The sequence below is a fragment of the Kitasatospora sp. NPDC127067 genome (assembly GCF_042724755.1).
Classification (GTDB): Bacteria; Actinomycetota; Actinomycetes; order Streptomycetales; family Streptomycetaceae; genus Kitasatospora; species Kitasatospora lactacystinica.
Window position 1 is genome coordinate 1 of the sequence record NZ_JBHXEM010000062.1, and the last position, 49971, is coordinate 49971.

Sequence of the window (49971 nt, forward strand, 5' to 3'; positions counted from 1 at the left end):
CCGGAATCCCGGGGAACGGCAGGGCCTCACGGCGTTCCGGCCCGGTGTCCGGGCCGGCGGCGTCGTCAGCCCAGCGCGAGGTTGCGCAGCACCAGCCCGGTGGCCGGCTTCGGCCCGAAGGAGGTGGACTTGCGCGGCATGGTGACGCCCTGTTCGGCCAGCCGTCTCACCACCGACTCCCGGACCGGGTGCAGCAGGACGGCGGTGCCGCCGGTGCGCGCGGCCTCCTGCTCGGCGGCCACGGCGGTGTGCAGGTAGCCGATGTCGTCCGGGCCGTCGGGGACGTGCCAGGTGTGGTCCAGCAGGGTAGCGTGCAGGACGGTGGCGTCCAGGTGGCGCCATTCCTCGGGCCGGCCCTGGGGCACGGTGGCGTCGAGCAGGGACTCCTCGGGCTCGCCGAGCAGCCAGTAGACGCCGTCGCCGCCGGTGAGGACGAAGCCGTTGCCGCCGTGCCGCTTCTGCTCGGCGAGGGCCTGGAGCGCGGCGGACAGCGGCCCGGGGACCTCCTTGACCTTCCACTGGTCGCCGAGCCGCTCCAGTGCCTCGGCCACCGGCAGCCGGTACAGCACGCGGTGGATGGCGCGGACCCGCAGTGGGTAGCGGGCGGTGTCCACCAGGAGCACCAGGCCGCGGTCCCAGGGGCTGCGCGGCAGGTGGCGGTGCTCGCGCTGGAGGCGCAGGTACATCTCCCAGCGGTGGTGGCCGTCGGCGATCAGCGCCCGGCAGGTGGCGAGGTCGCGGCTGATCCCGGCGATCTCGGCGGGGTCGGTGACCGCCCACAGCCGGTGATGGGTGCCGTCGCTGGTGGCGGTGGAGAGCAGCGGCTCGCGCTCGACCGTCCGTTCGATCACGCCGGAGGCGCCGCCGTTGCCCCGGTAGGTGAGCAGCAGCGGTTCCAGGTTGGCCCGGGTGGTGCGCATCAGGCCGACCCGGTCGGCGACCGGCCGCGGCATCACGTCCTCGTGCGGGAGCACCACGCCGCCCTCGCGGCCGCTCACCGCGAGGGCGCCGATCAGGCCGCGCTGGAGCAGTTCGGGGGAGTCGGCGGTGGCCGGCACCCGTTGCTCGTAGACGTAGAGCGCGGGCTCGGGGTCGGCGGCCAGGATGCCCTCGCGTTGCCAGGCGGCCAGGAGCCGGGCGGCGTGCCGGTAGCGGGTGTCGCGGTCGGGGCGGTCGCCGGCGTCCTCGGGCTCGGGCCTGGGAAGGATCAGCCGGACCACGTTGTGCGGGTCGGCGGTCTCCAGGTCGAGCCGGCGGCCCGGATCCACGACGTCGTACGGCGGGGACATCACCGCGGCCAGGGCGCCGACCCGGTCGGGGACGTAGCGCAGGCCGCGGAAGGGGGACAGGGACAGGCCGGCGGTGGCGACGTGCCCGGGATCACCGGGGCCGCCCTCGGGAGTCTCGACTCCGTCTTCTGCACTGGGTGTGCTCATTCTGGGCATCGTAACCGGGTACGCGTTGTTGAGAGATCGGAATGCCCGTGCCGAGTCGTGGGCCGGGTGTGCGACCGAGGGCGAGGTACGGCATGGACGACGGGCAGGAACGGGTGGACGGCGGCGGCCCGGTCGAGTCGGGCGGACCGGTCGGGCCGGTCGGTGCCACCCGCGGGGATGCTCCGGCCGGCGGCGTGCCGGGCCGTGCACCGGGCGACGAAGCACCGGGCGGTGACGCAGGGGTCGGCGGCACCGGGGTCGGAGGGGTGCCGCGGCAGAGCCGTTCCGGGGAGCCCGCCGGGGACGTGTACGACTGGTTCCGCCGGGGTGCCCAGCTGCTCGCCCAGGGGCATCCGGCGGCCGCCGAGCAGTTGCTCGCCCGGGCGGTGGCGGCCGAGCCCCACTCGCGCAGCATCCGGGAGGCGTTGGCGCGCGCCCAGTTCGACGCGGGCTCGTACGCGGCGGCCCTGGGGAACTTCCGCGCCGTGGCGCTCGCCGACCCGGCGGACGACTACGCTCAGTTCGGGTGGGGCGTCGCGGCGGCCCGGCTGGGCGATTTCGAGACTTCTGCCGAGCACCTGGCGCTGGCCGTGGCGATGCGGCCGGAGAGCGACCACTACCGGCAGGCGCTGCGGCAGACCCGGGCGACCCTGGCGGCCCGGGCCGGGGCGTACGGCCCGCTGCTGCCGGGAGCACCCGGGTACGCGGCGCCCCCGGCGGGTGCCGAGGGCCCGGCCGGAGGGTCGGCGGGCGACGCAGGCGCGGGCAACGGTGCCGACGACGGCGCCTGACCGGTCGGCGCGAGGACCGGCCGCACGCCGTGACGGACTCCGCGAACGGAAACCGTGGCGGACTCCGTGACGGACGAGTGATGGACTCCGCGACGGAAACCGTGGCGGACCAGTGACGGACGCCGTGACAGGCTCCGCCACGCACGAGTGACGGAAGCCGCGCCGCACGAGGACGTGCGGCGTGGACGACGCAGTGAACGACGACGCAGTGAATGAGGTAGCGCAGCCATGACCGAGACGGCCACCCCCGTGCGACGGACCGCCCCCGGCGGCAGCGAGCGGCCGCTGACCGACGCGTACGACACCGCGCTGCTGGACCTGGACGGCGTGGTCTACGCGGGCGCGCACGCGATCGAGCACGCGGTGGACGCGCTGGACGCCGCCCGCACGGCCGGGATGCGGCTCGCCTACGTGACCAACAACGCCTCCCGCCCGCCGCGGGTGGTGGCCGAGCACCTGACCGAGCTGGGCGTCCCGGCCGAGCCGGCCGACGTGATCAACTCGGCCCAGGCCGCCGCCCGGCTGGTCGCCGAGAAGGTGCCGGCCGGCTCGAAGGTGCTGGTCGTGGGCGGGCTCGGACTGGAGGAGGCGCTGGCCGAGCTGGGGCTGGTCGCGGTCCGCTCGTTGGCCGACGGTCCGCTCGCGGTGGTCCAGGGCTTCGACCCCTCGGTGGGGTGGACGGACCTGGCGGAGGCCTCGTACGCCGTGCAGAGCGGTCTGCCGTGGGTGGCGTCCAACCTGGACCTGACGGTGCCGAGGGCCCGTGGCATCGCGCCCGGCAACGGCACCCTGGTGGCGGCGGTGCGGGCGGCGACCGGGGTGGAGCCGGAGGTGGCGGGCAAGCCGCTGCCGCCGATGCACCGGGAGACCGTGCTGCGTACCGGTGCGGAGCGTCCGCTGGTGGTCGGGGACCGGCTGGACACCGACATCGAGGGCGCGTTCAACGGCGGGGTGGACAGCCTGCTGGTGTTCACCGGGGTGACCACGCCGGAGCTGCTGCTGGCGGCCCCGGTCGAGCACCGGCCGACCTACCTGGCCGCAGACCTGCGCGGACTGCTCGTCCCCCACCCCGCGGTGGCGGCCGTGGACGGCGGCTTCGGGTGCGGCGGCTGGGTCGCGGGCGTCGAGGCCGGTGTGCTGCGGCTGTCCGGGGCGGGGGACCGCTGGGACGGCCTGCGGGCGCTGTGCGCGGCGGCGTGGACGGTGCTGGACGCGGGCGGCGCGCCGGTGGACGGCCGCAAGGCGCTGGCCGATCTGGGGTTCTGAGAACAGGTCGGCGGTCGACCCGGGGCCGCCCTCGGCAGCGCCGGGTCCGACGGCCGAATCCGGGACAGGCCCGGGGCGGGCCCGGCGGCCGAACTCGGGACCGGTTCGGCGGCCCGGCTCAGAGCAGGGTGCGCAGTCGCAGCAGGTCGCGGAAGCCCGCCTCCAGCCTGACCCGGCCGCTCGCCCAGGCGGAGGCGAAGCCGAGCCGCCCGTCGACCAGTGCGACCAGGTCGTCGCTGGTCATGGTGAGCCGGATCTCCGCCTTCCCGGCCGGGGCGCCGGGGGAGACCTCCACGTCCTGGATCCGGCCGTCGCGCAGTCGTCCGGTGAAGGTCAGGTCGAGGTCGGTGATCCGGCAGCTGAGCGAACGGTCGAGGGCCGCGGCCTTGCGGACGTCGCCGGTGGACTTCGCCATGTTCCGGCTGAGCTGCTCCAGTGCCTCCCGGCACTCCTCGGCGTTCGCCACGGGGCGGCTCCCTCCCCCGGTCGCTACGGTGCTGACTGCGGGCCACGGTACCTCAGGCGGGTTTTGGCGGTAGCGTCGTCCGTGGGGTGCCCGGACGTCGACCGTGGGGTGCCCGGAACGGCCCGGGTACTGAGGGCGACGGAGCGACGCACGTACGCGATTGGGAGGCACCCGGATGCTGCCGAGGACGGTTCGGGGAGTGGTGGAGACCGCCGCCGGAGTGGTCGAGGAGGTCGGCAAGCTGGTCGTCGGGACGGCGACCTCGATCCTGGAGAAGGCCGGGGTGGACGTCGCCGGGGTCGAGCGCCGGCTGGGCGGTCAGTTCCCGCCGTCGGTGGAGACCTTGCAGACCCTGGCCGGGGAGGCGGTCACCGCCGGGCGCGCCGGGGTGGACCTGGCGGTCGGTGTGGCGCGCAACGAGGCGGAGAAGGTCTTCGAGAAGGTCGGCGACCAGGTGACCAAGGTCGGCGTGGTGCTGGCGTACCTGGAGACCAAGCTGCGCGAGGTCGAGGAGGAGACCCCGGCGGCCGGGTCCGGACCGGAGTCGTACGAGGCCGAGGAGCCGGTGCCGGCGCCGCGGGCCGGTGACCTGTTCGGGCGCGGCTGGGAGTTCGAGGAGGAGCGCTCGGCGGTCCCGGCGACGGGGGAGCCGATAGTCGCCGAGCGGGTGGAGGTGGACGAGCCGGTCGAGGTCGATCCACCGGTTCCGCCCGTGTCCCGGGCCGCCCCGGTCCCGACCGAGGCGCCCGCGGCCGAGGAGAGCGCCGCCGGGGAGGGCCTGGCGAAGAAGAGCGCCGCCAAGAAGAGCACGGCCGAGGAAAGCACGGCCGGGGAGAGTCCGGCGAAGAAGAGCGCCGCCAAGAAGAGCACCCCGAGGAAGAGCGCGGCCGAGAAGCCGGCGACGACGGGGACGGCCGGGAAGGGGACGGCCAGGAAGGGGACGGCGGCCGGGAAGGCCACCGCGAAGAAGAAGACGACGACCGTCAAGAAGACCGCCACCGCCAAACAGACCGAGGCCCGGTCCGAGGCGGCCACCCGGTCCGGGACGCCCGCGAAGCGTGCTGCGACCAGGAAGACCACCGTTCGCAAGGCCACCAGCACGAAGAAGCCCGATGCCCGGGACGAGTGAACCGCCCGAGTCCGTCCGGGACGCCGGGGCGTCGGACATGATCGCCCTCGTGGAGCCGCTGGGCGTCGAGCCGGTCCTCACCGGCCACCCCGGAGTGGACGCCGGCCTGGCCCGACTGGAGGCTCTGGACGGGGTCCCGGCCGAGGCACACGTCGCGGTGTACGAAGATGTTCACCAGCGGCTGGTCGACACACTGGCCGCGCTCGATCAGGAATGACCCGCAGGATCCGTAGGAGCTGAACACCAGTGGCAGTGGCACGACGCCGACTCGACGCGGAACTGGTCCGCCGCAAGCTGGCCCGATCGCGTGAGCACGCGTCCGAGCTGATCGCGGCCGGCCGGGTGACCGTCGGCGGCACCACCGCGACCAAGCCGGCCACCCAGGTGGAGACCTCGGCGGCGGTCGTGGTGGCCAAGGACGACAACGACCCCGACTACGTCTCGCGCGGCGGCCACAAGCTCGCCGGCGCGTTCGCGGCCTTCGTACCGCAGGGCCTGGTGGTCGAGGGCCGCCGGGCGCTGGACGCGGGCGCCTCCACCGGCGGCTTCACCGACGTGCTGCTGCGGGCCGGGGCCGCGCGGGTGCTGGCGGTGGACGTCGGGTACGGGCAGCTGGCCTGGTCGCTGCAGAGCGACGACCGGGTCACCGTGATGGACCGCACCAATGTGCGCGAGCTGACCCCGGACCTGATCGGCGGCACCCCGGTGGACCTGGTGGTGGGCGACCTGTCGTTCATCTCGCTGGGCCTGGTGCTCCCGGCCCTCGCCTCGTGCGCGGCCGGGGACGCCGACCTGGTGCTGATGGTCAAGCCCCAGTTCGAGATCGGCAAGGAGCGTCTGGGCAGCGGTGGCGTGGTGCGCAGCCCGCAGCTGCGCGCCGAGATGGTGCGCCAGGTCGCGGGGCAGGCGTGGGAGCTCGGGCTGGGCGTGCGCGCGGTCACCGCGAGCCCCCTGCCGGGGCCGTCCGGCAACGTCGAGTACTTCCTCTGGCTGCGCCGGGACGCCCCGCAGCTGGACCCCGCGGAGGCGGACCGGGCCGTGGCGGAGGGGCCCCGGTAGGGTGCCTTGCGAGCGTCCGGCCCGTCATGCCGTATGGCGCGGCCGCACCGGGGCCAAGGGCGACCCGGCAGGCGTTAGGGAGAGGGCAGCGGCATGAGCGATGAAGAACGTACGGTCTTCCTGATCGCGCACACCGGCCGGGAGGCGGCGCTGCGCAGCGTCGAGGCCCTGGTGCACGGGCTGCTGAAGGCGGGTCTTCGGATCAGACTGCTGGAGGCCGAGGCGGTCGACCTGGACCTGCCGGAGGGCGTCGAGAAGGTGACGGAGGGCCCCGGGGCGGCGGACGGCTGCGAGCTGATCCTGGTGGCCGGCGGGGACGGGACGCTGCTGCGCGGGGCGGAGCTGGCGCGCTCGCACGGGCTGCCGATGCTCGGGATCAACCTGGGCCGGGTGGGCTTCCTCGCCGAGGCCGAGCGGGACGACCTGGCCGTGGTGGTGGAGCGGGTGGTGGACGCCGACTACGAGGTCGAGGAGCGGATGACGATCGATGTCATCGTCCGCACCAACGGCGATGTGGTCCACGAGGACTGGGCGCTGAACGAGGCCTCGATCGAGAAGGCGGCGCGGGAGCGGATGCTGGAGGTGGTGACCGAGGTGGACGGCCGCCCGGTCTCCAACTTCGGCTGTGACGGTGTGGTGTGCGCGACGCCGACCGGCTCCACCGCGTACGCGTTCTCCGGCGGCGGGCCGGTGGTGTGGCCGGAGGTGGAGGCGCTGCTGATGGTGCCGATCTCCGCGCACGCGCTGTTCGCCCGCCCGCTGGTGACCTCGCCGGAGTCGGTGTTGGCGGTCGAGGTGCAGCCCAAGACCCCGCACGGTGTGCTCTGGTGCGACGGGCGGCGTTCGGTCGAACTGCCCGCCGGGGCGCGGGTGGAGGTCCGTCGGGGCCGGACTCCGGTGCGGCTGGCGAGGCTGCACCGGGCGCCGTTCACCGACCGGCTGGTGGCCAAGTTCGCGCTGCCGGTGACGGGTTGGCGCGGCCGGGCCGGCCACTGCTAGCACCTCCCGCAGGAGGCCCGCCCACCGGCAGGCCGGTGGGTGGGCGGCCGGCCGCGGCTCGTCCGGATGTGCCGAGGCCGGTGCGCGCCAGGGGCTTTCGCCTGTCCCGGGGCCGCGCACCGGCCGATCGCATGCCGCTGACGAACTGTCAGACCGCCAGTGGCTGGGCCTCGTCGGCCGGTTCGAGCCGTCCGTCGGCCGCCGCCTGGGCGGCCAGGGCGGCGAGGCGTTCGACGGCGGCGGGGACGGTCGCGGCGGGCACGGTGACCGGGAGACGGATGTGGTGCTCGAAGGCGCCGTCCGAGCCGAAGCGGTTGCCCGAGGCGATCCGGACCCCGCCGCGCTCCCCGGCCCGGGCCAGCGCGGCGCCGGACAGGCCGCCGGTGGAGACCCACAGCGAGAGACCGCCGGTCGGCATGGTGAAGCTCCAGTCGGGCAGCCGTTCGGGCAGGGCGGCGGCGAAGGCCCGCGCGGTGGCCCGCAGCCGGGTCAGCTGGTGCTCCCGGACGTCGGGCAGCAGTTCGCCCAGCAGTTCGGCGGCGATCAGCTGGTCCAGCACCGGGGTGCCGACGTCGCTGTAGACCCGCTCGGTGGCCAGTCGGCGCACCAGCGCCGGCGCGGCCCGGACCCAGCCGATCCGCAGACCGCCCCAGAGCAGCTTGCCCGCCGAGCCGACGGTGACCACCTGGGCGGAGCGGTCCAGTGCGGCCATGGGGCGCGGCAGCGGGGTGGAGGGCGGGACGCCCCAGCCGAGTTCGGCGGTGGTCTCGTCCGCCAGCACGATGCTTCCGGCGGCCCGGGCGGCGGCCAGCAGTTCGCGGCGCTGCTCCTCGTCGATCAGGGTGCCGGTCGGGTTGTGGAAGTCCGGGATCAGGTAGGCGACCTTGGGGCCGGCGCCGCGCAGCACCCGCCGCCACTCGTCGAGGTCCCAGGTGGGCCGCGGAGTCCAGGCGTACGGCACCGGGACCAGGCGCGCACCGGCCAGCCGCAGTGCCTGCAGGGTGTTCGCGTAGCTGGGCGCCTCGACGGCGACCCGGTCGCCGCGGCCGATCAGGGTCCGCTGGAGCAGGTGCAGGGCGCCCATGGCGCCGGTGGTGATCAGGATCTGGTCGGGGGTGGTGGGCAGTCCGCGCTCGGTGAAGCGGCGGGCGACGGCCTCGCGCAGCACCGGGACGCCGGTGGGGTAGTGGCCGTGCCCGGCGGCGTAGTGCGGCAGCTGTTCGACGGCCCGGGCGGCGGCCTGGCCGACCCAGGGCTGCGGGGCGGGCGGGGCGGCGACGCCGAGGTCCAGCATGCGGCTCTGCTCGTCCGGCGGGACGGGGTGCAGGGCCTCGCTGGGTGGCGGGGCGCCCTCGGGCAGGGCGGTCCAGCTGCCCGCGCCGCGCCGGCTGCGCAGGTAGCCGTCGCCGCGCAGGGTCTCGTACGCGGTGGCGACGGTGGTGCGGCTCATCGCGAGGGCGGTGGCCAGCTCGCGTTCGGCGGGCAGTCGGGCGCCGACCGGCAGCCGGCCCTCGGTGACCAGCAGCCGGATCTGCCCGGCCAGGGTGCGGTAGGCGGGGCGGCGGGCGGCGGCCGGCTCGGGGAGCCGGGCGGTGGCGAGCAGCCGCGCCAGGGCGGGCGGGGTGACGGTGGTGTGCCAGTCGACCATGGCTGAATAAGTCCACTTGCTAGAGATTGGCCCTGGAGCAGGCCGCTTTGGACTGGCCATCATGGCAGGGCGGCCGTGCCGGCCGCCACCACCGGGTGTCCCGGTGGTGCAGCACCACCGCAGGAGCACGCCTTGGCCACCACGACCACACCGGCATCGGCCGCCACCACCACCCCCGCACCGGCCGCCGGGCGGAGCCTCGCCGTCCGGGTGTTCGGCGACACCCACGCCCTCGGCCGCCGGATACCGCAGCTGTTCGCCGGCCTCGTCCTGTACGGCGTGAGCATGGCGCTGATGCTCCGCTCCGGCCTCGGCCTCGACCCCTGGGACGTCCTGCACCAGGGCCTGCAGCGCACCGTCGGGCTATCGGTCGGCGCCTGGGTGACGATCTGCGGGGCTCTCGTCCTGCTGCTGTGGATCCCGCTGCGCCAGCGCCCCGGCCTGGGCACCGTCGCCAACGTGCTGCTGATCGGCGCGGCCATGGACGTCACCCTGCGGGTCGTCGGCGGCCCCGGCGCCCTGCCCGTCCGGATCGCGCTGTCGGTCGGGGCGATCGTCCTCAACGGCCTGGCCACCGGCCTCTACATCGGCGCCCGGCTCGGCCCCGGCCCGCGCGACGGCCTGATGACCGGCCTGCACCGGCGCACCGGCCGTTCGCTGCGACTTCTCCGGACCGGCATCGAGGTGACGGTCCTCACCGCCGGTGTGCTGCTCGGCGGCACCGCCGGGGTCGGCACCGTCGCGTACGCGCTGGCCATCGGCCCGATGGCGCAGCTCTTCCTGCGCTGGTGCACCGTGCCGGTGGCCGCCGAGGACTCCCGGAAGGGATGAACTTCCGGGCGCGGAGTTGCCGCGCGCCGTTGTCGTTCGTCGCGCGCCGGGGGCGGAACCTCGTAAGGTCGTCTCCGTGTTGGACGAGATGCGGATACGGGATCTTGGGGTCATCGACGACGCGGTGGTCGAACTCGCCCCCGGCTTCACCGCCGTGACCGGTGAGACCGGCGCCGGAAAGACCATGGTCGTGACGAGCCTGGGCCTGCTGCTCGGCGGCCGCGCCGACCCGGGCCTGGTGCGCAACGGCACCGGACGCGCCGTCGTGGAGGGCCGGCTGGAGCTGCCCGCCGACTCCCCGGCGGCGGCCCGTGCGATCGAGGCGGGGGCCGAACTGGACGACGGCGCGCTGCTGATCAGCCGGACCGTCTCCGCCGAGGGCCGCTCCCGGGCGCACGTCGGCGGCCGGTCCGTCCCGGTCGGGCTGCTCGCCGAGCTCGGCGAGGACCTGATCGCCGTGCACGGCCAGACCGACCAGCAGCGCCTGCTGCGCCCGGCCCGCCAGCGCGGCGCGCTGGACCGGTACGCGGGCGCCTCGGTGGCCGGGCCGCTGGCCCGATACCGGGAGACCTACCGCGTCCTGCGCGAGGTCTCCGCGACCCTGGAGGAGCTGACCACCCGGGCCCGCGAGCGCGCCCAGGAGGCCGATCTGCTGCGCTTCGGCCTGGACGAGATCGCCGCCGCCGAGCCGGTGGCCGGCGAGGACGCGGAGCTGGCCGCCGAGGCCGAGCGGCTCGGCCACGCCGACGCGCTGTCCTCCGCCGCGACCCTCGCCCACGCCGCCCTGGCCGGCGAGCCGGTCGACCCGGAGGCGCTGGACGCGGGCACCCTGCTCGCCCAGTCCCGCCGGGCCCTGGACGCCGTGCGCCACCACGACGAGCGGCTGGCCGCCCTGGCCGACCGCCTCAACGAGGTCGGCTACCTGCTCGCCGACGTGGCCGGCGACCTGGCCGGCTACGCGGACGACCTGGACGCCGACCCGGTGCGCCTGTCCGCCGTCGAGGACCGCCGGGCCGTACTGGCCCAGTTGCTGCGCAAGTACGGCGGCGAGGAGAACTCGCTCGCCGAGGTGATCGCCTGGGCCGAGGCCGGGGCGGTGCGGCTCGCCGAACTGGACGGCGACGACGACCGGATCGACGAGCTGGGCGCCCGGGAGACCGAGCTGCGGGCCGAGCTGGCCGAGCTGGCCGCCGAGGTCTCGCGGGCCCGGCACGCCGCGGCCGGACGGTTCGCCGAGGCGGTCTCCGCGGAACTCGCCGAACTGGCCATGCCGCACGCCCGGGTGACCTTCTCGATCGGCCAGGTCGACGACCTGGCCGGGATCGAGGTCGGCGGGCGCACCGTCGCCTACGGTCCGCACGGCGTGGACGAGGTGGAGGTGCTGCTGGCCCCGCACCCGGGTGCCCAGCCGCGCCCGATCGCCAAGGGCGCCTCCGGCGGTGAGCTGTCCCGCGTGATGCTCGCCGTCGAAGTGGTCTTCGCGGGCGCCGACCCCGTCCCCACCTACCTGTTCGACGAGGTGGACGCGGGCGTCGGCGGCAAGGCCGCGGTCGAGATCGGCCGCCGGCTGGCCAAGCTGGCCGAGTCCGCCCAGGTCGTGGTGGTCACCCACCTCCCGCAGGTCGCCGCGTTCGCCGACCGGCACCTGGTGGTGGTGAAGACCAACGACGGCACCGTGACCCGCAGCGGCGTCAAGGTGCTGAACGACGAGGAGCGGGTGCGCGAACTCTCCCGGATGCTGGCCGGCCTGGAGGACTCGGAGCTGGGCCGCGCCCACGCCGAGGAGCTGTTGGCCGCCGCGCGGGCCCCGCGCCGCCGGTAGCCGGCGCCGGCGGCCCCCTCGGACACCGGCGACGCGCCCCGGTGGCGCCGACTGTCCAAGAGGGCCGCCGACCTGGCATGGTGGCGCCTGGACACTGGCTTTCCAGCCCCGAGCGCCGCCGGGCGGGCAATCCTCGCGAGGCGGCGCGCGAACCTGATCGAGTCGGATGCGAGACGACGTGGACCATTCCGCCGCCCGGGCCACCGCGGCCGTCCCCGAACCGGGGCAGCTGCACGTGGTACTCGTCCTGGCCGCCAGCACCGGCGGCATCGGTGCGCACGTGCGCTCCCTGGCCCAGGGCCTGGTCGCGCACGGAGTGAGCGTCACGGTCTGCGCGCCGGCCGGCGCGGACGCGCTGTTCGGCTTCTCCCGCACGGGTGCCCGGTTCCACACCGTCGACATCACCCCCACCGCGGGCGCCCGCAGCGACGCCACCGCGATCGGCGAGCTGCGCCGGGCCTTCACCGGCGCCGACGTGGTGCACGCCCACGGGCTGCGCGCCGGGCTGCTGTCCGACCTGGCGCTGCGCACCGCCGGCCGCTTCCCGGGCCTGCGCCCGGAGACCCCGCTGGTGGTCACCTCGCACCACGCGCTGCTGGCCACCGGGATGGAACGCCGGCTGCAGCGGCTGATGGAGCGCCGGGTGGCGCGCGCCGCCGACCTGGTTCTCGGCGCCTCCTCCGACCTGGTCGCCCGGGCCCGCGAACTGGGCGCCACCGACGCCCGGCTGGGCCCGGTGGCGGCCCCGCCGATGCCCGACGGGCAGCTCGCCCGCACCGAGGCCCGTACCGCGCTGCTCGGCGCGGACCCGGACCGCCCGCTGGTGCTGGCGGTCGGCCGGCTCGTCCCGCAGAAGGCCTTCGGCGTCCTGCTGGACGCCACCCGGGAGCTGTCCGCGCTGGACCCGGAGCCGCTGGTGCTGCTCGCCGGGGACGGCCCGGAGGCGGGCGTGCTGCGCGAGCGGACGGCCGCGGAGAAGCTGCCGGTGCGGTTGCTCGGCTACCGCACCGACGTGCCCGACCTGCTGGCCGCCGCCGACGTGGTGGTGATCTCCAGCCGCTGGGAGGCCCGCTCGCTGGTGGTGCAGGAGGCGATGCGGGCCGGCGTGCCGGTGGTCGCCACCGCCGTCGGCGGCATCCCCGAACTGGTCGGCGAAGCCGCCGTACTGGTGCCCCCCGGCGACCCGGCGGCGCTCGGTCGCGCGGTGCGCGCCCTGCTGGCCGACCCGGGCCGCCGCGAGCAGCTGGTGGCGGCCGGCCGGCAGCAGGCCGAGACCTGGCCGGACGAGGCCGCCACCGTCGCCCAGGTGCTCAGCACCTACGACGAGCTGGTGCAGCGCGGCTAGACCGGCTCCGGACGGTGGCCCGCTAGACGGTGGCCCGCTCGACCCGGTCGGCGGCCGGGCCGTCCGGCTGGGCGGACAGGTACGCGGCGCCGCAGGCCGTCAGCCGCAGCGCGGTGTCGATCAGCGGGACGTGGCTGAAGGCCTGGGGGAAGTTGCCGACCTGGCGCTTGAGCCGGGGGTCCCACTCCTCGGCGAGCAGGCCGATGTCGTTGCGCAGCGAGAGCAGCCGGTCGAACAGTTCGCGGGCCTCCTGCACCCGGCCGATCATGGCGAGGTCGTCGGCCAGCCAGAACGAGCAGGCGAGGAAGGCGCCCTCGTGGCCGGAGAGGCCGTCGACGTTGTTGCCGCTCTCGTCGTGGGTCGGGTAGCGCAGGACGAAGCCGTCCTCGGTGGACAGTTCGCGCTGGATCGCCTCGATGGTGCCGATGACGCGCTTGTCGTCCGGGGGCAGGAAGCCGACCTGGGGGATCAGCAGCAGCGAGGCGTCCAGCTCCTTGCCGCCGTAGTACTGGGTGAAGGTGTTGCGTTCCGGGTCGTAGCCCTTCTCGCAGACGTCCGCGTGGATCAGCGCGCGAAGCGCGCGCCAGCGCTCCAGGTGGCCAGGGGTGGGCTCGTCCTCGGGGGTCTGCTCCAGCAGCTTGATGGTCCGGTCGACGGCGACCCAGGCCATCACCTTGGAGTGGACGAAGTGCCGGCGCGGGCCGCGGACCTCCCAGATGCCCTCGTCCGGCTCCTGCCAGTGCTCCTCCAGGTAGTCGATCAGGCGCAGCTGGAGGTGGTGGGCGTGGTCGTTGCGGACCAGGCCGGTCATGTGGGCCAGGTGCAGGGCTTCGACGACCTCGCCGTAGACGTCGAGCTGGAGCTGTCCGGCGGCGCCGTTGCCGACCCGGACGGGCTGGGAGCCCTCGTAGCCGGGCAGCCAGTCCAGCGAGGACTCGGTGAGCTCGCGCTCGCCGGCGATGCCGTACATGATCTGGAGGTTCTCCGGGTCGCCGGCCACCGCGCGCAGCAGCCACTCGCGCCAGGCGCGGGCCTCCTCGCGGTAGCCGGTGCGCAGCAGGGAGGAGAGGGTGATGGCGGCGTCGCGCAGCCAGGTGTAGCGGTAGTCCCAGTTGCGTTCGCCGCCGATGTCCTCGGGCAGGGAGGTGGTGGGGGCGGCGACGATGCCGCCGGTGGGGGCGTAGGTGAGGCCCTTGAGGGTGATCAGGGAGCGGATCACGGCCTCGCGGTAGGGGCCCTGGTAGGTGCACTGGTCGGCCCACTCGTGCCAGAAGTCGGCGGTGGCGTCGAGCATCCCCTCGGCGTCCGGGGGCCTGGGCGGGTCGAGGTGGGAGGCCTGCCAGGTGAGGGCGAAGGCGATCCGCTCGCCGGCTGTGACGGTGAAGTCGGCGTAGGTGGTGAGGTCGCGGCCGTAGGTCTCGGCCTTGCCGTCCAGCCAGACCGAGTCGGGGCCGGCGACGGCGACGGTGCGGTGGCCGCCGTCGGCCTGTTCGACGCGGTGCACCCAGGGCACGATGCGGCCGTAGGAGAAACGCATCCGCACGGCCGAGCGCATCCGCACGGTGCCCGTGACGCCCTCGACGATCCGGATCACCTGGGGGACGGCGTCCTTGCCGGCCAGCGGGCGCGGCGGCATGAAGTCGATCACCCGGACGGTGCCGCCGTCGGTGTCCCACTCCTGCTCCAGGACCAGCGAGTCGCCCCGGTAGCGGCGGCGGTCGGCGGGCACGGCGGGGGCGGCGGCGGTGGGCGGGGGCACCCGCAGGTCGGCGGTGTCGGCGATGCGGGCCCGGCCCGTGTCGGCGGGGGGCGTGGCGGCGGCCGGCGCGGGGACCTCGGTCTGGACGGCCTCGGCCGGGCCGATCCGCCAGAAGCCGTGTTCATCGGTGCCGAGCAGGCCGGCGAACACGGCCGGAGAGTCGAAGCGGGGAAGGCAGAGCCAGTCCACCGCCCCGTCCCTGCTGACCAGGGCAGCGGTCTGCATGTCCCCGATGAGTGCGTAGTCCTCGATACGGCCGGCCACGTGGATCTCCAGTTCGCAATGTGGTCAGGGCATCGGCGAGCGGAGGGAGCGAGCGGTCTGCGGGGCCGGAGGTCCACCCCGGGACGTCCGGCCTGCCGGGGGTGGTGGCAGGCCTTGCTGGAGTGTCCGCGGGGCTCGGTCGAGCCCCTGGAGTGGGTGGGGATGGGCTGGAATACGGGGAGGTCCGGTCGCGCATCGGGGACCGGGAGTGTCCTGACCCTCCCACGCCCTCCGCGTGCTCGTGCTGTCGGCGATGCGTCCGAGCAGCTTACGACGGACGAAAGGGGCGAAGCACGCGGGCGCAGCCCGGTGTGGCGCCGCAATTCGGCGGAAATGCCGTGCATCGCGAGGGCGCGGCGCAGGATGGTCCGGAAGGATCACCTCCGGCTGGTCCGGCCGGATGAGTCGCGATGGTCCGGACGGATACCGGGCTCTGGCCCGGTCCGGCGGGTTGTGCGACCGGTGTGAAATCTGTGGCGCGTGGTGCGCCGGTGGTGCGCCCCGCGCGCGCCCCCGATGCGGCGCGCGCGGCCCGGAACGGCGTCCGGGTCCGGTCGCTGATACCCTGGTATCCCGTGGACCGGCGGGATCAAACGCCCCGGACCAGCCGAACCGACGACCCAACGAGCGCCGCGCACCGAGCCGGCCTCCGTCGCCCGGCGAACCCCGAGCCTCCCGCCCACGTCTGCTTCGACACGCGACCCACGGGAGCCCCCTCTTGGCACAGCCCCATTCCGGCAAGGCAGCGAACGGCCGCGCCGTGACGACCAAGCACCTCTTCGTCACCGGGGGTGTCGCCTCTTCTCTCGGAAAGGGGCTCACCGCCTCCAGCCTCGGCGCGTTGCTCAAGGCCCGCGGCCTGCGCGTGACGATGCAGAAGCTCGACCCCTACCTCAACGTGGACCCGGGCACGATGAACCCGTTCCAGCACGGTGAGGTGTTCGTCACCGACGACGGCGCCGAGACCGACCTGGACATCGGCCACTACGAGCGGTTCCTGGACACCAACCTGCACGGCTCGGCGAACGTCACCACCGGCCAGGTGTACTCGACCGTCATCGCCAAGGAGCGCCGCGGCGAGTACCTGGGCGACACCGTCCAGGTCATCCCGCACATCACCAACGAGATCAAGTCCCGGATCCGCCGGATGGCGACCGAGGACGTCGACGTGGTGATCACCGAGGTCGGCGGCACCGTCGGCGACATCGAGTCGCTGCCGTTCCTGGAGGCCGTCCGCCAGGTCCGCCACGAGGTCGGCCGGGACAACGTGTTCTTCGTGCACGTCTCCCTGCTGCCGTACATCGGCCCCTCGGGCGAGCTGAAGACCAAGCCCACCCAGCACTCCGTCGCCGCGCTGCGCAACATCGGCATCCAGCCCGACGCGATCGTTCTGCGCGCCGACCGCGAGGTCCCGCAGGCGATCAAGCGCAAGATCTCGCTGATGTGCGACGTGGACGAGGAGGCCGTGGTCGCGGCCATCGACGCCAAGTCGATCTACGACATCCCCAAGGTGCTGCACGGCGAGGGCCTGGACGCCTACGTGGTGCGCCGCCTGGACCTGCCGTTCCGCGACGTTGACTGGACCACCTGGGACGACCTGCTGCGCCGCGTCCACGAGCCGCAGCACATCGTCAAGGTCGCCCTGGTCGGCAAGTACATCGACCTGCCGGACGCGTACCTGTCGGTGACCGAGGCGCTGCGCGCCGGCGGTTTCGCCAACAACGCCCGGGTCGAGATCAAGTGGGTCACCTCGGACGACTGCGAGACCCCCGAGGGCGCCCGGGCGCAGCTCGGCGACGTCGACGCGATCTGCATCCCCGGCGGCTTCGGCGACCGCGGCGTCAACGGCAAGGTCGGCGCGATCACCTTCGCCCGCGAGAACAAGGTCCCGCTGCTGGGCCTGTGCCTGGGCCTGCAGTGCGTGGTCATCGAGGCGGCCCGCAACCTGGCCGGCCTGCCGGAGGCCAACTCCACCGAGTTCGACGCCGCCGCCAAGCACCCGGTCATCTCCACGATGGCCGAGCAGCTGGCCATCGTCGACGGCAAGGGCGACCTGGGCGGCACCATGCGCCTGGGCCTGTACCCGGCCAAGCTCGCCGAGGGCTCGATCGTCCGCGAGGTCTACGACGGCGAGCAGTACGTCGAGGAGCGCCACCGCCACCGCTACGAGGTCAACAACTCCTACCGCGCGGACCTGGAGAAGACCGGCCTGGTGTTCTCCGGCCTCTCGCCCAAGGGCGACCTGGTCGAGTACGTCGAGTACCCGCGCGAGGTGCACCCCTACCTGGTGGCCACCCAGGCCCACCCGGAGCTGAAGTCCCGCCCGACCCGCCCGCACCCGCTGTTCGCGGGCCTGGTCAAGGCGGCCATCGAGATCAAGACCGCGGCCTCCGAGTAGTCCCCGGTCGTTGCGGTCGGCTGTCGTCGGCCGCGGTCGTCGACAGCGCTCGTTCACCGGACGGCGGCCCCGCGATTCCCGCGGGGCCGCCGTTCGGCGTTAGATTGTGTCGTACTGACGAAAAGGGGAGAGCGATGGACGAGCAGGGCCGCCAGGGGATCTTCGACGTGGCCGAGGAGTGGGAGGTCCGGGAGAGCGGAACGCCGTTCCGGGGCAAGGTCACCGGGGTCCGCAGCGAGGAGGTCCGGATGCCCGACGGCAGCTGGGCGCGCCGCGACTACCAGACCCACCCCGGCTCGGTCTCGGTGCTCGCCCTGGACGACGAGCAGCGGGTGCTGGTGCTGCGCCAGTACCGCCACCCGGTGCGCCAGCGGCTGTGGGAGCTGCCGGCCGGCCTGCTCGACGTGCCCGGCGAGAACCCGTGGCGCGCCGCGCAGCGCGAGCTGTACGAGGAGGCGTACTGCAAGGCCGGTACCTGGCGGATCCTCGCCGACTACTACACCTCCCCGGGCGGCACCGACGAGGCGCTGCGGATGTTCCTGGCCACCGACCTGGCGCCGGCCGAGGGCGAGCGCTACGCGGCCGAGGGCGAGGAGCAGGAGATCGAGGTCGCCTGGGTGCCGGTGCCGGAGCTGATCCGGCTGATCCAGGCTGGGAAGCTGCACAACCCGACCCTGGTCACCGGCACCCTCGCGGTGCACGCCGCGCTCACCGGCCCGGACGGGCTGGACGCGCTGCGCCCGGCGGACTCGCCCTGGCCGGCCCGCCCCTTCGAGGCCTGAGGCGGTCCCGTCGGGTTCCGGGGTGGCCGGTTGGGCTCCGGGGCGGGGCGGGGTGGTCGGTCCGGGTGCGGGGTGGCAGACGGGGGACGAGAGGGCCGGTCGGGGGACGGCCGGCCGCCGTGCGTTGAGTCGTTGGGGTGATTTGCCGATTCGTACGACCGGATGTCACCTCGGCTGAGCCGGACGGTCGAACTACGCTTCGCAGACAGGGCGCCCGTCCCGGGCCGCCTCCGCTGAACTCCGGAGGCTGGGCACCGGATGCCGAGCGTCGGATGCCGAGCGCGCGATGACGTCGGGAGTGGCACGGGTGGCGAGGAAGACGGCGACGATGGACCCCGGCCCCGGCGCGCCCGCCGGGGACGTCCCGGGCCTTGAGCGGCTGCCGGCCGGGCCCGCGCTGTTCGTCGGGCGGCGCGCCGAGCTGGCCGCGCTGCGGGCGGCCGCCGCCCGCCCGGCGAGCGGACGCTGCCCGGTGCTGGTGCTGGCCGGGCGTCCCGGCTCCGGCCGGACCGTGCTGGCGGCCCGCTTCGCCCGTACCGTCGCCGCCGACTACCCGGACGGCGTGCTGTTCGTACGGCTGTCCGCCCCGGACGGCGGCCGGGTGCCGCCGGCCCGGGCCGCCCGGCTGCTGCTGGAACAGCTCGACCCGCAGGCCGTCGTGCCGCTGCCCGGCGCCGGCGAGGACGGGCGGGACGAACCGGGCTGTGCGGCGCTGCGCGAGGCGCTCGCCGGGCTGCGGGTGCTGCTCGTGCTGGACGACGTCCGGGACGCCGGGCAGGTGTGGCCGCTGCTGACCGACGAGCCCGGCTGCCTGGTGCTCGCCACCACGGCCGGACCGCTCACCGGGATCGAGGACATCGACCCGGTGATCCTCGGTGGGTTGGACCGGCAGGCCTCCGGCGAGCTGCTGGCCGACCTGGTCGGCGGCACCCGGATCTCCTGCGACCCGGTCGGCGGTGCCGACCTGGCCGAGGCCTGCGCCGCCCGGCCGGCCGCGCTGCGGCTGATGGCGGGGTGGCTGCGCGGGAACCCGAAGATCGCGGTCACCGAGGCGGCGCGCGAGCTCAACCGGGTGGTGGGGGAGGAGACGACGGTCACGGCGGCTTCGGTGGACCCTGCCGCGGGCGCCGGGGTCGAGGAGAAGGACAGGCAGAAGGAAAGGGAGAGGGAGAAGCAGGGGGAGAAGCAGAAGGGGCCGGGCAGGGCACCGGGGAAGAGGGAAGGGGAGCGGGAGCGGGCGGCGAGGTCCTCCGGGGCCGCCGGGGCCGCCGGGGCCACAGGGGTGATCGGGGCCACCGGGGCGATCGGGGCGGCGTCGGGTCCGTCGGGCAAGCAGGGGGCCGGCAAGCCCGTCCCGGGGAAGGCGGTCCCGGTCCCGGGGACGGGGGCGGCGCCGCAGGGCCGGGCCGGTGAGTCCGCTCCTGGTGCCGGTGCGGCTGTCTCTCGCGGTGCCGGTGCCGCTTCCGCTGCCGCGGCGACGGAGTCGGCCGGTGATCCGGCGGCCTGGGTGAAGCCCGGCCCGGAGCCGGCCGAGCCGGTGCCCGTCCCCGACAACGACCCGCTGCTCGGCGCGTTCACCCTGCTGTACCGAGGGCTGCCGGCCGCCCAGGCGCGGATGCTGCGCACCCTCACCCTGGCCCCGGCGCAGACCGCCGACCCGCGCACCGCCTCCGCGCTGGTCGGTTGCCCGGTACCGGACGCGGCCGTGACGCTGGCCGCGCTCGCCGAGCGGGAGCTGCTCGGCGAGGAGGCGCCGGCCGCCGACGGCACCGCGCGCTACCGGGTGCCCGGGCGGCTGTACCCCCGGCTGGTCCGGCTGCGCGAGCAGGAGGACCGGCCCACCGAGACCGAGCTCGCCCGGGCCCGGCTGCTGGAGCGGATGGTCCGGCTCACCGAGTCGGCCCGCGCGCTGCTCGACCCGGCGGTCGGCCCCGTCCCGGAGCCGCTGCCCGCCCCGCTGCGGCTGCGGTCGGCCGCGCACGCCCGTGAGTGGCTGCTCGGCGAGCGGGAGCTGCTGCTCGGCGCGGTGGCCGACGCGATCGGCCAGGGCGACCTGGACGGTTCGGCCGGGCGGCTGGTCACCGCGCTGCTGCGGACGCTGCCGCTGACCGGAGCCGCCGCCCCCACCGATCTCTACCGGCTGCACGAGCTGGTGCTGACCGTCGCCGAGCGCGCCGGCCGGCCCCGCCGGGCCTCGGCCGCGCTGCTCAACCTGGGCGACCTCCAGGCCTCGGCGGGCCGCTGGGAGCCGGCCGCCGTCCACTACCGGGCCGCCCTGGAGCACGCCCGCAGGGCCGACGACGAACCGCTCTGCGCCCGGGCCCTGGAGAGCGCCGCCAACTGTCACCGGGCGCTCGGCGACGCGGTGCGGGCCGCCGACTGGTACGGGCGGGCGCTCGGCCTGCGGCAGGCCCTCGGGGACCACGCGGCCGAGGCCCGGCTGCTGGCCCGGGTGGCCGAGGCGCACACCGCGCAGCGCCGTTTCGACGAGGCCGACCGGGAGTACCGGGCCGCGCTCGCGGTGCTGCGCCGGCTGGGCGACGAGCGGGGCCGGGAGGCCGTCGGCGGGGCCCTCGCGGACCTGCGGGAACGCGTGGATGCCGGGTGGTGATAGGCATTTCGGAGGTATTGTCGAAGATGCCCGGTTGGGACGTCTTTGGCGGGTAAGTCGCAGGGGAAGCCTACGAACCTGCCAATGTGTGCGGGAAAATTATTCACTTTGGAAGGCTGACACGCCGACTGGGCTTCATTACACTCGGACTCAGTCGCGCAGCGATCCCGCCCCGGGCTGCCCCGGAGGCTTCCCCACGTGCGCGTCGCCCACCGGTCTTCTCCGGTCGGGACCCCCATGGCAAGAGGACGTGTTCACCCGTGAAGGTCGGCATCCCCCGCGAGGTCAAGAACCACGAGTACCGCGTGGCCATCACGCCCGCCGGCGTGCATGAGCTGGTCCGTAACGGACACGAGGTCTACATCGAGGACAACGCCGGTGTCGGCTCCTCGATCCCGAACGAGGAGTACGTGGCCGCCGGCGCCACCATCCTCCCCACCGCCGACGAGGTGTGGGCCACCGCCGACCTGCTGCTGAAGGTCAAGGAGCCCATCGCCTCCGAGTACCACCGGCTGCGCAAGGGTCAGACCCTCTTCACGTACCTCCACCTGGCGGCCGACCGGGCCGGCACCGACGCGCTGGTCGCCTCGGGCACCACCGCCATCGCGTACGAGACCGTGCAGCTGTCGAACGGCGCGCTGCCGCTGCTCGCCCCGATGTCCGAGGTCGCGGGCCGCCTGGCCCCGCAGGTCGGCTCGTACCACCTGATGCGCCCGGCCGGCGGCCGCGGCACCCTGCCGGGCGGCGTGCCCGGCACCCACCCGGCCAAGGCCGTCGTCATCGGCGGTGGCGTCTCCGGCTGGCACGCGGCCACCATCGCCGTCGGCATGGGTTACGAGGTGACCCTGCTGGACCGCGACATCAACAAGCTGCGCGAGGCCGACCGCATCTTCGGCACCAAGGTCAAGACCATCGTGTCGAACGCCTTCGAGCTGGAGAAGGCCGTCGTGGAGGCCGACCTGGTCGTCGGTGCCGTGCTGATCCCGGGCGCCAAGGCCCCGAAGCTGGTCACCAACGAGCTGGTCTCCCGCATGAAGCCGGGCTCCGTGCTGGTCGACATCGCCATCGACCAGGGCGGCTGCTTCGAGGACTCGCACGCCACCACGCACGACGACCCGACCTTCACGGTCCACAACTCGGTCTTCTACTGCGTGGCCAACATGCCGGGCGCCGTCCCGAACACCTCCACCTACGCGCTGACCAACGCCACCATGCCGTACGTGCTGGAGCTGGCCAACCGCGGGTGGAAGGAGGCGCTGCGCCGCGACGAGGCGCTCGCCAAGGGCCTGAACGTGCACGAGGGCCAGATCACCTTCCCGGCCGTGGCCGAGGCCTTCGGCCTGGAGTCGGTCTCCCTGGAGAGCGTGCTCGCCTGAACCCCCTGACCGCCCGGCGGTCGTTCGCCCCCGACCCGATCCCTTCGGGCCGGGGGCTTCGCCGTGCCCGTGATCAGCGGGTGGGCCGGGCAGGTCGCTCTGTCGTCAATATCTGTCGGTCACGTCACCCGCCCGCAGAAACGTTGGGGCCGGTGACCCTCTCATCCCTTGACAGCAGCCCGCTCGATACTCGACACATCCTGCCCACTACCGTGGATTGTGTTGCTGCGAACGCCTTGAACGGCCTAGAGTCGCAAACCGTCGGCATGCTGCCACGCTGACGAATCGACATAGAGTCCTGGATGACCCAAGGAGGTAAGACGACTTGTGAATGAGTCGACAATTGCTCCCGGGGGTGGTCAGCCAGGACTGGCGGAGCTCACCGCCGGCCAGCCGAGTGAGGAGTCCGGGGCCCGGCAGCCCTCCGTGGGCTCGGCCGAGGTCGGCTCGGTCGCACTCCGTACTTTCGAAGCACGCCAGAACACAGCACAGGTGACCACGGTGACCGATCACGACGCCGACTTGGCGGCCTACGGCCTGGCCTACGGCGAGTTCGCCTACGGCGCCTACGACGACCCGGACGCCGAGTACGAGCCGGACCCGGAGTACGCCGCCACGCTGGCCCCCGACGCCGCGCGGCAGCGCCGCGAGCGGGTCGGCCCCACCGGCCGTCCGCTGCCGTACTTCCCGATCCCCGCGCCGGTCGCCGAGCACGGCCCCGCCCAGATCATCGCCATGTGCAACCAGAAGGGCGGCGTCGGCAAGACCACGTCGACCATCAACCTGGGCGCGGCGCTGGCCGAGTACGGCCGCCGGGTGCTGCTCGTCGACTTCGACCCGCAGGGCGCTCTCTCGGTCGGCCTCGGCGTCAACCCGATGGAGCTCGACGTCACCGTCTACAACCTGCTCATGGAGCGGGGCCTGACGGCCGATGAAGTGCTGCTGAAGACGGCGGTCCCGGGAATGGACCTGCTGCCCTCCAACATCGACCTCTCCGCCGCCGAGGTGCAGCTGGTCAGCGAGGTGGCCCGGGAGTCCGCGCTGGCGCGCGCCCTGAAGCCGCTGCTGCCCGACTACGACTACGTCATCATCGACTGCCAGCCCTCGCTGGGCCTGCTGACGGTCAATGCGTTGACGGCCGCTCACAGCGTGATCGTCCCGCTGGAGTGCGAGTTCTTCGCGCTGCGCGGTGTCGCGCTGCTGACCGAGACCATCGAGAAGGTGTGCGAGCGGCTCAACCCCGAGCTGCGCCTGGACGGCATCCTGGCCACCATGTACGACTCGCGCACCGTGCACAGCCGCGAGGTGCTGGCGCGCGTCGTCGAGGCGTTCGGCGAGCACGTCTTCCACACCGTCATCGGGCGGACCGTGCGCTTCCCGGAGACCACCGTCGCCGGCGAGCCCATCACGACGTACGCGACCAACTCGGTCGGTGCCGCCGCCTACCGCCAGCTCGCCAGGGAGGTGCTCGACCGGTGCCGCCCCGCCGAGTGAGTCTCCCGGGTGCCGACGAGCTGTTCCGGACCACGGGAGGGATGGCGCTGTCGCCCTCCCTCGCGCCGCGTCCGGCCGCCGAGGCAGCCAGACCGGAGACCGCGCGGACCGTCAACGGCCGGCCGGACGGCGCCGAGGGCACCGAATCCGCCCAGGGCGTCCAGGACGACCGGCAGGTGACGCCGGGGCAGCAGGCGCCCGCCTCGGTGCCGGCGCCCGCGCAGCCGCCCGTCCAGCGCTCCGGCGCGACCGTCGGGCCCGTCGCCGCAGGCGCCGCCGGGGCCGGGAAGACCGTCCAGGGCGGCCGCGGAGCCGGTTCCGCCCCGGCGGCCCGGACGCACCAGGGCGCCGCCGAGGAGCAGCCCGGTGCCGCCGGACGCGCCCGGCCGCGCGGCCGCGCGCCGCGCCGGCCCAGCGGGCGCGAGCGGCACGACGAGAAGATCACGGTGTACGTGTCCGCCGAGGAGCTCATGGACCTGGAGCACACCCGGCTGGTGCTGCGCGGTGAGCACGGCCTGGCCGTGGACCGCGGGCGGATCGTCCGGGAGGCCATCGCGGTCGTCCTGGCGGACCTGGAGCAGCGCGGCGAGGCCTCGATCCTGGTTCGGCGCCTGCGCGGCCGGTAGGCGGCGCGGAAGGGCGGCCGGCCGTTGGCGCCGGGCGTCGAGGGGGGCGGTTCGTACCGCCGGCTTCGTGGGGGCGGTTCGTACCGCCGGGTGTCGAGGGGCCGCGGGCCCGGCGTGGGGAGGCCGCCGGGCGGGTGGCGTGGCACCGCGGGCGCGCAAGCGCGCGGGCGTCGGAGGGGGCGCGGAGCGTCGGGAAGGCACCCAGGGGCGCGGGGTGGGGTCGGGGCGGGGTCCCGGCGCCCGAGGGCCGTGCCGGGCTCCGGAGGGGCGTTTCCGGGGATCCGGGGCCGGTCTACGGGTCGGCTGCCGCGCCGAGGGCCTCGTACGGGCCCGGGTGCGCCGGGCGGAGGCCTCGTGGAAGGCGGGCGGAAGGCCGGCGGAGGCTGGTCCGGGGCCCGGTGGAACGGCGTGTCGGTGGCCCCGGGGCGGGGCCGGGGGCGGGGCCGGGTGAAGATGGACCGTCATGCCCAGTACCGCCGAAACCGCTGAAGCCGCTGAAGCCTCCGGAACCTCCGAACCACCGGCCGCCACCGCCGCGAGCGCGACCGTCACTGCGGCTGCTGTGAGTGCGACCGCCACCGCCACTGCCATGAGCGCGGCCGAGAACGAGTCGCGGGGCGGCTTCCGGGTACGGCTGGACAACTTCGAGGGCCCCTTCGACCTGCTGCTCAGCCTGATCGCCAAGCACAAGCTGGACGTCACCGAGGTGGCGCTGGCCACCGTCACGGACGAGTTCATGGCGTACATCCGGGCGATGGGCCCGGACTGGGACCTGGACGCGGCGACCGAGTTCCTGGTGGTGGCCGCCACCCTGCTCGACCTCAAGGCGGCCCGGCTGCTGCCCGTGGCGGAGGTCGAGGACGAGGCGGACCTGGCCCTGCTGGAGGCCCGGGACCTGCTGTTCGCACGGCTGCTCCAGTACCGGGCGTACAAGCGGGCAGCCGCGCTGTTCGGCGAACGCTGGGCGGCCGAGCTGCTGCGCCGGCCCCGGAGCGCCGCCCTGGAGCCACGGCACGCGGAACTGCTGCCGGAGGTCGTCATCAGCGTCGGGCCCCAGCGGCTCGCCGAGCTGGCGGCCAAGGCGATGGCGCCCAGGCCCGCGCCGGTCGTCTACGTGGACCACATCCACACCCCGCCGGTGAGCGTGCGCGAGCAGGCCTCCCTGGTGGTGGGGCTGCTCACCGAGCTGGGCGAGGCCTCCTTCCAGCGGCTGGTCGAGGATGCGCCGGACGACCTGGTGGTGGTCGCCCGGTTCCTGGCGCTGCTGGAGCTGTACCGGGAGCGGGTGCTCGCCTTCGAGCAGCCGGAGGCGCTCGGCGAGCTGGTGGTGCGCTGGGTGGCCGAGGAGGGCCGGGTGGCGGTCGAGGTCACGGACGAGTTCGACCGGCCGGCGGGCGAGGGCGGCGAGGGCGAGGAGGGCGAGCGGCGATGAGCGGCGGGAACGAGGACGGGCGGCCGGTGCGGCGCCCGCTGGGGCTGCCCGGGCAGCCGCGGGCCGAGGAGTGGCTGGAACCGGCCTCCGAGCTGCTGCCGGAGCCGGTGGACCCGGTCCGGCCGGTGGAGCCCGCTCAGCGCGTGCAGCGCGCTGAGCGGGTCGAGCCGGTCGAGCCTGCGGCGCCGGTCGAGCGTGCGGCGCCGGTCGGGCTGGTGGAGTCGGGGGAGCGCGCCGGGCCGGTGGAGCCCGCGGTACCCGAGGGACCGGCGGGGGGTGGGGCGGTGGCGGAGGCCCGTCTCGTGCGTCAGAAGTCGGCCCAGCCGACTTCCGGTGCCGAGGGGGCCGCCGACGCCGGACTGAGGGCCGAGCTGGAGGCCGTCCTGATGGTCGTCGACGAGCCGGTGGCGGAGGAGCGGCTGGCAGGGGTGCTGGAGCGGCCCCGGGCCGAGGTGGCGGCCGCGCTGCGGGAGCTGTCCGTCGAGTACACGGCCCAGGGCCGCGGTTTCGACCTGCGGCTGGTCGCGGGCGGCTGGCGGTTCTACAGCCGGGACACCTGTTCCGCGGCCGTCGACCGCTTCCTCCTGGACGGCCAGCAGGCCCGGCTCAGCCAGGCCGCGCTGGAGACCCTGGCGGTGGTCGCCTACCGGCAGCCGGTGTCCAGATCGCGGGTTTCCGCCGTCCGCGGTGTGAACTGTGACGGCGTGATGCGTACCCTGGTACAGCGAGGACTGGTGGAAGAGGCCGGATCCGAGCCCGAAACAGGTGCGATCCTGTATCGGACGACGAACTACTTCCTGGAACGGATGGGGCTCCGCGGCCTGGACGAGCTGCCGGAGCTTGCTCCCTTCCTGCCCGAGGTCGACGACGTGGAAGCGGAGTCCCTGGAGGGCACGATGATCGCGGAGGCGGTCGCCGCCGCTGCCGCGCAGGCCGCGGACGGCAGTGGCGAGGCCGATCGGGCCGGGCCCGATCGGTAGGGGGCGGTGAGGTCGGCCGAAACGACCGCACATCCCAGACGGAACGACGTACGGACACTTTGATGCGTAGCAGTGGCAACGGCAGGAACAGCAGCGGCGGCGGGAGCGGTCGCGGCGGGCAGGGCGGGGGCCGGGGCGGCAGCTCCTATGGCGGCGGCGGCAGCAGCAGCAGCCGCGGCGGCGGCGGCTCGGGCGCGCGCGGGGGTTCGTACGGCGGCGGCGGTGGCCGCGGCGGCTCCGCTTCGGGGTCGGGCTCGCGCGGCGGCTCGTACGGTCGTGACGACCGGCGCGAGGGCCGCCGGGACGACCGGCGTGACGACCGCCGCTACCCGGACCGCCCGCTGCGGCCCGAGGAGCGCAAGTACGACCGCCCCGAGTACGGCGGCGGCCCCAACGCCACCCCGGCCCGCGGCGGCTACACCGGCCGGCGCCCCGGCCCGGCCCCGCGCCCGCGCCGTGAGGGCCAGGGCGCCCCGGGCGACCCGCGCCGTCAGCCGCAGCGCTCGCGCGAGCTGCAGGCCAAGATCGAGGACGCCGTCCTCGCCCGGCACGACAAGCCGGCCGTCAAGCTCCCCAAGACCTTCGGCGAGCCCGAGGGCGAGCGCCTGCAGAAGGTGCTGGCCCGGGCCGGCGTCGGCAGCCGCCGCGCCTGCGAGGAGCTGATCGAGCAGGGCCGGGTCGAGGTCAACGGCAAGCGCGTCACCGAGCAGGGCAAGCGGGTCGACCCCCAGAAGGACGAGATCAAGGTGGACGGCCTGACCGTCGCCACCCAGTCCTACCTGTTCTTCGCGCTGAACAAGCCGGCCGGCGTGGTCTCCACCATGGAGGACCCGGACGGCCGCCAGTGCCTGGGCGACTACGTGACCAACCGGGAGACCCGGCTGTTCCACGTCGGCCGCCTGGACACCGAGACCGAGGGCATCATCCTGCTCACCAACCACGGCGAGCTGGCCCACCGTCTCACCCACCCGCGCTACGGCGTGACCAAGACCTACCTGGCCGCGATCCAGGGCCCGATCCCGCGCGACCTGGGCAAGCAGCTGGCCCAGGGCGTGGAGCTGGAGGACGGCTACGCGCGCGCCGACAGCTTCAAGGTGATCTCCAACGTCGGCAAGAACTACCTGGTCGAGGTGACCCTGCACGAGGGCCGCAAGCACATCGTCCGCCGGATGCTGGCCGAGGCCGGCTTCCCGGTCGAGAAGCTGGTGCGCACCCACTTCGGCCCGATCGCCCTGGGCGACCAGAAGTCGGGCTGGCTGCGCCGTCTGACCAACCCGGAGGTCGGCCAGCTGATGCGCGAGGTCGGCCTGTAGGCCCGTCCCCGTCCGCTCTGCCGGAGCCCCCGGCCGCACCTGCTGCGGCCGGGGGCTCCGGCGTTCCCGGGGACCCCCGGTCCGGGGCGTGCGGGTGTCCATGTGCGGGTGTTCACGTGTGGGGTGTGTGCGGGCGGGCGCTGCGGACGTCCACGTTTCGGACGAGTGGTGTGAGCCGGGACGCAACCGCTGGTCACGGCCTTGTCAGCGTCATGATCCGTGGCCGAGGATGGCCACCGGCGCACCACGCCGCGGTGTGGCGGGACTGCGCCAGCACGGGGCGCGCGGGTCGGGGCGGGAACGAGCCAACGGGAACGGGCGAGCAGGGGGAGAGGGCGTCGTGTCCGATGCAGCACTGGGACGGGCCGGCGGACAGGCCCTCGGCGCGCTGGGACTGGCGGAGCCGGACGGGCAGGTCTACGCGGCACTGGTGGCCAACCCCCAGTCCACGGCGGAGGAGCTGGCGGAGAGCTGCGGGCTGACGTTCCAGCAGAGCGTGCGCGCACTGGACCGGTTGGCGCAGCAGGGCATGGCCACCCGGGCGCCGGTGGACCGGCACCGCTACCTGCCGGTCCCGCCGGACGTCGCGATCGGCACGCTGATCGGGCACCGGGAGTCGGAGCTCCGCTACGCCCGGGCCGAGATGCACCGGCTGATGGACGCCTTCCGGGAGGCCTCGCGGTACACCGACCCGGCGCACTCGGTGGAGGTGCTGACGGGCGGCGAGGCGATCGCCCAGCGGCTGGAGCACATCACCGAGACCAGCCAGTACCAGGTGCGCGGCTTCGACCGTCCGCCGTACATCCAGGACCCGGTGGCGCCGATGCCCCTGCAGCGGCGGCGGCTGCGCGAGGGCGTGAAGTTCCGGACGATCTACGACCGGGAGGCGGTGGCCTGGCCGGGGCGGCTGGAGAAGAACATCCTGGCCGGGGTCGAGGACGGCGAGGAGGCGCGGGTCCGGCCGGCGCTGCCGATGAAGATGATCATCTCGGACGACCGGATGGCCATCATCCCGATCAGCGTCGGTGACAGCGTGCTGGATGCCGCGTACGTGATCCACCCCTCGGCGCTGCTCCAGGCGCTGGACACGCTGTTCGAGGCGGAGTGGGAGCGGGCCGTGCGGTTGCAGGCGGAGGCCGGGTCGGAGGACGGTGCGTCGGGGCCGGAGGCCGACCACCGCAAGCTGCTGGGCCTGCTGGCGGCCGGGCTCACCGACGAGTCGATCGCCCGTTCGCTCGGCTGGAGCGCCCGGACCACCCAGCGCCGCCTCCAGAGCCTGATGCGCTCGCTGGGCGCCACCACCCGCTTCCAGGCCGGGATGGCGGCCAGGGAGCGGGGGTGGCTGTAGGGAATGTTGTGACAATTCTTGGTGTCGTGACGGCGCGACGGTCCGTGGAGTCGTGGCCATCCGCATTGTTATGACATTTCGCGTGTTCCGCGTGCTCCGCGTGCTCCATGTGTTCCTTGTGTTCCGCGGGAACGGCGGGGAGCGGGGGAGCTGCCGGCTCCTCGGAACCGCGTGAACCCCGGGAATTGCGTGAACCCCCAGAGCGGCGTGAACCCCGAGACTCGCGTGAACCCCGGGAATTGTCATAACTTTCCCCGGTCGTGCCCCGTCAGCTCCAGGGGCTGAGCGCGGCCCAGCGGCCGTCCGGGCCGCGCTCGACCTTCTCCAGGCCGACCACGGCGGTGCGGTTCAGCCGCCCGTAGATGTGCGGGAACAGCACACCGGGGGTGGCCCCCGGTGGCGGGGCGCCGTTCGGCGCCTCCCACTTCACCATCGGCTCCACCAGCGATTCCTCGATCAGCAGCACCATCAGCGGTTCGGGGGTGTCGGCGAAGAAGGCGTTGGCCACCGCGAGCGCCGTCTGTTCGTCCGCCGAGCAATGGATGAACCCGTCGGTGAGCAGCGACGCGGTGGCGTACGGGCGGCCGGGGTCGGCCAGCCAGTCGTCCAGGGGAGCAAGGTGGAGGATCATGCTTCCTTTTCTACCCGTTGTCTCCGGTTTGGTCCTGAGCGGCCGTCATCGGCACGGCGGTGTCCGCCGTGCCGACCGCAGCGGTCAGAGTCCGGCCACCTTGGCGGACGCGGACACCTCGTACACCAGGGTGAGGGTGCGCCGGGCGCCCGGGGCGAGCGGGACGTCCCAGCGGACGATGCCCTCGGTGTCGAAGGAATCCGGCGCCGGGGCGCACTCCTCCTTGCGCAGCCGTACCTCGACCGCCGACACCTCGCTGACCGGAACCCGCTCGCGCACCGTGACGATCCGCTCGTCGCGCTCCTCCGGGCCGGAGAAGCGGGACAGGTGCAGTCGGACCGTCCGGGTGGTGGTCTGGCGGCCGGTGAGGCCGGCGGTGGCCTGGCGCTCCTCGGCCTCCCGGACCACCCGGTAGCCGTCCGAGCTGCCGAAGGACAGTTCGGCCTCGGCGCCGGCGGCGGTGAAGCGGAGCTCGCCGCGGCCGGTGAAGCCGCTGCCGCGGACCAGCTCGACCGGGCCGGACAGCAGCGGGTGCCCGGCCGTGTTGCGGAACCGGACCACCTGGGTGACCAGCGGGGACAGTTCCGGGGCGCAGGCGTACTCGCTGCTCGCCGGCCCGGTGAAGGCGCCCAGCGGCACCCGGTGGGCGCGGCCGTCGGAGGGCACGGTCGCGGGGGCGGGGGCGGGCAGCACCCGGACCTCGCCGCCGTCGTCCACGCCCGGAACCCTGGAGTCCGCGCCCAGGGTGGCGACCGCCTCCTCGCGCAGCTCGACCTCGACCGTGCGGCGCTCCTCGTCGGTGCGTTCGCGCAGCACCAGGACGTCCTCGGCGACCGCGGGCGGGGCGGTGGCGAGGGCGGAGCGAGCGGTGGAGAAGGTGAGCCGGGCGTTCGTCCAGTCCTCGCCGGTGCGCTGCCAGACCACCGCCTCCGACTCCAGGCGCAGGTCGGTGCCGTCCAGGGTCGCCCGGTAGGAGGGTCGCCACAGCGCACAGGGCACCAGGTGGGAGACGGTCAGCTCGGCGGGGCCGGGCCGCGCCGCCTCGACGGTGAGCTCCAGGTGGGCGGTCAGCTCGGCCGGGTCCTCCTCCGCCCGGTCCAGCGCGATCAGGGCCTGTGAGCGCTCCTGCTCCAGGCGGCGCAGCCGGGAGTGGGTGGCGCGCAGGTCCTCGCCGTAGCGCTCGCGTTCGGTGTCCACCCGGCCGAGCTCCCGGGCCCAGCGGTTGGGTTCGAGCTCGCCGAGGCCGGCGCCTTCGCCGATCTCGCGCAGCAGGTCGGCGGAGAGCTGGGCGAGCAGTGCCAGGCGGGCCTCCAACCGGGCCCGGGTCTGGTCGGCCAGCCGCGTCTCGGCGTCCAGCCGGTGCAGCCGGTGGCGCAGTTCGGAGTCCTCCGGGCCGGGCGGCAGCGGGGCGCGCGGGGTCCAGTCGCGCACCAGCCGGGCGTCCAGCACCCGGACGCCGTCGGTGGCGGATTCGGCGCGCAGGGTGCGGTCGACGGCGAGGGCGGTGAGCGGGCCGAGGCGCAGCCGCTGCACGCCCGCGGCGAGCCCGACCGTCGTGGTGCGCTCGACCTGGCTGCGGTCCTCCAGGCAGGTCACGGCGGTGACGGGGAGGGGAAGGGTCTCGACGGTCATCGCTCAGTTCCTCCGGTTTCCGCCGACGATGGCCTTTCCGGCCGGGATCTTGATCAGGTAGCCGCCGTCCAGCTCGGTGCGCCCGCCCGGCGGCAGGTCGACGCGCCAGAGCCGGGTGCTGGGCGGGCAGTCCGGTGCGGAGACGGTCGGGGCGTGCCAGTCGGCCCGCTCCTCGATCCGGATCTCGGCGTCGGAGGTGACCGGCACCCGCTCGCGGACCTCCACCGTGACGGCGCGTGCGAGCCGGTTCGCCAGCCGGACGTGCACCCGGTGGTCGAGGACGGTGCTGTTGCCCTTCAGCATGCCGGTGGTGGACTCGTGCAGCTCGGTGCGGCGCGCCACCTCGATGCTCTCGGCGACGCCGATGCCCAGCCGCCGGGTGCCGCCGGGCGCCAGGGTGGGCAGGGCGGCGGTGAGCAGGAACTCGTCGTCCACGGTGACCTCGGCCGGGCCGGCCAGGACGGCCTGGTCGGTGCGGTTGGCGAGCACCAGGGTCGCGTACACCTTCTCCTCGACGGCGGGGACGGTGACGTACTCGGGTCGGACGGCGAGGGGGATCTCGCCGACGGTGACGGTGTGCCAGGTGCCGTCGGACGGGATGTCGGCGGGGGCGGCGGCGTCGAAGCGGTGGTCGAAGGAGCCGGCCGACTCGCGGGGCGGGACGGCGTGCCGGGGCAGGGCGAGGGTGCGCAGCTGCGCGGTACCGCTGCCGCCGGGCAGGGGCCAGGCCTGCTCCTCGCGCTCGATCCGTTCGGGGCGGGCGTGCAGGGTGCCGCGCCGGGCGGGGGGCTCCTCCGGGCCGGCCAGGACGAGGTCGGGGTAGTCGAGCAGAGTGGCGTCCGGGGCGAGGCCGGGCGGAGGCGGCGGTGGGGCGGCGTGGCCGACGCGGCGGCGGGCCTCCCCGGGCGGGAGGCCGCCCGGAGCCTGCGGCAGTGGTGCGTAGGCGGCGACCGGGGCCGGGGACAGGAGCGGCGGCGGGGCGCCGTAGCCGGCGAAGCCACCAGGGCCGCCCGGGGGCGGGGGCATCGGCTCGTCGGCGCTCAGCAGGCCACCGCCGTACGGGCCGGCCGCGGGGGCGATCTGCTCGTCGGCCCCGAAGGCCTCGGCCCGGGGACCGCCCGGACGTGCGCCGCTGAGACGGGCCGAGCGGGCGGCAGGGGCGGCGGAGACGGGCGTCGGGGTGGAGGTGACGATCGGGCGGGATGCGGTGTGGTGGGGTCGGTGGTGCGGGGCGGGGCGGTCGGCGTCGGCCGCGTCGTAGCCGGTGAAGAGGTCGGTCAGGCCGGCCGGGGGCTCGCGCCAGCCGGAGGGCGGCGGGGCGGGCTGGCTGCGTCCGATCCGCAGCGAGGCGAGCCGGGGCAGGTCGGTGCGGCGGTCGAGGTCGGCGGTGGACAGGGCGAGGCGCACGCCCGTCCAGTCCTCGCCGGTGCGCTGGGCGATGGCGGCGCGCAGGACCAGGTGGGCGGTGTCGGAGCCGGTCCGGTAGGACAACCGGTAGGCGGGCACCCAGCGGGCGGCGGGGACGCCGTACTCCAGTTCCAGTTCCAGGTCGAGGTGGTCACCGTCGGGGGCGGTGTCCTCGGTGACGCCGGGAGTGGTGAGGGCGGCGGTGCCCGCGGTGGCGCCGGGGGCAGTGCCGGGCGTGGTGCCGGGAGCGGTGAGAGTGAGCAGGACGGTGGTGCTGGTGCCGATCGGCTCGGCCCGGTCGGCGGGGGACGCCCGTTCCAGCCGGTCGGCGGCCAAGTCGAGCTCGTGATCGGCGAGTTCCAGCTCCCGGGTGAGCTGCTCGGCGCGTTCCTGGAGCCGGGCCAGCCGCTCGTCGACGAAGTCGGCGAGCTCCAGCCACGCGTCGGCGGGCGTGCGGCGCAGCGGCTCGTCGCGTCGGCGCTGCGGCGGGACGGCGCGCAGTGCGGCGGTCTCGGCGATCGAGGCCAGGACCAGCCGGTGGCGCTCGGCGAGCGCGCTGCGGCGCTCGGTGGCCTCGTCCAGCGCCCGCTTCAGGTCCGGGAGTTCATCCGGCTCGCGGAGTTCGGCGAGCAGTTCCAGCCGGGCCTCGGTGACGGCGGTGCCGGCCGGTCCGGAGAGCACCCGGGCGCGCAGCGAGCGGCCGTCCAGGGCGGCGGGCAGACCGGTCAGCCGCAGCCGTCCCCCGGGCGGGACCGGGACGGTGGCCCGTCGGCGGCACACCGCGCCTTCGGCGTACACCACGACGGAGTCCAGGACCGACGGGTGGGCCGGTACGGTCGGCGGTTTCGACTGCCCGCTCCGGCCGTTGTGCTGATCGTCCATGCGCAACCCCTTCGTTCGCGTGTTCCCCGAGGTGTTCCCCCGCCGCGTGGCGTCGGCGGTGCGGTGCTCGGCGGTGCGGTGCTCGTCGTGCGGTGCTTGTTGTGCGGTGCTCGTCGTGCGGTGTTCGTCCTGCGGTGCTCGTTGTGCCGTGCGGGCCTCCGGCTCGCCCGCCTGCCTGCCCTGTTCGCCTCTGCTTGCTGTTCTGACTGTCCTGAACTGTTCTGCTGCCGGTCCGTTTCTTCTGCGTTGCCCAGGTTCCGTGCAGCCCGCGCCTTCCTCCGGGCGGCCAGTCTGCCCCGCTTCGGGGCGGGCGTCGCAGGATTTCCGGGTCCGACGTGCGCACTGTGTGGGACGGGGGCGGGTCCGTGGCGGTTGCCGGTGCCGGAAGCTGCCGGGGCTGCCGTTCGGGTTGCCGGGCAGTGGGTGGGGACTTCGGCGGGGTGGATGAGGGAGGATGGGGCGCGGGTGCTCCCGAACGGTCCCGGCACCTGTCGAGATTCGTGATGAGGAGAGCGACCCGCCATGCGCACTGCCGTCGTCGTCGGCACCGGACTGATCGGCACCTCCGCCGCGCTCGCGCTGACCGCTCGCGGGCTGACCGTCCATCTGGAGGACGCCGACCCGGACGCGGCCCGTACCGCCGAGTCGCTCGGCGCGGGCATCACCGACCCGGTCGACGGCCCGGTGGACCTGGCGATCATCGCCGTCCCGCCCGCGCTGGTCGGCAAGGTGCTCGCCGACTGCCAGCGCCGCAACCTGGCGCACTGGTACACCGACGTCGCCAGCGTGAAGGCCGGCCCGAGCGGCGAGATCGCCGAGCTCGGCTGCGACACCGTCCACTACATCGGTAGTCACCCGATGGCCGGCCGTGAGAGGTCCGGCCCGCTGGCCGCCCGCGCCGACATCTTCGAGGGCCGCCCCTGGGTGCTCACCCCGACCGCGGACACCGACACCGAGACGCTCAACGCCGCGCTGGAGCTGGTCGCGCTCTGCGGCGCGGTGCCGATCGTGATGGACGCCGCCGAGCACGACCGGGCGGTCGCCCTGGTCTCGCACGCCCCGCAGCTGGTCTCCTCGCTGGTCGCGGCCCGGTTGGAGAACGCCGACGAGACCGCCATAAGGCTGTCCGGTCAGGGCGTGCGCGACGTCACCAGGATCGCCGCCTCCAACCCCGGCATGTGGGTCGACATCCTCTCCGCCAACGCGGGCGCGGTCGCCGACGTCCTGGAGGGGGTCGCCCGCGACCTCGCCGAGACGGTCACCGCGCTGCGTGCCATGGAAGCCGTCGAGGAGGACGAGCGCCAGGCGGGAGCGGCCGGGATCGAGGCCGTCATGCGGCGCGGCAACACCGGTCAGGCCCGGATCCCCGGCAAGCACGGGGCGCCGCCCACCCGGTACGAGACCGTGGCGGTCGTGCTGGGCGACCAGCCGGGCGAGCTGGGCCGGCTGTTCGGGGAGGTCGGCGACGCCGGGGTCAACATCGAGGACGTCGTCATCGAGCACTCGACCGGGCAGCAGGTCGGCTTCGTCCAGCTGTCGGTCGCGCCGACGGCGGTGAAGCGGCTGACCAAGGCGCTGCGGGCGAGCGGCTGGAGCGTCCGGGACTGACGTTCCCCGGCGAGCGGCCCGGCCTGTGCCCGGTGTACCGGGAGTACCTGGTGCACCAGGTACACGGGGTACCGGTGTACCGGCATGCTGGGAGTTCGACTGGTCCGAGTCGACCGGTCGGTATCGATTAGTCTTTACCGACCAATCCGTGTCGACTGGCCGAGGTCGACCGGGTCACGCCGCCCGGTTCGTCTCGACCGCCCGGTCCGTCTCGACCGGTCGGGCCGGACAGCGGCGGAGAGTGTCACGGCGGCGGTCCATTAACCTTGAGGGAGACAATCCCCGGCCGTCCGCCTGCCCAGGCTCCGGCTCCCATGCTTCGAGAGAGGTTCGCCCCGTGGACACTGCCGACCGAGCGCACGCCCCGGTCGTCGTCGCCATCGACGGACCCTCCGGCTCCGGCAAGTCGACCGTCTCGCGGGCGGTCGCCGCCCGGCTGGGCCTGAGCTTCCTGGACACCGGCGCCATGTACCGGGCGATGACCTGGTGGATGCTGGCCAACGAGGTCGACGTCGACGACCCGGAGGCGGTGGCCGTCGCGTGCGGCAAGCCGGTGATCGTCTCGGGCACCGACGCCGACGGCCCCACCATCACGGTGGACGGCCAGGACGTGTCGGGCCCGATCCGCGGCCCCGAGGTGACCGCCAAGGTCAGCGCCGTGTCCGCGGTCCCCGCCGTACGGTCCCGGCTGGTGGAGCTGCAGCGCGGCTGCGCCGAGGTCGCCGAGCGCGGCATCGTCGCCGAGGGCCGGGACATGGGCACCGTGGTGTTCCCGGACGCCACCGTCAAGGTCTTCCTGACCGCCTCCGAGCAGGCCCGGGCCGCGCGCCGGGCGGCCGAGCTGCGCGCCAAGGGCGTGGAGGAGGCGACCATCACCGCGATGGCCGCCGACCTCGCCCGCCGCGACGCCGCCGACTCCTCCCGGAAGACGGCCCCGCTGGCCCAGGCCGCGGACGCGGTCCTGGTCGACACCAGCGACCTCACCCTGGAGCAGGTGATCGACCGGATCGCCGGGCTGGTGGAGGAGCGGGCCGGACTGTCCGCGGTCTGACCGGCGGCCGCCGGTCCGATCGGGACCGGTCCGAGCACGCTCGGGCCGACCAACGACCGAAGTGAACCGCGGGCCGTCGAGGTGCCGCGGAGACAACCATCGCGCTGCCCCGAGCGGGGCAGGTACGCACGGCACGCCCCTGGGAAGGGCCGGGCCGGGAAACGGAACAGACGAACATGACCGCAGAGCACGCCGCCACCGGCCACGGTGAGCTGGACGCCGCCGACTACGCCGAGTTCATGGCACTCGCCGCCGAAGAGGGCTTCGACCTCGACGGCTTCGACGCCGTGGACGGTGCCGAGCACGTCCGACTGCCGGTGCTGGCCGTCGTCGGCCGCCCGAATGTCGGCAAGTCGACCCTGGTGAACCGCATCATCGGCCGCCGCGAGGCCGTCGTCGAGGACAAGCCGGGCGTCACCCGCGACCGGGTCACCTACGAGGCCAGCTGGAACGGCCGCCGCTTCAAGGTGGTCGACACCGGCGGCTGGGAGATCGACGTCCTCGGCATCGACGCCATGGTGGCCGCCCAGGCCGAGCTGGGCATCGAGCAGGCCGACGCTGTGCTGTTCGTGGTGGACGCCACCGTCGGTGCCACCGACACCGACGAGGCCCTGATCAAGCTCATCCGCCGGGCGGGCAAGCCGACCGTCCTGTGCGCCAACAAGGTCGACGGCCCCTCCACCGAGGCCGAGGCCGCCTACCTCTGGTCGCTCGGCCTGGGCGAGCCGTTCCCGGTCTCGGCCCTGCACGGCCGCGGCTCCGGCGACCTGCTGGACGCCGTCATGGACGCGCTGCCCGAGGCCCCGCCGCAGACCTTCGGCGACGCCGCCCCCGGCGGCCCGCGCCGCATCGCGCTGATCGGCCGGCCCAACGTCGGCAAGTCCAGCCTGCTGAACAAGGTCGCCGGCGAGGAGCGCGTCGTCGTCAACGAGCTGGCCGGCACCACCCGTGACCCGGTCGACGAGATGATCGAGCTCGGCGGCAAGACCTGGAAGTTCGTGGACACCGCCGGCATCCGCCGCCGGGTCCACCTGACCGCCGGCGCCGACTTCTACGCCTCGCTGCGCACCTCCTCCGCGCTGGAGAAGGCCGAGGTCGCGGTCGTCCTGATCGACGCCAGCGAGACCCTCGCCGAGCAGGACACCCGGATCATCTCGATGGCCGTCGAGGCCGGGCGCGCCGTCGTCATCGCCTACAACAAGTGGGACCAGCTGGACGAGGAGCGCCGCTACTACCTGGAGCGCGAGATCGAGCGCGACCTCGTCCAGGTGCAGTGGGCCCCGCGGGTCAACGTCTCGGCCAAGACCGGTCGGCACATGGAGAAGCTCGTCCCGGCGGTCGAGAGCGCGCTGGAGGGCTGGGAGACCCGCATCCCGACCGCGCGCCTGAACGCCTTCCTCGGCGAGCTGGTCGCCGCCCACCCGCACCCGATCCGCGGCGGCAAGCAGCCGCGCATCCTGTTCGGCACCCAGGCCGGCATCCGTCCGCCGCGCTTCGTGCTGTTCTCCTCGGGCTTCCTGGAGGCCGGTTACCGGCGCTTCATCGAGCGCCGCCTGCGTGAGGAGTTCGGGTTCGTGGGGACGCCGATCTCGATCTCGGTGCGGGTCCGGGAGAAGCGAAAGAAGAAGTAGTAGCAGGTAGAAGGAGTGGTCGGTCCGCCGACCGACGGCCGGAGGGCCTCGCCGCAGTGGTGGCGGGGCCCTCCGGCGTTTTCGGGGCGCGGGGCGGGGGCGTCAGCGGTGGTCGACCGTGGGACCAGGGGGCAGCGAGAGCATTTGGCGGTGGCGGCCGCCGGTGGACCGGGTGGGGGCGAGGCCGGAGACCGTACCCATCACCGGGGAGGGCGCGGGCGGTGCCGGGGGCTGGGGCGCGGGGACCGGCATCGACGTGGGGTGCGGGGACGAGCCCAGGTAGCCGGTCGCGACCCAGCCCTGGCCGTTGGTGAACTGGGCGGTGGGGAGGGCGGGTTGCTCCTGGGCCGGGGCTGCGGTGGCGTGGCCCGGGCCGTCGCCGGCGGGTGTGGGGGTGGTGGGCTCGGGTTGGCCGCCGGAGTGGCTGCCGGGGTGGCCGTGGTGACGGCCGGTGGTGAGGCTTGCGGCGTGGGTGCCGGTGTGGCCGCCGACGTGGCTTCCTGCGGTGTGCGCGCCGTTGTGATCACCGGTGTGACTTCCGTGGTGACTGCCGGTGTGGGTATTGGCGTGGGCGCCGGTGTGGGTGCCGCTGTGAGCGCCGCCGTGGCCGTGCTGCTGGGCACCGGCATGGCCGTGCTGGTGGCCGCCGGTCGGCCCGGACCCGTGGTGCTGGGAGCTCGGCATGAACTGGGGGAGGCCCGGCGTCTGGCCCGCGAGGGTGTGGAAGGCCTGCTGCTGGGGCGGGTACGGGCGCTGCTCACCGAGCACCGGGTAGCCGTCGCGGACCGCGAAGCCGGTGAACTTCAGGTCCTCCTCCCCCGAGCGGTCGCCGGGCAGGGCACGGAAGAGGCGCCGGTACTCGGAGTACAGCTCGTCGTAGATCGGCGTGGCGGAGTGCGGGTGCTCGGCGTCGTACGACGGGCGCATGCCCGGGATCGAGCGCGAGGCGGTGGCGGACCGGCCGGGGGCTGCGGAGACGTCGTAGCTGTACACGTAGGAGCCAACGAGTGAGAGGGGCGGGGGGATGCGGGGCGCCGGGGTGTGGGTGCGCCCACACCCCGGAGCGTGAAGGGGGAGAGCGCGCCGGGCGGAGTACGGGGGCGCCGGGGTACGGGGCGGGCGGTGCGCCGGGGTGTTGGGCGTATCGGGGAATTGGGCGTACCGGGGCGTTGGGGCGCTGGGCGCGCGCCCGCCCGCCGGAAGACGGCCACGGGGGAGGAGGCCGCATTCCGGCGGGTACGGGGCGGGACCGGGCGGGACGGGGCGCCGGGACGGATCAGGTGCCGGCGAGCGGGAGGGAGGCGGCGACCACCTGGCCCAGCGCCACCGCCCGCTCCAGCGCCTGGCGCAGCAGGTCCTCGCGGGGCTGGCGTCCGACCATGCCGGCCGGCACGGCGTACATCGTCACCTCGGACAGCTGGTTCGCGGCCATCCGCCAGGCGTCGGTGACCTGGAGCGGCTGGTGCGCCTGCCACCAGCCGGTGCTGCCGCCGGCCGCGGCGGGCTGGAGGACCGCGTGCAGCTTGCCCATCGCGACCAGGACGGACCAGCCGGGCAGCTGGTCCGGGGTCTCGTCCAGGTCGGTGACGGGCTGGAAGCCGGCGTCGTGGAGCAGGTCGAGGAACTCGTCCTCGCCCGAGGTGCTGCCGGGGCGGCCGACCGGCCCGGTCGGCTCGACCACCAGCGAGGCGTGCCCGACCTTGCCGTGCAGCACCAGCCCGCAGGTGATGCCGAGGATGGCGGCCTGGCCGGCCGCGGCCGGCGGGGTCGGGGCGGGTCCGCCGGGCGCGGCCGGGGCCGGTGCCGGGGCGGGGACTGGTGCGGGGGCGCCCGGCGCGGCGGCGGGGACGGCCAGGTCCGGGCCGCCGGGCTGGGACTGGCTGATGCTGCGGACGGCGCCGGCCAGCTGCTCCTCGGAGACCGGGACCACCTGGGAAGGGATGCAGCGGGCGTGCGCGAAGGCGAGGACGGCGGTCTCCTCGCCGACGAACAGCACGGTGCTGGTGGGCTCCACGTGCGTGTCGCCGGGGGTCCGGCAGGAGGTGCACTCGTAGCTGTCGGGGGCGCGGTCACCGCCCAGCAGCCGGTCGGCCTCGTCGTCGCCGATCTCGGACCGGACCTCGTCGCTGACGTCGAGCATGCGCGGCACAGGGTCTCCTCGGATGGGTGCGGATGGGGGTTCGGGGCGGACACAGGGAGGTCGCCATGCCCAACGGGCCCTTGTGTCAGGCGTCACGGGTGCCCGTCGAGGCTGACGGGAATTGCGTCTGATCCGACCGCGTGGCGTGTTCCCGTGGTCGCAATCTGTCGATGTCAGTGCCGGGACTGCCGGAATCAAACAGTGAGGTGGGTCACGCCGCACGGATGTTTGATCTAGGAATCAATGGCCAAAGCGGACATTTCGGTCACGATTGCATGGTCGTTACCATCGGTAACCCCCGGCTGAGCTGGGCAAATCGTTGAAGTTTTGGCTTCCTCGTCGACCGGCTCGTAGCTTCTTGGTCGGCGCAACGAGCGCCACCCGGGTTCACCCCCGACGCACAGCCCCCCGGTCCGCCGGGTGCGGCAGGTGCCCGCCGACGCGATCGCTCGAACAGGTCGTCGGCGAGCGGCTGGGTGGCCGGGGCGGCAGCGGCACGTCCGACACGTGCACGGCCGTCCGACGGACGCGGCAAGCGAACGAGGCCCCTTCCAGGGCCTGGTTCCGCATGTCCGCCCGGGGCTGTCGAGAGGAACCCCATGACCTTCCGTAACGAGACCGCCGCTGCCACCACCTCCACCGTCACCAAGCGCAACCGCGTTCGGATGGCGGTCGTGGCGGGCGCCGCTGTCGCGGCCCTGCCGGTGGCCGGCCTCGTCACGGCCACCTCGGCCTCCGCCGCCTCCGTCTCCACGTGGGACGCCGTCGCCCAGTGCGAGAGCGGCGGCAACTGGGCCATCAACACCGGCAACGGTTTCTACGGCGGTCTGCAGTTCACCTCCAGCACCTGGGCCGCCTTCGGTGGCACCGCCTACGCCCCGCAGGCCAACCAGGCCACCAAGGCGCAGCAGATCGCTGTCGCCGAGAAGGTCCTCGCCTCGCAGGGCCCGGGCGCCTGGCCCGTCTGCTCCGTCAAGGCCGGTCTGACCAAGGGCGGCGCCCCGGCCGCCGTCGACACCTCGGCGGGCTCCACCTCCGGCTCGACCGCCGCCAAGCCGGCGCAGGCCCCGAAGGCCGCCGCCAAGCCGGCCGAGGCCCCGAAGGCCGCCCCCAAGGCCCAGGCCGCGCCGAAGACCGACGCCGTCGCGCCGAAGGCTGCCGCCCCGAAGGCCGAGGCCCAGAAGTCCGCGCCGAAGGCCGACCAGGGCGCCAAGTCCTGGAACCGCTCGAACGACGCCAAGCCGGCCGCCAAGGGCGACTACACCGTCAAGGCCGGTGACACCCTGAGCTCCATCGCCGCCGCGCAGGGCCTGGACTGGCACGACCTGTACCAGAACAACGCCAAGGTCATCGGTGGCAACCCGGACCTGATCCTCCCGGGCCAGACCCTCAGCATCTGAGGTCCCACCGAGCGCTGAGGTCCCGTGCGCAGCCGGCATCGGCTGCGGGGCTTCACGGCGCCGATGCCCGACCGGGCGGCGATGCGCCGACCTGTCGAGGTGCTGACGAACTGATGTACCAACGTGCCGACGTACGGACATCAGGACGTTAGGGACGTGCTGACGTACCGATGTACGGATGTACCGACGTACGGATGTGCTGACGTACCGATGTGTCGATGTGCACGGCTTCCACGGCCGCTTCTCCGTCGCGCGGGTTCTTCCCGCCGACCGGGGGAGCGGCCGTCGGCGTTCGTGGGCCGGCGCGGTGCGGGAGGATGGTGGGGTGATCCAGGGTGAGCTGTTCGGCGACCCGGGTGGGTGCCCGGACGGGCGCGAGCGCTCCGAACCGGCCCCCGGCGCCGTCCTGCTGCCCGGCTGGCTGGACCTCGGCGCTCAGCAGCGCCTGGTCGCCGCCTGCCGGGAGTGGGCCCGCCCGCCGGCCGGCCTGCACGCCGTGCGGATGCCCACCGGCGGGATGATGTCCGTCCGGATGGTGAGCCTCGGCCTGCACTGGTACCCGTACGGGTACCGGCGGGTCGCCGAGGACGGTGCGCCCGTCAAGCCGTTCCCGCCGCTGCTCGGGGAGCTGGCCCGCAGGGCCGTCGCCGAGGCGTACGGGGCCGCGCTGGGGGAGATCGCGGGCGCGGCGTCGTACGAGCCGGACATCGCGATCGTCAACCACTACGCGCAGGGCGCGAAGATGGGGCTCCACCAGGACCGCGACGAGCGGGCGGACGCGCCGGTGGTCTCGTTCTCGCTGGGCGACGGCTGCGTCTTCCGGCTCGGGAACGTCGAGACCAGGACCCGTCCGTGGACCGACCTGGAACTGCGCAGCGGGGACCTGCTGGTGTTCGGCGGTCCGGCCCGGTTCGCGTACCACGGGGTGGTGCGGACGCTGCCGGGGACGGCCGATCCGGCGCTGGGGTTGGTCGGGCGGCTCAACATCACGGTCCGGGAGTCGGGTCTGGGGGAGTAGCCCCGAGAGACGGGGCCGTCGCTCGTCTACTCGTTCGAGTGAACCGGGGGTTCCGGACTGCTGCGCGGGAATGACCCGGGTCGCCGGAGAATTCGAGTGAGCTGGAGAATGCATTCGGAGTCCGGAGAGGAAGCGTGCGCATGGGTACCCCCGTCGACGACCTGGTCGATCTGCTCGACCTTGAGCAGATCGAACTCAACATCTTTCGTGGGCGCAGTCCCGAGGAGGCGCTGCAACGGACGTTCGGCGGCCAGGTCGCCGGGCAGGCACTGGTCGCGGCAGGGCGCACGGTGGACGACGCGCGCCCGGTCCACTCGCTGCACGCCTACTTCCTGCGCCCCGGGGTCCCCGGCGTGCCGATCGTCTACCAGGTCGACCGGATCCGCGACGGCCGCTCCTTCACCACCCGCCGGGTGCTCGGCATCCAGGGCGGCCGGTCGATCTTCGCGCTCACCGCCGACTTCCACAGACCCGAGGAGGGCGGCATCGAGCACCAGTACCCGATGCCGGCCGTGGCCGCCCCCGAGGACCTGCCCAGCGCCCTGGACGAGGTCGGGTCCCGGCTCGGCGAGCTGCCCCCGTTCATCAGCCGCCGCCAGCCCTTCGACATCCGCTACGTCGACCGGCTGCGCTGGACCGAGGAGGAGCTGGAGGGCGTCGAGGCGCGCAGCGGCGTCTGGCTGCGCACCAACGGCCGACTGCCGGACGACCCGCTGATCCACGTCTGCGCCCTCACCTACGCCAGCGACATGACGCTGCTGGACGCCGTCCGCGCCCCGGTCGAGCCGCTGTGGGGCGACCGGAACTTCGACATGGCCTCGCTCGACCACGCGATGTGGTTCCACCAGCCGTTCCGGACGGACGACTGGCTGCTGTACCAGCAGGAGTCCCCCATCGCGCACGGCGCGCGCGGCCTCGCGCGCGGACAGATCTTCGACCGGCACGGCCGACTGGTGGTGTCCGTGATGCAGGAGGGACTGTTCCGTCCGCTGAAGCGCCGCGACGGGTAGGTGACCGGTAGGCGATGTGTGCGGCCGGTTCCGTGCCCCGTGTTGTACCGCGTGTCGGCGCGTTGCCGCCGTGTTGCGGTTCCGGCGGTTCCGGGCCGACGGGAATGATCCGTCCGAGCGGACGGTGTTGTGGATGACCGAGAGGGGCGGCCCGAACGGCGGGCCGTCCGCGAACCGACCGGGAGGGTGGACCGATGACGGCGACAGCCGCGGAGGACTGGAAGCACTGGAGCGACGGCCGGGCGGCGTCGGTGAGCGCGGAGCACGGCCAGCTCGCACTCACCGGCACGCACTGGCTGGAGCCCGAGCCGGCCGAGATCCCCGGCCTGCCCGGGCACTGGTGGGCCGACGCCGAGGGCGTGCGGGTCCGGGCCGCGGCCTCCGACGGCATCACGGTCGACGGCGCCGGCGCACCCGTGGACGGCGAGGTGCTGCTCCGCCCGGACAGCGACCCGGCCGCCGACACCGCCACCCTGGGCGCCCTGCTGCTCGTCCCGATCGAGCGCGAGGGCGAGCTGGCCCTGCGGGTCTTCGACCCGGCCGCACCCCGCCGGGTCGCGTTCGCCGGCATCTCCGCCTACCCGTACGCGCCCGAGTGGGCCGTGCCCGCCGTCTTCACCCCGTTCGAGGACGACGACGCACGGTCGGTCGTCGTCCCGAACGCCGACGGCCGGGAACGCCCGCTGGCCGTCTCCGGGCAGATCGCCTTCACCGTGGCGGGCGAGCACCGCACCCTGACCGTCAGCGGGTCGGGCGAGCGGCTCAGCGGCGTGATCGCCGACGCGACCAGCGGCATCGACACCTACCGCTTCCGTTTCATCACCCTGCCGGCGCCCGACGCCGAGGGCCGCACCGTCCTCGACCTCAACCGGGCCTACCTGCCGCCGTGCGCCTTCTCGGACCACTTCATCTGCCCCTTCCCGCCGCCGGGCAACCGGCTGGACTTCGCGGTGGAGGCGGGGGAGAGGCAGGTGCTGAGCCGGTAGCGGCCCGGGCGGGGCGAGGCCGGGCTGCGGTTCGGCTCGGGCGGGCCCTGGCACGGGCCCCGGTGGGAGACCGTCCGGGGGCGGAGCGGAGCATGGGGGACTATGTCGAACAATCAACATTCCACGCCGTCCCCGTCGTCGTCCCGGTCCTCGTCGCCCGCCCCGTCCACCTCGCACGGCTCGGCCCCCTCGGCGTCCGCGCCCTCCCCGGCCCCCTCCACCTCCTCGCACTCCGCCGCCGAGTCAGAACCCGATCCCGGGCCGGGAGGCGGACCCGGGCCGGGACCGGCGGCCGGCTCACCCTGGTACCGGCGGGCGTTCGCCGACCTCAGCCCGCTGCGCGACCACCCCGACTACCGCCGGGTCTGGGCCGGGCAGGCCATCTCCTCCATAGGCCAGCAGATGACGGCCGTCGCCGTCTCCGTCCAGGTCTACGAACTGACCGGCTCCGCCTTCGCGACCGGCCTGGTCGGCATCTTCTCCCTCGTCCCGCTGGTCGCCTTCGGCCTCTACGGCGGCGCGATCGCCGACACCGTCGACCGTCGCAGGCTGGGCCTGATCGGCTCGGCCGGCCTGGCCGTCGTCTCCGCCGCCCTGGCCGCGCAGGCACTGGCCGGCCTCGGGCTGGTCGCCGTCCTGTACGCCGCCGTCGCCGCCCAGGCCGGGTTCTTCGCGATCAGCTCGCCCGCCCGGTCCGCGATGATCCCCCGCCTGGTGCCCAGCCACCAACTCCCGGCGGCGAACGCCCTGAACACCGTCAGCATGAACCTCGGCCTCACCGTCGGCCCGATGCTCGGCGGCGTCCTCATCGGCACCTACGGCGCCCAGGCCGCCTATCTGATCGACACCGTCGCCTTCACCGGCACCCTCTACGCGATGTGGCGCCTGCCCGCCATGCGGCCGCTCGGCGAGCGCAAGGGCCGCGCCTCCGTCCTCGACGGCCTCCGCTTCCTGCGCGACCAGCCCAACCTGCGAACCAGCTTCCTCGCCGACCTGGCCGCCATGGTCTTCGGCATGCCGCGCGCCCTCTTCCCGGCCATCGCGGTCACCTTCTACGGCGGCGACGCCGGCACCGTCGGCCTGCTGGTCTCCGCCCCGGCTGTCGGCGCCCTGATCGGCGCGCTCTTCTCCGGCTGGGTCGGCCGCGTGCACCGCCAGGGCGCCGCCATCCTCGCTGCCGTCGCCGCCTGGGGCCTGGCCATCGCGGCCTTCGGCGCCCTCCACAACCTCTGGCTCGGCCTCCTGCTGCTCGCGGTCGCCGGCTGCGCCGACACCGTCAGCATGATCTTCCGCAACACGATGATGCAGGTCGCGGCCCCGGACGAGATGCGCGGCCGCCTCCAGGGCATCTTCATCGTGGTCGTGGCCGGCGGCCCCCGCCTCGGCGACTTCGAGTCCGGCACCGTCGCCGCCCTCACCAACCCCGCCACCTCCGTGATCACCGGCGGCCTCGCCTGCGTCGCCGCCGTCCTCCTCCTCGCCGCCCGCCGCCCCGCCTTCCTCACCTACGACGCCCGCCACCCCACCCCCTGACCCACCCACCCCCAAACCTGGCAGCGAGCACCCCCCGACGTGCTGTATTGTTTTCCACGTCGCCGGGACAACCGGAGACAAGGTCGAGAAGCCCACAGCAGAGCCCCCCAGGCCCCGCTGCAGGCGCCGAGACCACGGGACGTGGCGCAGCTTGGTAGCGCACTTGACTGGGGGTCAAGGGGTCGCAGGTTCAAATCCTGTCGTCCCGACCAGCGTTTTCGCAGGTCGTAGGCCGTTTCCACCGGAAGGTGGGGGCGGCCTTTTTGTTGTGTCGTCATCTGGTGGTCGCAGTGTGGTCCCGCCGGGTCGAATTGGTCGACTTTTGGCGACGGCGTATCGGCTTTTGTGCCTGGCGGGTGGTCAGCCGCGGTGTGTGCGGGTTGCGGGGGATTCGGGTGGCGTGGTGGCCGTACAGGGCGGTGTGGTCGGCCTTGTCGAGGGCGTGGTTGATGGCGTCGACGGCTTCGCGGACGGCATGGATGGTCAGGTAGTGGTAGACGTCCACGGTGGTCGAGAAGGTGGAGTGCCGCAGCGTCTTGGAGACGATCGGCAGCGGCACGTGTTCGTCCATGGCCAGGGCGCAGGCGAGGTGGCGCAGGTCGTGGACGCCGATGACGGGGACGCCGGCTTCGCGGCAGAGGCGGTGGAAGCGGCGCAGGACGTAGGAGGGGTGGAGCGGGCGGCCGTGGCGGTGGAAGACCAGGCCGTGTCCGGGGGCGGGGTTGGGGCCGCGGAAGGTGTCGGGGGCGAGGCGGTTGGCGATCGCGGCGGTTGCGCGGTCCGATAGGGCGACCCAGCTGCGGCTGGAGCGGGTCTTGGGTTCGGTGAAGACGAGTTCGTTGTTGTCGATGGCCGAGAGCGTCCAGCGGATGTACATGAAGCGCTTGTCGAGGTAGGCGTCGTCCTCGTGGAGGGCCAGGGCCTCGCCCTTGCGGATGCCGGAGCCGATGAGGAGTTCGGCGAGGTCGGCGATCAGGGGGTCGGCGCCGTGGGCGTAGCGCAGGAACGTGGCCGCGTGGTCGACGGTCCATTCGATGCGGTCGGCGCGGCGGGGGCGGCGGATGACCAGGGGGCGGGCGACGTTGTGGCGCAGGCGGCCGGCTTGGACAGCGTCGCCGAGTGCGCTGGAGAGCGTGCACAGCATGCGGTGGACGGTGACCCGGCCGCGGCCGTGGGCGAGCTGGTCGTCGGCGAAGGCGCGGATGTGGGGCCTGCGGAAGTCGTCGAGGAGGATGGTGCGGAAGGCGGGGATGAGGTCGTCGTAGACGTACCTGCGGTAGTGGGAGGCGGTGGTGGGCTTCAGCTCGGTCTGTTTGGCGTGGAACCAGTCGTCGAGGTAGTCGGCGACGCTCTGGTCGGGGTCGCGGGCGATGCCGGTGCGCTCGCCGTCGAGGTATCGCTGCAGGGCCTTCTTCGCGGCCTTCTTCTTGAGGTAGCCGCCGCGGCGGATGGTGTGGCGCTTGCCGTCGAGCGTGGTGTGGCTGTCGACGGCGAAGGTCCAGGTGCCGTGGTGGGGGTCGGTGGCGAGGTGGGGGCAGCGGGCGCCGAGCTGTTTGCGGTGCTGGTCGCGGCAGCCGCACCGGCGGTAGACGCGGCCCCGTCTGGCGGAGGAGCGCATGGTGATCACTTCATGGGCAGTGGTGGTTGTACGGGTCCTTCCAGTCTCGTCCCGTGTGGGTGAACCACGGCGGGCGGCGGGACCACCGTGCGACCACCAGGGGTCCTCCGGCCCTCTGGCCTGGGGAGATCCCTTGACCTGCGCTCAAATCACCCGGGGCTCCCTCAAGCGACTCGCGGCCTTGTGGATCACGGCCGACGCCCCGCCGTCCGTGCGTGTCGTTACTGACGGCGACTGGATGGGTGCCCTGGGGTGCGGAGTGGTCAGGGTATGGCGTCGGCGGGTGGCTCGGCTCGGCAGGGGCTGCGAGTGCTTTCCGGGGTGCTCTGAGTTTATCGAATTCCTTCGGAGACCGGCGGGAATGGGAGCGCCTATTCCCGCTCGTGAGGCCGCTTGGCCCGCTTCGGCGGGTGGTGGAATTTCGGCCGCTTTCCGAGGGTGCGGAATTCCCCGTCCTGATTGAGCGTCAGGCATGCGAGTTAAGATGATTACTCTGAGTAGTATCGGCCTGGGTGTGGGCGCGGGTGCCGACCGCCCGGAGTGTGCGTTCGGCAGTCCACGGGTCGAGTGCTGTCACTCGGGGTCGCCAAAGATAGCGGGTGGCCCGAGCCCTGGATGTCACCATGAGTGAGGGTCTATCAGGAATTAGGTGTGGTTCGTCTGATTGGCTTACAGGTTCTTCGGTGGGCTGATCGGCCTACACTCGTCCGGCGGTAAGGCGGCCGTCGAAGAGCAGGTCGAACTCGTTCAAGGCGGACTTCCAGCGGTTGTTCCAGCGTTGACGGCCGCGGCCGGTCGGGTCCAGGGCGAGGGTGGCCAGGTAGAGGCGTTTGAGGGCGGCGGTCTCGTTCGGGAAGTGGCCGCATGCCTGGGCGGCCCGCCGGTAGCGGGCGTTCAGGCTCTCGATCGCGTTGGTGGTGTAGACGACCTGGCGGATGGCGTCCGGGAAGCCGAGGAAGGGCACGAACTCGTTCCAGGCCCGCTCCCAGATTCCTGTGATCGACGGGTAGCGGCTGTTCCATTTCCCGCCGAACTCGGTCAGGCGTTGGCGGGCCTGGGCTTCGTTGACCGCGGTGTAGACGGGCTTGAGGTCGCGGGCGACCTCGGCCCAGTCCCGGCGGGAGGTGTAGCGCAGGCTTCCTGATCAAGTGGACGATGCAGGTCTGCACGACAGTCTGGGGCCAGACGGCGTTGACGGCGTCGGGCAGGGCGGTCAGGCCGTCGCAGACCAGCATCAGGATGTCCTTCACGCCCCGGTTGCGGATCTCGGTCAGCACGGTCTGCCAGTACTTCGCGCCCTCGCCGCCGTCGCCGGCCCACAGGCCCAGGATCTCCCGGTAGCCGTCGCAGGTGACCGCGACGGCGACGTAGACGGGCCGGTTGGCCACGTGCCCGTCACGGATGCGGACGTGCACGGCGTCGATGAAGACCACCGGGTAGACCGGGTCCAGGGGCCGGGTTCGCCATTCGGCCATCGACTCCAGGGCCTTGTCAGTGATCGTGGAGACGGTCTCCTTGGTAGTCGTCATCCCGTACACCTCGGCCAGGTGGGCGACGATCTCACCGGAGGTCAGGCCCTTCGCCGTCAGCGACAGCACAAGGTCGTCCAGCGCGCCGGTGCGGCGGGCGTATTTCGGCAGCAGCCCGGGGCTGAAGGTGCCCAGCCGGTCCCTGGGCACCTGTACCGTCACTGGCCCGACCTCGGTCATGACCTTCTTACTCCGGTAGCCGTTGCGGGTGTTGCCGCCCGAACGCGACCCGCGTCCGCCGGCCCGGCCCGCCTCGGCGGCCAGGTGCCGGTCCATCTCGGCCTCCAGCGCGGCCTGCATGAGGTGCTGGGCCAGTTCGGGCAGGATCCCGCCCTCGCCCATCAGCCGCAGCCCGCCGGCGGCGACCTTCTCGGCCGCCAACGCGGACAGCTCGTCGAGCAACTCGTAGGACAGGCCGTTCGGCGATTCTGGCATCGACTTCACGTCGGCACCTTCGACGCCCTCGCCGGCCCCGGCAAGCGACACGCCGCCCGCAGTCTCGATCAGGTGATCCGTCATCGTGCTCATCAGGTGACTCCTTCGGGGAGGAAGACACCTAATTCATGACACTCCCCCCGAACTCGGCCGGGCCATGGCCTACTCAGTAGCCCAAATGAGATGTCTTCTTAGACCGTGTCCTATGTGGTGGTGGCTCGTTGATCGGGACATGGGGCGGGGTACGTGGAGTTGGATTGTTCCGGACGGGTTGTGGGAGATCGC

At 73.9% G+C, this 49971-nt stretch carries 37 protein-coding genes, 1 tRNA gene and 1 pseudogene; 28 read left to right on the forward strand and 11 right to left on the reverse strand.

The annotated features are described in order from the left end of the window. Positions 1–65 precede the first annotated feature (65 nt). Positions 66–1436 carry a DUF1015 family protein gene (locus tag ACFWJ4_RS23810; protein ID WP_380546796.1) on the reverse strand — a complete coding sequence of 457 codons (1371 nt, stop codon included), beginning with the start codon at positions 1434–1436 and terminating at the stop codon, positions 66–68. Between the two features lie 92 nt (positions 1437–1528). Here ACFWJ4_RS23810 and ACFWJ4_RS23815 point away from each other — a divergent pair, with 92 nt between their 5' ends. Together ACFWJ4_RS23815 and ACFWJ4_RS23820 are read left to right on the forward strand one after the other, a co-directional pair. Beyond that, positions 1529–2227, forward strand: coding sequence for a tetratricopeptide repeat protein (locus ACFWJ4_RS23815; protein ID WP_380546798.1), 699 nt, complete (start codon positions 1529–1531; stop codon positions 2225–2227). Positions 2228–2455: 228 nt separating this feature from the next. Beyond that, positions 2456–3493 carry an HAD-IIA family hydrolase gene (locus ACFWJ4_RS23820; RefSeq protein ID WP_359899179.1) on the forward strand — a complete coding sequence of 346 codons (1038 nt, stop codon included), beginning with the start codon at positions 2456–2458 and terminating at the stop codon, positions 3491–3493. Positions 3494–3611: 118 nt separating this feature from the next. On the opposite strand, the gene ACFWJ4_RS23825 is transcribed toward ACFWJ4_RS23820, so the two are convergent. Further along, on the reverse strand, positions 3612–3959 hold the full coding sequence (locus ACFWJ4_RS23825) for an SCP2 sterol-binding domain-containing protein (protein ID WP_380546800.1): 348 nt from the start codon (positions 3957–3959) through the stop codon (positions 3612–3614). A 199-nt stretch (positions 3960–4158) separates the two neighbouring features. Between ACFWJ4_RS23825 and ACFWJ4_RS23830 the strand changes: the two genes are divergently transcribed. From ACFWJ4_RS23830 to ACFWJ4_RS23845, 4 genes are all read left to right on the forward strand, one after another. Beyond that, positions 4159–5088 (forward strand): hypothetical protein, encoded by a 930-nt coding sequence (locus ACFWJ4_RS23830; protein ID WP_380546802.1) that lies wholly within the window; start codon positions 4159–4161, stop codon positions 5086–5088. After that, positions 5072–5305, forward strand: coding sequence for a hypothetical protein (locus tag ACFWJ4_RS23835; protein ID WP_380546804.1), 234 nt, complete (start codon positions 5072–5074; stop codon positions 5303–5305). The genes ACFWJ4_RS23830 and ACFWJ4_RS23835 overlap by 17 nt, the downstream gene beginning before the upstream one ends. Positions 5306–5340: 35 nt before the next feature. Then, positions 5341–6147 carry a TlyA family RNA methyltransferase gene (locus tag ACFWJ4_RS23840; RefSeq protein ID WP_359899304.1) on the forward strand — a complete coding sequence of 269 codons (807 nt, stop codon included), beginning with the start codon at positions 5341–5343 and terminating at the stop codon, positions 6145–6147. 93 nt (positions 6148–6240) lie between these two features. After that, a complete protein-coding gene (locus tag ACFWJ4_RS23845; RefSeq protein WP_380546806.1) occupies positions 6241–7146 on the forward strand; it encodes an NAD kinase in 906 nt (301 codons plus the stop codon). 148 nt (positions 7147–7294) lie between these two features. Here the strand turns inward: ACFWJ4_RS23845 and ACFWJ4_RS23850 are convergent, their stop codons facing one another. Further along, positions 7295–8794: a PLP-dependent aminotransferase family protein gene (locus tag ACFWJ4_RS23850; protein ID WP_380546808.1), complete on the reverse strand. Its 1500-nt coding sequence runs from the start codon at positions 8792–8794 to the stop codon at positions 7295–7297. Positions 8795–9004: 210 nt separating this feature from the next. On the opposite strand from ACFWJ4_RS23850, the gene ACFWJ4_RS23855 reads away from it, so the two are divergent. The 3 genes from ACFWJ4_RS23855 (at position 9005) to ACFWJ4_RS23865 (ending at position 12792) form a co-directional block, all read left to right on the forward strand. Further along, entirely contained in the window at positions 9005–9625 is a 621-nt protein-coding gene (locus ACFWJ4_RS23855) for a YitT family protein (RefSeq protein WP_380546844.1), read from the forward strand. Between the two features lie 88 nt (positions 9626–9713). Continuing rightward, on the forward strand, positions 9714–11447 hold the full coding sequence (gene recN / locus ACFWJ4_RS23860) for a DNA repair protein RecN (protein WP_380546846.1): 1734 nt from the start codon (positions 9714–9716) through the stop codon (positions 11445–11447). Positions 11448–11613: 166 nt separating this feature from the next. Further along, entirely contained in the window at positions 11614–12792 is a 1179-nt protein-coding gene (locus ACFWJ4_RS23865; protein ID WP_380546810.1) for a glycosyltransferase family 4 protein, read from the forward strand. A gap of 22 nt (positions 12793–12814) precedes the next feature. On the opposite strand, the gene ACFWJ4_RS23870 is transcribed toward ACFWJ4_RS23865, so the two are convergent. Next, a complete protein-coding gene (locus ACFWJ4_RS23870) occupies positions 12815–14815 on the reverse strand; it encodes a glycoside hydrolase family 15 protein (protein ID WP_380546811.1) in 2001 nt (666 codons plus the stop codon). A 718-nt stretch (positions 14816–15533) separates the two neighbouring features. Between ACFWJ4_RS23870 and ACFWJ4_RS23875 the strand changes: the two genes are divergently transcribed. The 10 genes from ACFWJ4_RS23875 (at position 15534) to ACFWJ4_RS23920 (ending at position 29175) form a co-directional block, all read left to right on the forward strand. Further along, positions 15534–17213, forward strand: coding sequence for a CTP synthase (locus ACFWJ4_RS23875; RefSeq protein WP_359899194.1), 1680 nt, complete (start codon positions 15534–15536; stop codon positions 17211–17213). Positions 17214–17347: 134 nt separating this feature from the next. Further along, on the forward strand, positions 17348–17995 hold the full coding sequence (locus ACFWJ4_RS23880; RefSeq protein WP_380546813.1) for an NUDIX domain-containing protein: 648 nt from the start codon (positions 17348–17350) through the stop codon (positions 17993–17995). A 307-nt stretch (positions 17996–18302) separates the two neighbouring features. Beyond that, a complete protein-coding gene (locus tag ACFWJ4_RS23885; protein WP_380546815.1) occupies positions 18303–20606 on the forward strand; it encodes an AAA family ATPase in 2304 nt (767 codons plus the stop codon). Positions 20607–20866: 260 nt separating this feature from the next. Beyond that, positions 20867–21982 carry an alanine dehydrogenase gene (ald, locus tag ACFWJ4_RS23890; RefSeq protein WP_359899199.1) on the forward strand — a complete coding sequence of 372 codons (1116 nt, stop codon included), beginning with the start codon at positions 20867–20869 and terminating at the stop codon, positions 21980–21982. 426 nt (positions 21983–22408) lie between these two features. Beyond that, positions 22409–23476, forward strand: coding sequence for a ParA family protein (locus ACFWJ4_RS23895; RefSeq protein ID WP_030245868.1), 1068 nt, complete (start codon positions 22409–22411; stop codon positions 23474–23476). A gap of 41 nt (positions 23477–23517) precedes the next feature. Then, a complete protein-coding gene (locus ACFWJ4_RS23900) occupies positions 23518–24102 on the forward strand; it encodes a hypothetical protein (protein WP_380546817.1) in 585 nt (194 codons plus the stop codon). A 589-nt stretch (positions 24103–24691) separates the two neighbouring features. Continuing rightward, positions 24692–25534 (forward strand): segregation and condensation protein A, encoded by an 843-nt coding sequence (locus ACFWJ4_RS23905; RefSeq protein ID WP_380546819.1) that lies wholly within the window; start codon positions 24692–24694, stop codon positions 25532–25534. Between the two features lie 386 nt (positions 25535–25920). Then, positions 25921–26514 carry an SMC-Scp complex subunit ScpB gene (locus ACFWJ4_RS23910; protein ID WP_380546848.1) on the forward strand — a complete coding sequence of 198 codons (594 nt, stop codon included), beginning with the start codon at positions 25921–25923 and terminating at the stop codon, positions 26512–26514. Positions 26515–26576: 62 nt separating this feature from the next. Beyond that, positions 26577–27827 carry a pseudouridine synthase gene (locus ACFWJ4_RS23915; protein ID WP_380546821.1) on the forward strand — a complete coding sequence of 417 codons (1251 nt, stop codon included), beginning with the start codon at positions 26577–26579 and terminating at the stop codon, positions 27825–27827. A 340-nt stretch (positions 27828–28167) separates the two neighbouring features. Further along, entirely contained in the window at positions 28168–29175 is a 1008-nt protein-coding gene (locus tag ACFWJ4_RS23920) for a helix-turn-helix domain-containing protein (protein ID WP_380546823.1), read from the forward strand. Positions 29176–29443: 268 nt separating this feature from the next. Here the strand turns inward: ACFWJ4_RS23920 and ACFWJ4_RS23925 are convergent, their stop codons facing one another. From ACFWJ4_RS23925 to ACFWJ4_RS23935, 3 genes are all read right to left on the reverse strand, one after another. Continuing rightward, a complete protein-coding gene (locus tag ACFWJ4_RS23925; protein ID WP_359899209.1) occupies positions 29444–29806 on the reverse strand; it encodes a DUF952 domain-containing protein in 363 nt (120 codons plus the stop codon). A gap of 84 nt (positions 29807–29890) precedes the next feature. After that, positions 29891–31438, reverse strand: a complete 1548-nt coding sequence (locus tag ACFWJ4_RS23930; protein WP_380546825.1) for a mucoidy inhibitor MuiA family protein — start codon at positions 31436–31438, stop codon at positions 29891–29893. A 3-nt stretch (positions 31439–31441) separates the two neighbouring features. Next, a complete protein-coding gene (locus ACFWJ4_RS23935; RefSeq protein WP_380546827.1) occupies positions 31442–33727 on the reverse strand; it encodes a DUF4139 domain-containing protein in 2286 nt (761 codons plus the stop codon). A 522-nt stretch (positions 33728–34249) separates the two neighbouring features. Here ACFWJ4_RS23935 and ACFWJ4_RS23940 point away from each other — a divergent pair. The 3 genes from ACFWJ4_RS23940 to der all read left to right on the forward strand — a co-directional run bounded on the left by ACFWJ4_RS23940 (position 34250) and on the right by der (position 38017). Beyond that, entirely contained in the window at positions 34250–35335 is a 1086-nt protein-coding gene (locus ACFWJ4_RS23940; protein ID WP_380546829.1) for a prephenate dehydrogenase, read from the forward strand. A gap of 337 nt (positions 35336–35672) precedes the next feature. After that, positions 35673–36386, forward strand: coding sequence for a (d)CMP kinase (gene cmk / locus ACFWJ4_RS23945; RefSeq protein ID WP_359899216.1), 714 nt, complete (start codon positions 35673–35675; stop codon positions 36384–36386). A 176-nt stretch (positions 36387–36562) separates the two neighbouring features. Continuing rightward, positions 36563–38017, forward strand: coding sequence for a ribosome biogenesis GTPase Der (gene der, locus ACFWJ4_RS23950; RefSeq protein ID WP_380546831.1), 1455 nt, complete (start codon positions 36563–36565; stop codon positions 38015–38017). 102 nt (positions 38018–38119) lie between these two features. Here the strand turns inward: der and ACFWJ4_RS23955 are convergent, their stop codons facing one another. Then, positions 38120–39010 carry a hypothetical protein gene (locus ACFWJ4_RS23955; protein WP_380546833.1) on the reverse strand — a complete coding sequence of 297 codons (891 nt, stop codon included), beginning with the start codon at positions 39008–39010 and terminating at the stop codon, positions 38120–38122. A 283-nt stretch (positions 39011–39293) separates the two neighbouring features. After that, on the reverse strand, positions 39294–40166 hold the full coding sequence (locus ACFWJ4_RS23960; RefSeq protein ID WP_380546835.1) for a hypothetical protein: 873 nt from the start codon (positions 40164–40166) through the stop codon (positions 39294–39296). A 590-nt stretch (positions 40167–40756) separates the two neighbouring features. Here ACFWJ4_RS23960 and ACFWJ4_RS23965 point away from each other — a divergent pair. The 6 genes from ACFWJ4_RS23965 to ACFWJ4_RS23990 all read left to right on the forward strand — a co-directional run bounded on the left by ACFWJ4_RS23965 (position 40757) and on the right by ACFWJ4_RS23990 (position 46316). Further along, positions 40757–41557, forward strand: a complete 801-nt coding sequence (locus ACFWJ4_RS23965; protein ID WP_380546836.1) for a transglycosylase family protein — start codon at positions 40757–40759, stop codon at positions 41555–41557. A 328-nt stretch (positions 41558–41885) separates the two neighbouring features. Further along, positions 41886–42575: an alpha-ketoglutarate-dependent dioxygenase AlkB family protein gene (locus tag ACFWJ4_RS23970; protein WP_380546850.1), complete on the forward strand. Its 690-nt coding sequence runs from the start codon at positions 41886–41888 to the stop codon at positions 42573–42575. 140 nt (positions 42576–42715) lie between these two features. Next, on the forward strand, positions 42716–43585 hold the full coding sequence (locus ACFWJ4_RS23975) for an acyl-CoA thioesterase (RefSeq protein ID WP_380348121.1): 870 nt from the start codon (positions 42716–42718) through the stop codon (positions 43583–43585). A 194-nt stretch (positions 43586–43779) separates the two neighbouring features. Continuing rightward, entirely contained in the window at positions 43780–44571 is a 792-nt protein-coding gene (locus tag ACFWJ4_RS23980) for a DUF1684 domain-containing protein (RefSeq protein WP_380546838.1), read from the forward strand. A gap of 102 nt (positions 44572–44673) precedes the next feature. Continuing rightward, entirely contained in the window at positions 44674–46104 is a 1431-nt protein-coding gene (locus ACFWJ4_RS23985) for an MFS transporter (RefSeq protein ID WP_380546840.1), read from the forward strand. A gap of 135 nt (positions 46105–46239) precedes the next feature. After that, positions 46240–46316: transfer RNA gene (locus tag ACFWJ4_RS23990), tRNA-Pro, on the forward strand. Between the two features lie 62 nt (positions 46317–46378). Here ACFWJ4_RS23990 and ACFWJ4_RS23995 read toward each other — a convergent pair. Both ACFWJ4_RS23995 and ACFWJ4_RS24000 read right to left on the reverse strand, forming a co-directional pair. Next, positions 46379–47722, reverse strand: coding sequence for a tyrosine-type recombinase/integrase (locus ACFWJ4_RS23995; RefSeq protein WP_380546842.1), 1344 nt, complete (start codon positions 47720–47722; stop codon positions 46379–46381). A 697-nt stretch (positions 47723–48419) separates the two neighbouring features. After that, positions 48420–49755 (reverse strand): annotated as a pseudogene (locus ACFWJ4_RS24000) (IS256 family transposase). Positions 49756–49971 lie beyond the last annotated feature (216 nt).

What these genes read in the sequence shown, in the direction of transcription:
- ACFWJ4_RS23930 (WP_380546825.1), bottom strand. Translation starts at nt 31,438, where the DNA reads ATGACCGTCGAGACCCTTCCCCTCCCCGTCACCGCCGTGACCTGCCTG.
- ACFWJ4_RS23900 (WP_380546817.1), top strand. Translation starts at nt 23,518, where the DNA reads ATGGCGCTGTCGCCCTCCCTCGCGCCGCGTCCGGCCGCCGAGGCAGCC.
- ACFWJ4_RS23910 (WP_380546848.1), top strand. Translation starts at nt 25,921, where the DNA reads ATGGTCGTCGACGAGCCGGTGGCGGAGGAGCGGCTGGCAGGGGTGCTG.
- der (WP_380546831.1), top strand. Translation starts at nt 36,563, where the DNA reads ATGACCGCAGAGCACGCCGCCACCGGCCACGGTGAGCTGGACGCCGCC.
- ACFWJ4_RS23975 (WP_380348121.1), top strand. Translation starts at nt 42,716, where the DNA reads ATGGGTACCCCCGTCGACGACCTGGTCGATCTGCTCGACCTTGAGCAG.
- ACFWJ4_RS23845 (WP_380546806.1), top strand. Translation starts at nt 6,241, where the DNA reads ATGAGCGATGAAGAACGTACGGTCTTCCTGATCGCGCACACCGGCCGG.
- ACFWJ4_RS23925 (WP_359899209.1), bottom strand. Translation starts at nt 29,806, where the DNA reads ATGATCCTCCACCTTGCTCCCCTGGACGACTGGCTGGCCGACCCCGGC.
- ACFWJ4_RS23820 (WP_359899179.1), top strand. Translation starts at nt 2,456, where the DNA reads ATGACCGAGACGGCCACCCCCGTGCGACGGACCGCCCCCGGCGGCAGC.
- ACFWJ4_RS23985 (WP_380546840.1), top strand. Translation starts at nt 44,674, where the DNA reads ATGTCGAACAATCAACATTCCACGCCGTCCCCGTCGTCGTCCCGGTCC.
- ACFWJ4_RS23835 (WP_380546804.1), top strand. Translation starts at nt 5,072, where the DNA reads ATGCCCGGGACGAGTGAACCGCCCGAGTCCGTCCGGGACGCCGGGGCG.
- ACFWJ4_RS23865 (WP_380546810.1), top strand. Translation starts at nt 11,614, where the DNA reads ATGCGAGACGACGTGGACCATTCCGCCGCCCGGGCCACCGCGGCCGTC.
- ACFWJ4_RS23810 (WP_380546796.1), bottom strand. Translation starts at nt 1,436, where the DNA reads ATGAGCACACCCAGTGCAGAAGACGGAGTCGAGACTCCCGAGGGCGGC.
- ACFWJ4_RS23880 (WP_380546813.1), top strand. Translation starts at nt 17,348, where the DNA reads ATGGACGAGCAGGGCCGCCAGGGGATCTTCGACGTGGCCGAGGAGTGG.
- ACFWJ4_RS23940 (WP_380546829.1), top strand. Translation starts at nt 34,250, where the DNA reads ATGCGCACTGCCGTCGTCGTCGGCACCGGACTGATCGGCACCTCCGCC.
- ACFWJ4_RS23935 (WP_380546827.1), bottom strand. Translation starts at nt 33,727, where the DNA reads ATGGACGATCAGCACAACGGCCGGAGCGGGCAGTCGAAACCGCCGACC.
- ACFWJ4_RS23965 (WP_380546836.1), top strand. Translation starts at nt 40,757, where the DNA reads ATGACCTTCCGTAACGAGACCGCCGCTGCCACCACCTCCACCGTCACC.
- ACFWJ4_RS23980 (WP_380546838.1), top strand. Translation starts at nt 43,780, where the DNA reads ATGACGGCGACAGCCGCGGAGGACTGGAAGCACTGGAGCGACGGCCGG.
- ACFWJ4_RS23905 (WP_380546819.1), top strand. Translation starts at nt 24,692, where the DNA reads ATGAGCGCGGCCGAGAACGAGTCGCGGGGCGGCTTCCGGGTACGGCTG.
- ACFWJ4_RS23815 (WP_380546798.1), top strand. Translation starts at nt 1,529, where the DNA reads ATGGACGACGGGCAGGAACGGGTGGACGGCGGCGGCCCGGTCGAGTCG.
- ACFWJ4_RS23915 (WP_380546821.1), top strand. Translation starts at nt 26,577, where the DNA reads ATGCGTAGCAGTGGCAACGGCAGGAACAGCAGCGGCGGCGGGAGCGGT.
- ACFWJ4_RS23995 (WP_380546842.1), bottom strand. Translation starts at nt 47,722, where the DNA reads ATGCGCTCCTCCGCCAGACGGGGCCGCGTCTACCGCCGGTGCGGCTGC.
- ACFWJ4_RS23850 (WP_380546808.1), bottom strand. Translation starts at nt 8,794, where the DNA reads ATGGTCGACTGGCACACCACCGTCACCCCGCCCGCCCTGGCGCGGCTG.
- recN (WP_380546846.1), top strand. Translation starts at nt 9,714, where the DNA reads ATGCGGATACGGGATCTTGGGGTCATCGACGACGCGGTGGTCGAACTC.